The following is a 57671-nucleotide window of genomic DNA, read 5'->3' on the forward strand; positions in this document are numbered from 1 at the left end:
GCAGGGTGAGCGTATGGAATCCGTCGGCTGCCGATTGCTCGCAGGCGGTTTTCCAGTTGGCGTTCAGGCGGAAGCGCTGCGGCGGGCCGAGGACCTCGAGGCCGCCCTTGGTACGCAGGAACAGGGTATCGAAATAGTACTTGGCGTCGCCGAAGAATTCCTCGAGGCTCGGGCCTTCGATGTTCCAGGTAGCGAAGATCAGGCCGCCGTACAGTGCAACGCGCGCCTTTTTCAGGCCCAACTGGTCCTTCGGCGTCATATTGCCGTGCATGCATTCCTTCTCGACCGGGGCGCCGATGAAGTCACCATTCGGCTTGAACGCCCAGCCATGGTAGATGCACATGTGAACGTTTGTATTGCCGGCGTCGTGGGTCTGCACCTTCATGGCCCGATGCGGGCAGACGTTCAGGGAAACGTGGATCTCGTTGTCGCGGTCGCGCGCGACAATGACGGCATCGGAACCCATGTCGCGGGTGATGAAGTCGCCCTTGTTCGGAATTTCGGTCTCGTGGCCCAGGAAGATCCAGGTCTTGGCGAAGATCCGCTCCATCTCCAGTTCGTACAACTCCGGATCGGACAGGGTCCGTACCTTGACCTCGCGTGTCTCATGGTTGATCAGGTCCGAGATCCTTGTCCCGTCCCGCAGTCTCGTTTCGGCATTCTGGTGCATCATTGTCTCCTTTGTTTTGCCCGCTTCTTAATTGTACACAAATAAGAAGTATGTTCAACAAATGGATGCGATCCCAACAAATTTATTTAGCCGGAACCTGACGCACGCGGATCAGTGTTGGGCCGGCTCCACCGGTGCGCCCGCGGATTTGCTGCGGCGCAGTACGACGGGAATGCCGCCGGTGCGCTTCTTCACCAGCCATTGGGCGAGCGAGGCGTCCATGTAGTCGGCGTGGCCGGAAAACCAGCGGCTCAGTTCGCGCGCAAGGGCGCGGCAGGTCGCTTGGTTTCCACCGGCCGCCATGAGTGCGCGAACCTCGTGTACCGACGCAAGCACCGCGCTGTGTTCGTCGATGTGGCACTGGGCGGCGGGGAAGTCGGTCGCGAGCATCGACTTGCGTTCTTCCTCGAAGTGGCGTTCGGCGTGGTCCGCGAAAGTGTCGAGCAGCTGGCTGAGTTCTCTGTCGGGCCCCGACAACATGGCGCCGACGATGTCGACGAACTCGCGGTGGGTAGCGTCCATGGCCTCGTGGCCAATCAGGAACCGGTCGGACCAGGTGAAGTTCTCTTCGTTGTTCGCTGTCATGTAATCGACCTCCCAATTAAAAGATGTGACACTTTTGCTAAAAGTGTCTAGCAAAATGGTAGCATAGCTTTACAGCTTATCCGCAATTGCAATCAGAGAGGAGTGTCCAAAGATGGAAACACAAGTCGTCGACATACCGTTCCGGCTGATGGACGGCAGCGAAGCTACGCTGGCCGACTATGCCGGGAAAGTGGTAATGGTCGTTAACGTGGCATCCCAATGTGGGCTTACGCCGCAGTACGAAGGCCTGGAGAAGCTGTTCGCGGACCGGCGCGCAGAGGGCCTCGTCGTGCTGGGTTTTCCCGCCAACGATTTTGGCGGCCAGGAACCTGGCAACAACGAAACGATCACCCAGTTTTGCGAGACCAAGTTCGGTGTCGACTTCCCGCTCGGGCAAAAGATTGCAGTTACCGGCCCAGCGCAACATCCGCTGTACGGCGCGCTGACACGCCTGCAGCCGCAAGCGATCGATCCGGCAAACGGCGCCATGCGTGCCAAGCTGGCGGGATACGGCTACCAGCAGTCCGACCCTGCAGGTGTACTTTGGAATTTCGAGAAGTTCCTGATCGGGCGTGACGGCCGGGTGGCCGCACGCTTCAGCCCTGACGTTGCACCCGATCACCCGATACTGGTCGAGGCGGTCGAGCGCGAGCTGAGCGCCAGCGCCGATCGCAAGTCCAATCATGTACAAGGGTGAGCAATCATGACTGAGCTGTTCAATATAGGGCGAACGAAGCCCGATTCTTCGATTAACGGACTGCGCCGCGTTTACCTGGCCTCGTTCGAGAACCTCCGCATGACCGACGTCGAGTCGGTCGGCGGCAAGAACGCGTCGCTCGGCGAGATGATCTCGCAGCTGGCGAATGCCGGCGTGCGCGTGCCGGGCGGCTTTGCCACCACGGCCGACGCCTTCCGCGATTTCCTCGACCATAGCGAAGGCGGCCCATCGCTGGGCCAGCGCATCGCCACGCGCCTCGAAGGCCTCGACATCGACGACGTCCGTTCGCTCGCCAGCGCCGGCGCCGAGATCCGCCAGTGGATCGTCGACACCCCGTTCCAGCCGCGCCTGGAACAGGAGATCCGCGAATTCTACGAGCGCCTGGTCGCCGGTTCCGAGACCGAAGTCTCGTTCGCCGTGCGCTCCTCGGCCACCGCCGAAGACTTGCCGGACGCCTCGTTCGCGGGCCAGCAGGAATCCTTCCTGAACGTGGTCGGCATCGACAACGTGCTGGAAGCGATGAAGCACGTGTTCGCCTCGCTCTATAACGACCGCGCCATCTCCTATCGCGTCCATAAAGGCTTCACCCACGCCGAAGTGGCGCTGTCGGCCGGCGTGCAGCGCATGGTGCGCTCGGACACCGGCGCCTCCGGCGTCATGTTCACCATCGATACCGAATCGGGCTTCAAGGACGTGGTGTTCGTCACCTCAAGCTACGGCCTGGGCGAGACCGTGGTGCAGGGCGCCGTCAACCCGGACGAGTTCTACGTGCACAAGCCGATGCTCGCACAAGGCAAGCTGCCGGTCATCCGCCGCAACATCGGCTCCAAACTCATCAAGATGGAGTTCACCAACGAGGCGAAAGCCGGCCGTTCGGTGAAGACCGTCGACGTGCCGATCGAGATGCGCAACCGTTATTCGCTGGACGACGCCGAAGTGGTCGAGCTGGCCAAGTACGCCGTCATCATCGAGAACCACTACGGCCGTCCGATGGACATCGAGTGGGGCAAGGATGGCCGCGACGGCAAGCTGTACATCCTGCAGGCGCGTCCGGAAACCGTCAAGTCGCAGCAGAAGTCCACCGACGCCCAGCAGCGCTTCAGCCTGAAAGGCTCGGGCACCGTGCTGACCCACGGCCGCGCCATCGGCCAGAAGATCGGCGCCGGTCCGGTGCGCGTGATCCACGACCCGAGCGAGATGGAGCGTGTGCAGCCGGGCGACGTGCTGGTGGCCGACATGACCGACCCGAACTGGGAACCGGTGATGAAGCGCGCCTCGGCGATCGTCACCAACCGCGGTGGGCGTACCTGCCACGCGGCGATCATCGCGCGTGAGCTGGGCGTGCCGGCGGTGGTCGGCTGCGGGGATGCCACGGACGTGCTGAAAGACGGCACCTTTGTCACCGTCTCGTGCGCCGAAGGCGATGAAGGAAAGATCTACGACGGCCTGCTGGAAACCGAGATCACCGAAGTCTCGCGCGGCGAACTGCCGCCGATCCCGACCAAGATCATGCTCAACGTCGGCAACCCGCAGCTGGCTTTTGATTTCCAGTCGGTGCCGAACAAGGGCGTTGGCCTGGCGCGCCTCGAATTCATCATCAACAACAACATCGGCGTGCACCCGAAGGCGATCCTCGAGTACCCGAACATCGATGTGGACCTCAAGAAAGCGGTCGAGTCGGTGGCACGCGGCCACGCTTCACCGCGCGCCTTCTACGTCGACAAGCTGGCCGAAGGCGTCGCCACCATCGCGGCGGCCTTCTGGCCCAAGCCCGTCATCGTGCGCCTGTCCGACTTCAAGTCGAACGAGTACAAGAAGCTGATCGGCGGTTCGCGCTACGAGCCGGACGAAGAAAACCCGATGCTGGGCTTCCGCGGCGCTGCGCGCTACCTGGCCGAAGACTTCGCCGAGAGCTTCGAGATGGAGTGCCTGGCCATGAAACGCGTGCGCGAAGACATGGGCCTGACCAACGTCGAGCTGATGATCCCGTTTGTCCGCACCCTGGGCCAGGCCGAGAAGGTCATCGACCTGCTGGCCAAGTACGGCCTGAAGCGTGGTGAAAACGGCCTGCGCGTCATCATGATGTGCGAAGTGCCGTCCAACGCCATCCTGGCCGAGCAGTTCCTGGAGTTCTTCGACGGCTTCTCGATCGGCTCGAACGACCTGACCCAGCTGACCCTGGGCCTGGACCGCGACTCCGGCATGGAGCTGCTGGCCAAGGACTTCGACGAGCGTGACCCGGCGGTCAAGGCGATGCTGTCGCTGGCGATCAAGGCCTGCCGCGCAAAGGGGAAGTACATCGGCATCTGCGGCCAGGGGCCGTCGGACCATCCGGACTTCGCGCAGTGGCTGGTGAGCGAAGGCATCGAATCGATGTCGCTCAACCCGGACTCGGTAATCGATACCTGGAAAAGCTTAGCAATGAGCAAGGCGATCGAGTAAGACCGTTCGCTTATTCCGGCGATGGTCGACTTCGAGGCCGACATACTTGCAGGCTAACGACCCGGCATGCCGGGTCGTTTCGCCACCTGACAAGGACCACTTCGGACGGGGTAACGCAGCAGCTACAGCAGTGATTGATAGCGCTTGGCGCGCGATTCACCAACCGTAACACTTCGGAAGGCAGGTAACGATGTCCAGTCTAGCTCACCTCATCGCGAACAATCGGTCCTGGGCGGAACGAATGCTGGAGGAGGACAGTCAGTTTTTTTCACGCCTGTCGAGGCAGCAGGCACCGCGTTATCTGTGGATTGGTTGCTCCGACAGCCGGGTATCGGCGAACGAAATCCTTGGCTTGCGTCCCGGCGAGGTATTTGTTCATCGAAATATCGCCAACCTGATGGTGCACACGGACCTGAACTGCCTGTCGGTGCTTCAGTATGCGATCGAAGTGCTTAAAGTTGAGCACGTCATGGTGGTAGGCCATTACGGGTGTGGCGGCATCCAGGCCGTAGCAGAGAGGCGGTCGGTAGGGCTGGCCGATAACTGGTTGCGTCATGTGGAGGACATCGCTTTGCACCATGGCTCGCTGCTTGGTGGGCTTTCGGGTGACGAGGAACGTGCGCGTCGCCTGTGTGAATTGAGCGTGGTCGAACAGGTGGCGAATGTTTGTCGCACGACCATTGTGCGCCGGGCCTGGGCCCGTGGGCAGAGATTTGAAGTACATGGACTTGTCTACGATGTATGCGATGGCTTACTGCACCAGATTGGACAAGGTCTGAGCGGTCCGGGAAAATGGGAGGAAGGGCATCGCAATGCATTGGCACTGGTTACCAAGCGTTGCAAACCAGATGTTCCGTAACTATCAGATGAGAGGTGAGCCTATGGCAAATGCAGGTTATGGCACCCTGACGGAAAGCATAAGCTATTCGACATTATAGGAGGTATGTCATTTGAGAGCTGCATGGCGTTGTCAGCTGGCACTGCAAACGCTTACCTTTAGATGATAATCCGTATTATCGTTGAAGGTAGCTACCGTTACCCAATGCGTTGCCGGCCTTGCCTGTTTTAGAGGCAAGGCCAGTAGACCCGCATGGTTGCTGCTTCCTACGGCCTTGTTAGAAATGTTATCCACTGAAAATGTGGATATGTGTGCTCTGCCAAGACCTGTCTAGCCTACTTCCCATCAAGCTAGAGTACTGAGCATTCCGTTGTAAAGTGCCTGGCTCATGCAGAGGTTCTGTTCAATAACTCTGGCGCGTAAGCTTGGCAATCGAGCGGAAGTTCGATGGTGAACGTGGTGCCGAGGCTCGCAGTGCTTTCGACGGCTACGCCGCCACCGTGGCTCTCAACCACGAGCTGAACGAGCGGGAGACCCAAGCCCCAGCCTTTGATGTCGACGTCGGCCAGGCGATGAAAGGTACTGAACAGGCGGGGCATCTCCTGCGCCGGTATGGCAGGACCTTCGTTGTGCACGGAGAGTACCAATTTACCAGAAGTCGTCCCGATATCGACCTTGATGGGTAGAGCCTGGGTTCCGTACTTCTGGGCGTTCGATATAAGATTTTCGAGGACCCGCTTTATCGAAGCACGGCACCAGAAACCCGGCGCAGCCTCTCCGCTGCTGACGATCGGGGAGCCGGCTGACCCCATGTCCGCAGCAACCTCATCGACGAGCAGTTTCATGTCAAACGGAGCGATCTTCAGCCGAAGTTTTTTCCGACCGTTGACCACCATAGCATCGAGCAGGGTCCCGATCATCTCGTCGATATTGATGAGTTTGGCGCACACGCGCCGAGCAAGTCTCAACACCGCGTCGTCCGCCGATTTGGTTTGGATGAGTTGCGCCGAAGCATTTGCAACATTTAGGGGGTTCCTGAGATCGTGTGCCAGGCAGGCGATAAACGTTTCTGCTATTTCTTTCTGAGCCAGCGCAAAGGCGTCTATCGCTTCCAGCGCGGCGGCATCGACAGTGCGCGCAATGGTGGCCCGTTCGCCCGGCAGCAAGCGCAGGCTGCTAGCGTCGATTACCTCGAACAAGGTTTGACGAAACAACTGGAACTCCTGTAGCAACTCCCTCGGACCATACGCCGTCGAATTGGCTCGCTCACGACCATGGAGCGAAATCGTGCTATTAACCCGGCCGTTGGCATCGTTGGACTCAGCCTGCGCCAGTGCAACGAGAATCTCGTCGAAGAACTTTACCAAAGGCTCAGTTGTCACCTCGCCGATGATCTGTGAAGCCGCAGGAATCGTCGCCCGTACACTAATAGCCCATTTTTCGAATACGCCTTCTCGTAAGCCGGCGAGTTGGCTTGGCGCGCTGGTGGTTTCACAGCTCAGGTGCACATCACCCATATTCATAGCGCCTCAAGAAGACTGTTACCTGGCTGTTTCTCTGAAATATTGACGTAAAGTGTATATCAATGCAGAACAATGCAGAAGATATAGTCATGCTATGCAGGAAACCTGCAACTGCTGTGGTCTAATTTGCCCGGAAACCTCCATAGGTGGACAATCCACCATCTGAGAAGTTAAGCGTGTCAAGAAAACCTCGAAACTTCGGGCTAAGCCTGAAGTTAGAAGTGGCCCGGATGTTCATTGAGCGGGGCTGAGCGTACAGCACGTTAGCGAGAGCATGGATATTGGACCGAGCGTGATTCGGGGCTGGTTTGAGCAGTACGGTGCCGAGTGAGATGGGCAGCGAGGTATCGGTAAACCGCTCACCGCAGAGCAGCAGCGCATCCGTCAGATTGAGCCGGAAAACCAGAAACCGCTGCAGGATGTCACGATATTAAAAACCGCCCACACGGTCGCTCGTGGCTCTCATGAATAGGAACTCTAGTCGAGTTCCTTCCACTGCTGCTGGTTATGTGTCTTATACGGCAGCTGGCGAGAGAGGAATTTGGAGCAGTGGAATCACGGTCACATTCACAGAGCTAGCTGCCAAACTCTAGAGCCTGGCAGCCTAGCGTTGCTGCTTGCGGATATTAGCGGCTTGGGGGCTGCGTCGCCGGCGTCGCGAGTAACCGGCAGGATTCGCGCTGGCGACCCAGCAGCTTGATGATAATGGTCGGCCTTGGGCCGGCACCCTTCGATGATAACTTGTACTATCATCCAAACGTTCTTGCTTGTTTTGGCCGTGAAACAGGTTCAGGATTGGTTTCTCAGCAATTCGGAACCGGTTTCTTGATGCCTAACCCGCTAGCCCCACTGCAGGCGCCGACCCTCGACGACCTGCAGCAGTGCGGCGCCGACAAACTCCTTGCCGATTCACCCCCGGCTGTCGCCTATCACGAGATGTCGTCGCGCCTTTCCGCCAGCGCTTGCCTATGAGCTGCAAAGTCGACCTGCAGCCTTATACCGCTAGCCGCAGCTTGCAAACCCGTAGATGATGATAGGGACGAGTCGGGGTCGCGAAAACTTGTGCCTGACCAAGGAGAAGATCCTGCCAACTAGCCGTGTGGGTAAGAGTGTGGGTAAATCCAGAAAATCGCCATTCTTCATAGGAGAGATGGCGGACACCGTCTCCGCCAAGTTGCAAAAGAAGAAGCCACCGCAAGGTGGCTTTTTCTTTTGTAACTTGCGGAGACGAGCAGGGCCCCTGCGGGCCCTGCGGGTGTCGCCAAGGCGGTAGATTCGAAGGGTTTCGCGTACTCGCGAACCGCGGCCCGCGGAACGTGGGTGAATCCCCACTTTGCGCCCGCAAGGCGGGCGCCCCGCGAGCGCAGCTCGCGTCCTCCCACCACTTTGGCTCCGACGAATGTTGCCAAGCCTACCGCCGCTCCGTGCCACCCTTGTCACGCATGTCCAATCCCCGCACTGGAGCCCAGACGGCGCACGGTCGATCAACGATCATTCAACGATCGTTCAATTGGGTTGGGAAGCAAGCAAATCCCGATTGAACAATCGTTCAACAATCGTTGACCGATTGTCGAATGGCTGTATGGAAAGGGGGGAGGAATCTGTCATCAAGACGAGGAGTCGTGCTCGCTGCGCTGGGCCGATGAGTATTTCAGCGACGGCGCATGATGGCAGCTTTCGAGGAATACGCTCCTCCGGCGGCGGCTCGCGGCGGTGGATCGGCGGGCGCGGGCGCATACTGCTCATTAGGCTGGCGCTGACCTGCCGCATCGCCCCTCTCGTGGAGCGTTCAACGCTCCACGCCAGGTCGCCAGGCACACTATGGGCATGGACAGGGCGAGTCCCCTGGTACATACCCCAGCGACGCGGGTGTTGCGATAGAAGTTGCCCTGTGCAGGGCCACCCTCAGGTCGACCAGGGGAAGCATCATGTTCGACCGGACCCGTTGACAGTCGCGGCTGTCGCTTGGGTCGCAGATGCTGACCTGAATCAGGCGCACGCAGTTGGGAGCGTTCAGGTTGTTCATGCATAACTGCCGATGTTGCGCGGCATTGGGTGGCAAGCTGGCCGTGTCGACGGGAGTCAGCGTCAACGCGCCGGAATTGCCGCTACGGGTGAGAGCCAGGTATTCGATGCGGATATGCAGATCGGAGACCGGCGCCGCCAGCATGAGCTCACCTGGCGAGTTGCGGAACATTGCAGCGTACTTCAGCTCGTTGATCCGGGTCGTTTCGAGCGGGTAGACGTGGGCGGCGGCCTGTGCGACGCGGCGCGTCACGACGTGCAGTGTATTGTAGGCGTACATCAGTCGGGCGACTTCGATGATGCCGAAGACAAGCGTGAAGAAGACCACCGCCAGCAGAGCAAACTCGACCGCCGCTGTCCCGCCCTGCGCCTTGCGACGCCGGAACGCTCGTAATGGGTTATTTGCCGACATAACGCATGGTAATGTTAGCCTCGATCGTCAAGCCTCTGGGACCGAGGTAAGTATTGAAGATGCGGTCATAAAAATCGAAGGAGACGACTACGCTGACCGTTTCCGGTACCGTTGCCACGGTTCCACATTCCAAGTCGTCGCATTCCACTGCCGGTTCGGAAAGTTCGTCTACAGGCGCAAGGTCGGAAAGTTCTCTTCTGACGATCTCTTCCGCGACGTTTCTGGCCCGGCTTGCAAGGATTTTCGAATTCATTTCGACCTGGGGTACAGTTGAGATAAATTGCGCGGCGTCCTGCGCTGCCCTTTGCACGACGGTGTAATGCCACAAGTATTGGGCCCACAGGACGAGCGGCCAGAGAACAATGATAAAGATGGGAAGGAGCAGTGCCGCTTCAATTGCCGAGGCGCCGCGTTGGCGCCGGCGGGATTCCGGCATTGTCGGTTTCACGGGAATAGCTCCACTGGACCAGAAAGGGATGACTCGGGCACTGTTCCTGCGAATTCGCCAATGAGGTAGTCCTTGGTGGCAGGGACGGTCATGAAGAATTTTCCAATTCCAGCCAGCGTCGCACTGCTATTGGAGCCTGATGGCACACCAGCGCTGCAGGAGAGCAGGGGAATATGTAGCACCCGTCTTGAAGCGGTAGCAAATTCCTTTCGCGCGGATGCGGGCAGGGCTGCCGTTGTGGGGTTGGCGGTGCCGACAGGATTGTATGGCGTGCTGTAAGAATAGACTTGAGGATAGTTTTTTGCGGAGACGCTTGGCGTGTACAGCTTTCCCCAGTCGTCGAGAGCGAAGGTCGCATAGCCTTCGTCTGGCTCAGGATCTCCTTGCACATAGGCCGCGTACTTGACTGCTTTGGCATAGGACCAGAGAGGGCCATATGAGCCTGCGCTCAAGTTCTGCAGATTCGTCCCCGGTGAAGGGATATCGGCGATGGTTTCGAGCCAGCCACGCTCGGTCGTGCTGAATGCAGCGGGCTTGCCTGTCGCAGGAACCATCCATGGAGCGCCACCCGTCTTGTCATATGGATACGGCTTGACGTTCGCATCCGGAGGCGCACTGCTATGGTGGCAGCTACTCAGGGTGTAGGTATCGAAACGCGAATTGAGCGACGTGTAGATGGCATTGAGCGGAGACGTGTCGGGGAGCGGTGATACACGAAGGAGGCCGCCCGAAAGGCTGGGAAGCCACGTGGTGCCGACGCAGGCGAACGGAGGAATAACCGACGTATTGAAAGGCTGGCCGGTTGTTCCCGGTGCAGCAATGGGGTTGATCAGGAAGCGCGCAGGGTTCTTAGCCTTCGGATTGAGCTGCATCAGGTCGTAACTGACGCCGCGGCGGAAGCCATACTCCACAAGTTCCTTATCCGCCAGGTCGGGATTCTCCCGCTCAGCCGCCGGGCTATCCGACATGGCGCAGATGGCAATCGGAACCACATCGACGCCGGTGCGGCCTGCGACGGCACTGCCATTGATCACGACGGTGCGATCCATGTCTGTAAAGAGGTGGATGAGCATGGTTTCAACTTTGCCCACTTCCGGGGCGAGATCTGCGGTATCCACTTTGACGTATTGAACGGTGGGGGCGTCTGCAACCGAAGCACCACTCATCCAGGTTCCCGAGCGGCTGGATGCCGTGCTGAACTTGAGCGCGCTGTCTTGCCAGATGATCGAAAGGCCATACTTGTACTTGAAGCGGTTGGCCGTTTCTGCGGCTGCTGCCTGGGCCGCTGCGATCCCGGTCGTGGTGCCGTCGAGCTGCTTTGCTGCATCCAGTGCCACAGCTCTTGCCATGCCGCTCAGTTCCACCTGGCGGTTGTATACCCTGCCTGCATCCAGCGCCAGGCCGCACATGGCAACAATCACGACCAGGAGCGGGCCGGACATGACTGCGAATGCCCCCCGCTGCCGCACATGGTGGTCTGTCACGCGACAATCGTTAGCGCGTGCCATTCTATTGGTGCCGGGGGACTGCCAGCCTGATGGGTGTCGCGTCGATACCATGCCTTCCTCGTCGATTCCCAATTTCAGTTGATGGAGCACACCGCTGACGGAGTGATTGTATCGAGCGCAATCCGTCAATCATTGACTTGGGGCAATCCCGAGATGCCGAATGAAATGAACGACCCCGCGAGCGCAGCTCGCGTCCTGCCACCACTTCAACGCCGTGGCTCACGCATACTGCGAAGTTCACGCATGCCCAATCCCCGCGCTGCTATACATCTGCTCGAATTCCCAGATCGGCACCGGCCGCCCCAGCAAATACCCCTGCAAGGTCCCACACCCCCCATTCACCAGAAAAATGCGCTGTGCCTCGTGCTCCACGCCCTCCGCCACGATATCGAGCTTGAGCGTGCGCGCCAGCGCGATGATGGCTTCGACGATCGACGCGGCGTCCGGATCGAGGTGCACGTCATGCACGAAGGAGCGGTCGATCTTGAGGGCCGTCAGCGGGAAGCGTTTCAGGTAGGCCAGCGAGGAATAGCCGGTGCCGAAGTCGTCCAGGGAGAAATGCACGCCGTGGCCGCAGAGGGCATGCATGCGCTCGGTGACCTCGGCGACATTCTGGGCCAGCACGCTTTCGGTCAGCTCCAGGCACAGCTTGCCGGCCGGCGCACCGCTATGCCGCAGGATATCGGCCACCTGGTCCGTAAAGTCGGCGCTGCGCAGCTGGTGCGCGCTGATGTTGACCGCGAGTTCGAGTCGGCCAAGGGTCGGGTCGGTGCGCCAGCGTGACAGTGCACGGCAGCTTTCCTCGAGCACGTACTGGCCCAGCGGCAGGATCAGGCCCGAGGACTCCGCCAGGCCGATAAACTCGTCTGGTCCGATCAGGGCGCCATCGCTGCGGCGCCAGCGCACCAGCACTTCGGCGCCCACCAGGCGGCCCTGGCTGCAAAATTGCGGCTGGCAGTACAGCACGAACTGGCGTGCCGACAGACCTTCGCGCAGTGCGTGCTCGAGCGCCGCCTGGTGCTCGGCCGACGCCTGCATGCCCGGGTCGAAGAAGCGCGCGGTATTGCGCCCCTCCGCCTTGGCGCGGTACATGGCCATGTCGGCCTGCTTGAGCACGGTCTCGATGCCGGTCGTGGCGCCGTCGAACAGCGCGACTCCCATGCTCGGCGTGCTCATGAACAGCCGGCCATCGAGGTAGTAGGGCTGGTCCAGGGTGGCCTGCAGTTTTTCCAGGATATGCCGGGCCTCGGACACTGCCTCCTGCTCCTCGGCGGCGAGATCTTCCAGGACCAGCACGAATTCGTCGCCGCCCAGGCGCGCCAGCTGGTCGCAATGGCGCACCGTGTGGCGCAGGCGCTCCGCCACCTGGCGCAGCAGCATGTCGCCGAAGTCGTGGCCCATCGTATCGTTGAGCAGCTTGAAGTTGTCGAGGTCGAGGAAGATCACGGCGCCGAAGCATCCCGAGCGCTGGCTGCGCGCCAGCGCCTTGTCCAGCTCCTCCACCAGCAGGCGGCGGTTGGGCAGGCCGGTGAGGTGGTCGAAGTTGGCCAGCTCGTAGATGCGCTGCTCCACCTGCTTGCGCTCGGTCAGGTCGGTGTTGGTGCCCGACACGCGCAGGGCCTTGCCGGCGGCGTCGCGGGTAACGAAGCCACGCGACAGGATCGGCACGTAGTGCCCGTCGCGATGGCGCAGTCGCCACTCGACACTGTAGGTTTCGCGCTGGCCGCGGAGCAGGTCGTGCCAGAAGCGCATGAGGCCCGGTTTGTCGTCCGGGTGCATGAAGTCCAGCCAGTGGCCGGTATCGTAGGCCAGCTCGCCAGGCTGGTAGCCCAGCATGGTCCACCAGCGCTCGGAATAATAGATCTCGTCTTTCACGAGGTCATAATCCCAGTGCGCATCGGTCGAGCCGAGCAGTGCCAGGCGCAGCCGCTCTTCCGATTTTTGCAGGCGCTGCTCGGCCTCCTTCAGCGCGGTGCAGTCGGTAAAGCAGACGACGACGCGGTGCAGCACGTGCTTGTCGATGAACTCGGGATAGGCATTGCAGATCACCCAGCGTACCGGCACCGCGGCACTATCCATGACGCCGATCACCTGCTGCGTCACCTCATGGCCGGTGCGCAGCACAATATTTACGGGAAACTGTTTCGATGGCATGGGGTTGCCGTCGGCAGTCAGGAAGCGCCAGGCCCTGTCATCCGATTCGGTGCCGCACAGTTGCGCCAGGCTTCGTCCGATCAGTTCGCAGGCGAGACGGTTGGCGTGCAGGATGCGGCCGTCGACGCCGTGCACGACGACACCCGCCGGCAAGTGCTCGAGCAGGTCGTCGAGCCGGCGCTGCAGGTCCGCGGCAGTACGGGAAGTCATGGCGGCTGAACGGAATGATCGTCTTGACGGACGATGGTAGCACGGCTTTCCTGTTCAACAAGGGAACGGCACGGGTGGAGGTAAACTGCCTCAGCCCGCCAGCATGGCCTCGATCGCGTCGATGTCGGCCGCTTCCAGCGCCGGCATCGCTGCCGCCTGCACCGCCTCGAGCACTTGCGCCGGCTTGCTGGCGCCGATCAGCGCCGAAGTGACCGCAGTCTGGCGCAGCACCCAGCGCAGCGCCAGCTGCGCCAGCGACTGCCCGCGCGCCGCGGCGAAGGCGTTCAGGGCGCGCGCGACCTGCAGCCGCTCGCTTGTGAGGTGCTCCTTGCGCAGGAAGCCGGCGCTGCCGGCGGCGCGCGAATCGCCGGGCAGTTGGTCTCCCAGGTAGCGGTCGGTCAGCAGGCCCTGCGCCAGCGGGGAAAAAGCGACGCCGCCGATGCCTTCCTGCGCGAGTACCGGCAGCAGGTCGGTTTCCACCCCGCGCACGAACATGCTGTAGCGCGACTGGTTGACGATGCAGGGCGTGCCGAGCCTGCGCAGTTCCGCCGCGGCCAGGCGGGTCTGCTCGCCGGAATAATTCGAGAGGCCGACGTAGAGCGCGCGCCCGCTGCGCACGATGTGATCGAGCGCCGCCATCGTCTCTTCGATCGGCGTGCCCGGGTCGGGCCGGTGGTGGTAGAAGATGTCGACGTACTCCAAGCCCATGCGCTCCAGGCTCTGGTCCAGGCTTGCGACCAGGTATTTGCGGCTGCCCCAGTCGCCGTAGGGACCGGGCCACATGGTGTAGCCGGCCTTGGTGCTGACCACGATCTCGTCGCGGTAGGGCTGCAGGTCAAGGCTGAGGATGCGTCCGAAATTGCTTTCGGCCGAACCCGGCGGCGGGCCGTAGTTGTTGGCCAGGTCGAAGTGGGTGATCCCCTGGTCGAAGGCGGTGCGGACGATCTCGCGCTGGCGCCCGGCGTCATCCTGGCCGCCGAAGTTGTGCCACAGGCCGAGCGAGACCGCGGGCAGGCGCAGGCCGCTGCGGCCGCAGCGGCGGTAGGGCAAGGCGCCGTACCTGTCCCCGGCGGCCTGCCAGCTCATGGCTTGATGACGCCGGCGCCGGCGGCGGCGCGGCAGACATAGATCGTCGCAGGCTGGCCGTTGGGGGCGGTGTAGGACTGCTGCACGGCCGCGCGCGCGGCGTCGACCAGTGCGTGCGGCACCAGCGCCACCACGCAGCCGCCGAAACCGCCGCCGGTCATGCGCACGCCGCCCGCGTGCTTGACGACGTCCTTGACGATGCCGACCAGCTGGTCGATGGCGGGTACGGTGATCTCGAAGTCGTCGCGCATCGAGGCGTGCGAGGCTGCCATCAGCTCGCCCATGCGCGCCAGGTCACCTTGGGCCAGCGCCTGCGCGGCTGCCGCCACCCGGTCGTTCTCGGTCACGACGTGGCGCGCGCGGCGCAGCACGACGGGGTCGAGTTCGGCGGCGCGGGATTCGAGCGTGGCCAGGTCGAGGTCGCGCAGGGCGCGCAAGCCGAAGTGGCGGGCCGCGGCTTCGCACTGCTCGCGGCGGGTGTTGTAGGCGCTGTCGACCAGTCCGCGCGAGACGTGCGAGTTGAAGATCATGATGGCGGCATTGCCCGGGATCGGCACCGGCTCGACCTCGAGCGAACGGCAGTCGATCATGAGGGCGTGGTCCTGCACGCCGCAGGCGGAACTGATCTGGTCCATGTTGCCGCACTTGCAGCCGACGAAATCGTTCTCGGCGCGCTGGGCGACCAGCGCCATGTCGACCGGGCTCAAGGCTTCGAAGCCGGGCAGGGTGGCGAACAGGCGGCACACCGCCACCGACAGCGAGGCGGAGGACGACAGGCCCGCGCCTTGCGGCACGTCGCCGGCGATGGCCAGGTCCATGCCCTGCATCGGCAGGCCGCGCTGCACCAGCTCGCGCACCACGCCGCGCACGTAGTTGGCCCACATCGGCGCCTCCAGGCGCTCGATCGGCGCATCCAGCGCGTATTCGTCGGCCGCGCCGTCGTAGTCTGCGGCCAGCACGCGCACGATACGGTCGTCGCGCAGGCGCGCAACAATGGCGGTGCGGTAGTCGATCGCGCAGGGCAGCACCAGGCCGTCGTTGTAGTCGGTGTGCTCGCCGATCAGGTTGACTCGGCCCGGGGCCTGGACCTGGATCGATGGCGCCTGGCCGAAGGCGGCCTGGAAAACTGCGCTTGCGCGGGAAAGGGGAGTGTCGTTCATCGTGCTGTCAGGTGGTGGTCTGGTTGTGGAGGTAATGCACATCCGGGAGCGCGCGCAGCTGGGCGGCGGCCTGTTCCGGCGTGAGGTCGCGCTGCGTTTCGGCCAGCATCTCGAAGCCGACCATGAATTTGCGCACCGTCGCCGAGCGCAGCAGGGGCGGGTAGAAGTGGGCGTGCAGCTGCCAGGGCGCGGAATCGTCGTCGGAATGGGGCGCGCCGTGCCAGCCCATCGAATACGGGAAGGAGGTCTGGAACAGGTTGTCGTAACGGATCGTCAGGCGTTGCAGGGCCAGGGCCAGGTCGGCGCGCTGGGCCTGGTCCAGGTCTTCCAGTCGCTTCACCGGGAAGCGCGGCAGCAGCAGGGTCTCGAACGGCCAGCTGGCCCAGTAGGGCACCACCGCCAGCCAGTATTCGGTCTCGACGACGACCCGTTCGCCGCTTGCGGCCTCGCGTTCGGCGTAGTCGAGCAGCAGCGGCTTGCCGTGCTCTGCGAAATAGCCGCGCTGCTGGCGGTCTTCCGTGGCCGGCAGGTCGGGCAGGAAGCTGGTGGCCCAGATCTGGCCGTGCGGGTGCGGGTTGGAGCAGCCCATTACCGCACCCTTGTTCTCGAAGACCTGGACCCAGCGGTGCGTCCGGCCGAGTTCCGCCGATTGCTCGCACCAGGTGTCGACCACGCCTTCGATGGCCTGCACGCTCAGCAGCGGCAGCGATTTGCTGTGGTCCGGCGAGAAGCAGATCACGCGGCTGGTGCCGCGCGCGCTCATGGTCTGGAACAGCGGGTCCGGCCCGGGCGCGGCTTCCGGCGTGTCCGACGTCAAGGCGGCGAAATCGTTGGTGAAGACGTAGGTGCCGCTGTAGTCGGGATTTTTTTCACCGTTGACGCGGGTGTTGCCGGCGCACAGGTAGCAGCTGGGGTCGTGTGCGGGCTTGGCGTCGCGGTCGACGGCTTCCTGCTGCCCCTGCCAGGGGCGCTTGGCGCGGTGTGGCGACACCAGTACCCAGTCGCCCATGAGCGGGTTGTAGCGGCGGTGAGGATGGTCGGTGGGATCAAACATCGAGGGCCTCGCTGGAGTCAAGAATCAATAGGATGCGTTGCCGGCACGCGGCCGGCCAGAGGGCGAAGTGTAAAGGGTTTCCCTTATCCCGAACGCATGCTTGGTAAATTGCTCATATTCATGAGTGCTTGGGAAAAGCTCATGTGCGTGAGTGTTTCGCGCAACGCGCCGATATCGCTTGCGGCGTGCGCCGGGCATTACATAGACTGGCAGCCCGCTCTTGTTGCTTATTTCACACCACCATGATCTCTTTCGATGTCACCGGCGCAAGATTGGTGCGCAAGGCTGCGGCCGCCTTCCTGCTGGCCTGGGGCGCACTGCTTGGCGGCGCGCAGGCCAGAACGATCGACCTGAACGCGGGATGGATGTTCTACCGCGACGACGCCCGCCAGGCCGCCGGCGTCGAGCAGGTGCCTGCGGGTGCGTGGACACAGGTCGATCTGCCGCATGCCGCGCGCATCGAGCCGCGGGTTCCCACCGCGCCCTGGCAGGGCACCGTCTTCTACAAGAAGCAGCTCCAGGTGAGCCTGCGCCAGGGCGAGCGCGCCATCCTGCGCTTCGAAGGCGTGATGAACGTGGCGGACGTCTGGCTCAACGGCCGGCACCTGGGGCAGCACCTGGGCGGCTACCTGCCGTTCGCCTTCGACATCACCGACGTGCTCAAGGAGGAGGGCGGCAACGAGCTGGTGGTGCGCGCCAACAATGAAGACAACCCGATCACCGGCCCCAAGCCGCTCAAGCAGCTGGACTATATCCAGCATGGCGGCATCTACCGCGGCGTGCGCTTGACGGTGAAGCCGGCGGTGCACATCACCGATGAAATGCTGTCGAACACCCCGGGCGGCGGCGGCATCTTCGTGACAACGCCCCGCGCCGACAAGACGGCGGCCGTGGTCCAGGTCAAGACCGAAGTCAGGAATACCTCGACGCGCGAGCAGGCAGTGAGTGTGCGCCATGTGCTCACGTGGAAAGGCCGGCAGGTGGCCCAGGCGGCGCAGCAGCTGCGCCTGGCGGCGGGCGAGCGCCGCCACGTCACTCTCCCGATCCAGCTGCCCCAGCCGAAGCTGTGGTCGCCCAGGGAACCCAATCTCTACCAGATGGAAACGAAGGTAGCGGCCGCCGGCGTCGAGGACGTGGTGGCGACCCGCATCGGTGTGCGCCGCCTGGCTTTTGAAGACGGCAAGCTGCTGCTCAATGGCGAGCCGCTCACGCTGCGCGGCGTCAACCGGCACCAGGAGTACCCTTACGTCGGCTATGCCTTGTCGCCACAGGCGGATGCGCGCGATGCGCTCCTGATCAAGAAATACGGCTTCGACTATGTGCGCCTGTCGCACTATCCGCATTCGCCGGACTTCATGGCCGCGGCCGACGAACTGGGCCTGCTGGTGGTCCCCGGCATCCCGGGCTGGCAGTTCTTCAATCCCGACCCCGCGTTTGCCAGCCAGGCGGTCCGGACCTGCGCCGACATGGTTCGGCGCGACCGCAACCATCCGAGCGTGCTGGCCTGGGAGTGCTCGCTGAACGAAACCCAGATGCCGAAGGCGCTGGTGCAGGCCCTGCACGACACCGTGCACGCCGAATACCCGGGCGACCAGGCCTTCTCGGCCGGCTGGGTGCCGCAGACCTATGACATCTACCTGCAGGCGCGCCAGCATAGGATCGGCAGCAAGCATGCGCTGCCGAACAAGCCGCTGATCGTGTCGGAATACGGCGACTGGGAGTATTACGCGATGAACGCCGGCTTCAACCAGAATGCCTGGGCCGATCTCAAGCCGGCCGACCGCTCCAGCCGCCAGCCGCTGGGTGGAGGCGAAGCACGCCTGCTGCAGCAGGCGCGCAACGTGGCCGAAGCCCATGACGATAACTTCAGCACGCCGGCCTTTGCGGACGGCTACTGGGTCATGTTCGATTACGCGCGCGGCTACGCGCCGGACCTGGAAGAGTCGGGGGCGATGAGCATCGAGCGCCTGCCCAAGTTCGCGGCCGAGTTCTTCCGTTCCCAGCGCAGCATGGAAGAAGCGTCGGCGCGCTGGGGCGGCGGGCCGATGGTCTTCATCGCCAGCCACTGGCAGGCCGGCTCTTCGCCGCGGGTGCGGGTATTCACCAATGCCGAGGAAGTCGAGCTGCGCCTGAACGGCAAGCCGGTCGCGCGCAAGAAGGCTCTGCCGTCCAGCACGCATGCGCGCCTGAAGCATCCGCCGCTGGAATTCGACACCGGCGGCTTCGCGCCCGGCGAACTGGTGGCGCTGGCCTACACCAAGGGACGCCAAGTGGCCGAGCACCGGGTGCGCACCGCAGGCGAGCCGGTGAAGCTGGCGCTGGCGCTCGACGACATGGGCGTGGCGGTGGCGAAGAATGATCTGGTGTTCGTGCGCGCCCGCCTGCTGGACGCCAAGGGCACGACCGTGCCCGCGAACGGACGGGAAGTGCGCTTCACGGCCGGCCCGGACGCCGAGATCGTCGGCAGCCCGGTCGTCAATACCGAAGCCGGGATTGCCAGCGTGCTGGTGCGGGTGCGGGGATCGCGCGCCAGCCTGGCGGCGGAATCGGGCGCGCTGGCGGGCAAGCTGGCGCAGTCATTCCCATGACAGGAACCATGATGAATCAACGCTTCCCGTCGGCCATCCTGGCCGCTCTCTTGTGGGCGCTTGCGGCCTGCGCCCATGCCGCCGACGTGCTCGATCTCTCCGGCACCTGGCAGTTCGCGCTCGACCGCGAGGACCAGGGCGTGGCGCAGGGCTGGCAGCGGGGCGCGCTGCCGGACCGGATCAAGCTGCCCGGCATCCTGAACGCGCAGGGCTACGGCGACGAGATCTCGACCCGGACCCCGTGGGTACTGTCGCTGTATGACAAGAACTGGCACCTGCGCGACCAGTACAGCGCGCATGCCCAGCCGGGCAAGGTGAAAGTGCCTTTCCTGGCGCAGCCGCAGCGCCACTACCTCGGCGCCGCCTGGTACGGGCGCGAGGTCGTGGTGCCCGCGGATTGGCGCGGCAAGCGCGTGGTGCTGTTCCTGGAGCGCCCACGCTGGGGTTCGACGGTATGGGTCGACGGGCGCGAGGTGGGCGGCAGCCGCAGCCTGGTGGCCGAGCACACGGTCGACCTGGGCCTGCTGGCCCCAGGCCGGCATCGCATCAGTGTCCGTGTCGACAACCGCATGCTGATGGACTATCGTCCCGATTCGCACAGCATCTCCGATTCGCAGGGCATGAGCTGGAATGGCATCGTCGGCAAGCTCGAACTGCGCGCGACCACGCCGGTGTACATCGACGACGCCCAGGTGTTCCCGCGCGTGAGCGACCGCAGCGTCCTGGTGCGCCTGCGCATCGGGAATGCCGGCGGCAAGGCCGGCGCCGGCACGGTGACGGCCAACGGCCGGCGCTTCCCGGTGCGCTGGGTTGAAGCCGGCGGCGAGCTCGCGTTCCGCGTGCAGTACCCGAAGAATGCGCAGACCTGGGACGAATGGAGCCCGGCGCTGCACAAGCTCGACCTGCGCCTGCAGGGTGCGGGAGCCGACGATGCCCGCCGGCTGCGCTTCGGCTTCGTCGAGATCAAGGCGGTAGGCAAGGAGATCCTGGTCAACGGCAGGCCGACCTTCTTCCGCGGCACGCATGACGGCGGCGGCTTCCCCCTGACCGGCTACCCGCCGACCGACGTCGCATCGTGGAAGAAGATATTCAGGATCAACAAGGCCTGGGGCATCAACCATGTGCGCTTCCATTCGTACAACCCGCCGGAAGCTGCCTTCGCCGCGGCCGACGAAGTCGGCATCTACCTGCAGGCCGAGCCGGGCATGTGGAACGCCGTCTCGCCCGGCACGCCGATGGAGGCCATGCTGTACGAAGAGAGCGACCGCATGCTGCGCGCGTTCGGCAATCATCCATCCTTCCTGTTGTTCAGTCCCAGCAACGAGCCGAAAGGCAACTGGAAAGCGTCGTTCGACAAGTGGATTGCCCACTACCGCGCGCAGGACCCGCGGCGCCTGTACACCAACGGCACCGGGCATACCGAGCCAGTGGTGCCGGACCTCGACAAGGGGACCGACTTCGTGGCCGTCCAGCGCATCGGCCCCAAGCCGCTGCGCAACAAGGGCGGCTGGTTCGGCCGCGATTACGCAGCCTCTCTCGAGGGAATCAACGTACCCGTGATCACCCACGAAATCGGCCAGTGGATCGCTTACCCCGATTTCAAGGTCATCGACAAGTTTACCGGTTACCTGCGTCCCGGGAACTACGAGATCTTCCGCGACTCGGCCCGCGCGCACGGCGTGTTGGACAGGAACGGGGAGTTTGCCCTGGCCTCGGGCGCCTTCCAGCTGGCCTGCTACAAGGAGGAGATCGAAGCGGCCCTGCGCACGCGCGGCATCACCGGCTACCAGCTGCTCGACCTGCACGATTATCTGGGGCAGGGCACGGCCCTGGTCGGCCTGCTGGATGCCTTCTGGGAGCCGAAAGGCTATGCAACGCCCGAGGGCTTCAGGCGCTTCAATGGCGAGACGGTGACGCTGGCCCGCCTCGGGCGCCGGACCTTGAGTACCTTGGAGCGCCTGGTGGCGCCGGTCGAAATCGCGCATTACGGCAAGGACGATTTGCGCGCGGCGCGGCCGTGGTGGAAGATCGTCGACGCCGCCGGCAAGACGGTGCGCGAGGGGCGCTTTGCGGCGCTCGACATCGCGACCGGGAAGAACACCGTGCTCGGCAAGATCGACGTCGCCTTGTCCGGCCTCGCCGCGCCACGCGCCTACCGGCTGGTGGTAGGCCTGGACGGCACCAGCATCGCGAACGACTGGAACTTCTGGCTCTATCCCGGACAGGTCGATACCGCCGTCCCCGCAGGGGTCTTCATCACCCATGCATGGGACGAGGCCGAACGCCTGCTGGCCGAAGGCGCCAGGGTGCTGTACATGCCCCCCAAGGCCGACCTGGACTGGACCTCGCCGCCGCTGGCCGACGTGCCGGTGTTCTGGAACCGTCTCATGAGCCCGGGCTGGGGGCGCATGCTCGGCACCTGGGTCGACCAGGCGCATCCGGCACTGGCGGGCTTTCCCACGGCCGGCCACCACGACTGGCAGTGGACCGAACTGGTGGCAGGTGCGCGCGCGATGAACCTCGACCGCCTGCCGCGCGGCCTGCAGCCCATCGTGCAGCCGATCGACGACTGGAATCGCAACTACAAGCTGGGCCTGCTGTTCGAAGCCCGGGTCGACAAGGGCCGCCTGATGGTGTCGACCGCCGACCTGGCCAACCGCCTCGATGAGCGCCTGGTCGCGCGCCAGCTGCGCCGCTCGGTGCTGGACTACATGGCGAGTCCGGCCTTCGCACCGACGACCCGCATCGCGCCAGATGAATTCAGGAGCGTGCTGTTCGACACCCGCGTGATGAAGAAACTCGGGGCCACGGCCAGCGGCTGGCCGGATGCCGCCAGGGCGATCGACGGCGATCCGAATACCTTCGCGCTGTTGAAGAGCGCCAGCCCGCGTGCCCAAACGGCCTTGACCATCGCGTTTCCACAGCCGGTGCCCTTCGACGGCCTGGTCTTGATGCCGCGCCAGAACCACCGCGACCACGAGGGCGACGTGCGCGAGCTGTCGGTCCAGGTCAGCGACGATGGACAGGCCTGGCGCGAGGTCTGGCGCGCCGAGCTGAAGTCGGGCTTCGATCCGCAGGCGATACGCCTCAAGCAGTCCGTGAGCGCACGCCAGCTGCGGCTGGTTCCGCTGTCCGGCTTCGGCGCGGACAGCGCCAGCGCGTTCGCCGACGTCGCCGTGTCCTACACGGGGCCCAAGCTGCCCGCGCTGGCAGGCGACATGGAGTACAGCCGTTCGCGCTCGGCCAGCGTCGATGTCGACGAGGCGGGCATGGATGACAGGCGTCCGAGGCCGAACAGTACACCGTAAAAGCAGGCTGCCGGCGGCTGGCTGCGAGGACGATTCGGCCACGGATCGTCCTCTTTTTTTGCGGTCGATTTACCACAGCATCCGGGTCAACCGATCATCTGCATGAGTGCTTTCCAGCGCCCCGTTTTCCTGCCAAATAGCTGGCTTATGATGCCTCATCAATAACAAAGGGCCGGCCTGACCCGCACCATCCCAGGCAAACGAAGGCATCACAACAACACGCATAACAAACGGAGACAGCATGACCTACAAGAAAGCGAGCGCCTCGATCTTCCTGCTTGCACTGCTGGCCGCGGCCGGCGGCGCGAGCGCCGTCATCACCATCCCTGGCATGCAGGTCGAGAACCTGAACCGCGGCGCGGTGGCGATCAGCGCCACGGCCGGGCAAGGGGTCTTCATCAGCTGGCGCCAGCTGGCCGGCGACCCTGCCGGCATCGGCTTCAACGTGTACCGCGGCGCGACCAGGCTCAATTCGGCGCCGCTGAATGCGCTGAACTTCACCGACCCCTCCGGGACGGTGTCGGACACCTATACCGTGCGCGAGGTGGTGGGCGGGATCGAGCAGCCCGGCCAGAGCGCCGGCGCCACCTGGGCCAAGGCCTACAAGTCGATCCCGGTGCAGGCGCCGCCGGCGGGCGTGACCAAGACCGGCGAGGCCTATACCTATGAGCTCAACGACGGCGCGCCGGCAGACCTGGATGGCGACGGCAGCTACGAGATCGTCGTCAAGTGGCAGCCGTCCAACGCCAAGGACAATGCGCAGTCGGGCTACACCGGCAACACCTACCTCGACGCCTACAAGCTCGACGGCACCCGCATGTGGCGCATCGACCTGGGCAAGAACATCCGCGCCGGCGCCCACTACACCACCCTGGTCGCCTACGACCTCGACGGCGACGGCCAGGCCGAGGTGATGGCGAAGACTGCCGACGGCACCGTGGACGGCAAGGGTGTCGTGATCGGCTCGCCCACCGCCGACCATCGCAACAGCGCCGGCTACATCCTCACCGGCCCGGAATTCCTGACCGTGTTCAACGGCCTCACCGGTGCGGCCATGAAGACCGTCGACTACCTGCCGGCGCGCGGCACCGTGTCGTCCTGGGGCGACAACTACGGCAACCGCGTCGACCGCTTCCTCGGCGGCGTGGCCAACCTGGACGGCAACCGTCCGAGCGCCATCTTCGCGCGCGGCTACTACACCCGCGCCGTGATCGCGGCCTGGGACTGGCGCGACGGCGCGCTCACCAGCCGCTGGGTGTTCGATACCAACGTGTCGGGCGCCGCGGCCAGGGGGCAGGGTGCGCACTGGTTCGCCACCGGCGACGCCAACGGCGACGGCCGCGACGACATCGTCTACGGCGCGGCCACCATCGACAGCTACGGCCAGCTGCTGTATACCACCGGCCTCGGCCACGGCGACGCGCTCCACTTCGGCAAGTTCGACCCGAACCGCAGCGGCCAGCAGGTCTACATGATCCACGAGACCCCGAGCATCTATGGCGCCAGCGGCTCCGGCCTGCACGATGCCGCCACCGGCGCCCTGATCTGGGGCGCGAGCGGCTCGAACGCCGACGTCGGCCGCGGCGTCTGCTTCGATATCGACCCGGCCTATGCGGGCGCCGAATGCTGGGCCTCGCGCGGCGGCCAGCGCAGCGTCACCGGCGCCCAGATCCATACCAGCGCACCTGGCTCGATGAATTTCGGCGTCTGGTGGGACGGGGACCTGCTGCGCGAACCGATGGGCAGCGTCGCAGTGCAGAAATGGAACCCGGCGACCCGGACCTTCTCGACCCTGCTCGACACCAGCGCTTTCGGTGCCACGACCAACAACGGCACCAAGGCCACGCCCGTGCTCAGCGCCGACCTGCTGGGCGACTGGCGCGAAGAGATCGTCATGCGCAACAGCGGCAACACCGAGCTGATGGTGTTCAGCACCACGATCCCGACCGCCACCCGCATCAACACCCTGATGCACGACCCGCAGTACCGCAGCCAGGTGGCGGGCCAGAACGCCGGCTACAACCAGCCGCCGCACCCGAGCTTCTACCTGGGGCATGGCGCCAGCTCCTTCCCGCAGGCGCCGGTGCACGTGCCGTATGACGGCACCGGGACAGTGCAGGCCGAGACCGCGATCGTGGGCGGCAACGCCGCGGTAAAGGCCGACCGTGCGGGATACCGCCACCTCGGTTTCCTGAACTTCCCCCTGACGGGCGGCACGGCGGAATTCCAGCGCATCAATGGCGGCGCGGGTGGGGCCAGGACCATCACGATTCGCTACGCCAACGGCAATCCGACGCCGCGTACGGGCGTGCTGCGGGTGAACGGCGTGCCCCAGGCGATCAGCTTCAGGATCACCGGCAGCTGGACCACCTGGACCACCATGAGCGCCACCGTGAACCTGGCCGCCGGCCAGAACAACACGCTGCGCTTCGAATCCACGGGCCAGGGTCTGGGCAATATCGACGAGCTGCTGGTCCCTTGATGGGCGCCGCATTCTCATCCATCATGAACGACAAGCGATAAGGTAAATCACATGAAAAAACTGCAGATGCTGTTTGCGCTGGTCCTCGGGCTGCTCACCCATTCGGCCTGGGCCGCACCGATCGGCTGGTACCAGTTCGACGCGACCTGGCGCGACGGCTCGTTCCAGGGCCAGTTCTACTACGACAACACGGCGCCCCAGCGCATCACGGCGGTCCAGGGTCTGCTGTCGAGCCTGGCCCAGACCACGGCCATCGACCAGAACTTCTACCTCGACCAGGACGAGCTGGCGCCCTGGAACTTCCTGGCCAATACCAACCCGGCGGTCCTCGGCAACCACGACGCAGGCTTTTATCTGACGCTGCTGGATGCAGGCAGCACGCTGACGCTGGACCTGGCGGGCCTGAATGTGCTGTATGACTGGAGCAACGAGGCCTTGTACAACCCGGACCAGCTGGACGCGTCGCCGCTGCTGTCCTTCAGCGTGCGGGAGGCGAATGCCGTGCCTGAACCGGCCACCGGCATGCTGCTGCTGGCCGGGATGGCGGGGCTGTTCGGGCTGCGCCGCGGCCGGCCAAGACGGGCATGAAGTTGCCGAACGCCTTCAGGCCGATGGCGCTGGCCGCCGGCCTCCTGCTGTCGGCCCAGTTGCTGTGGGCCGGGCAGGCGGGCGCCGCGGCGCCGTCCGAAGTACGGGTGGCGCAGGCGACCTACCCGGACCAGCCCCTGAAGGTCAGCCTCACGCGTGCGGACTGGACCTACCGCGTCGGCGAGCCCGCGGCCTTCCGCGTGCAGATCGACAAGAAGCCTTATCCACGCGACGGGATCCGGATCAGTTATCGGTTGGGGCCGGACATGCTGGAGGGGCCGGCGCGCAGCGCCGTCGTGCCCGAGGACGGCCTGTTGCTGGCCGCCCCCGGCGGAGACCAACCCGGCTTCGTGCGGCTCATCGTCAGCGCCGGCATCGATGGCAAGACGGTCGAAGCGACGGCCACTGCGGCCTTCAGCCCGTTCGAGCTGCGCCCGGTCCAGGCCGAGCCGCCCGATTTCGACGCCTTCTGGGCCGCGCAGAAGCGTGCGCTGGCGGCGGTCGACCCGGACTTCCGGCTGGTGGCGGCGCCGGCGCTGTCCACGCCGCAAGTGGAGGTGTCATACCTGAGCTTCCAGAACGTGGGACCGGGGAAGCGCACGACCCGCATGTACGGCGTGCTGTCGGTGCCGCGCGGCGCCGGCCCATTCCCGGCGGTGCTGCACGTGCCGGGCGCCGGCGTGCGTGGCTACAAGGGCACGCCCGAGCTGGCCGCGAAAGGCTTCATCACGCTGCAGATCGGCATCCACGGCATTCCGGTCGACCTGCCGGCCGAACTGTACGAACAGCTCAACTTCGGCGCGCTCGACGCCTACAACCGCTTCAACCTGGACGATCCGGTGGCGTATTACTACCGCCGGGTCTACCTGGGCACGCTGCGCGCGCTCGACTACCTGGTCCAGCACCCGAAGTGGAACGGCACTCACCTCGCCACCCAGGGCGGCAGCCAGGGCGGGCAGCTTTCGATCATGGCCAGCGCCCTGCATCCGCGGGTGTCGCTGACGATCGCCTCGTATCCGGCCTACAGCGACGTCACCGGCTACCTGCACGAGCGCGCGGGCGGCTGGCCGGGGCTGTTCCGCAAGGATGAAGGGGGCCGCCGGCGCGACCAGCCGGTGGAGCCGAAAGCCGCCACCTCGGCCTATTACGACACGGTGAACTTCGCCAAACGCCTGCGCACCCCGGTGCTGTACTACGCGGGCTACAACGACACGGTCACGCCACCCACCTCGACCTTCGCGGTCTACAACGTGATCCCGACCGCGCGCACCTTCGTCGTCGAACCGCAGCAGGTGCACCTGACCTCCCAGGCCCACCGTGAAACGATGGACCGCTGGCTGCTCGAGCATGCGGGAACGGGGCCTTGAAGTCGCCAGGCAATCAAGAAAATGATTACTTTGCGCCGAACGGAGGAATACCGGCCCCTGCTTCGTCTTTATGGATGACGGCCTGCCGCGCGCAATGCTGCAGCTTGCGTGCGGCGCCGTCGACTCCATGGGTCTCTTTCGCTTGGAAGAGTCTCTTCTGCACGGTCCTCGCGGCCGTGCTTTTTTTTGTCGATCAGGAACACCCATGAGACAGTCCTCCGCACCCAAGCCATCCACCCTTGCCGCCCTGGCCGGCGCACTCGTGGCGGCGCTCTCCGGCGCAGCGGTCGCCCAGGCGCCCGTGGTCTTCGACCGGATCGCCGACGTCGCCGCGCGCGCCGCCAACCCGCCGCCGGACGCACGGCCGCTGGTGCGCTGGTGGTGGTTCGGGCCGGCCGTGGTCCAGCCGCAGCTGGCGCGCGAGATCGCGGCCATGAAGGCGGGGGGCTTCGGCGGTTTCGAGATCCAGCCGGTGTATCCGATGGAACTCGACGATGCCGCGCGCGGCATCCGCAACGTGCCCTACCTGTCGCGCGACTTCCTGGACGCCGTGTCCTTCGCCAACCGCAGCGGGCGCGCCCAGGGCCTGCGGGTCGACATCACACTGGGCTCGGGCTGGCCCTTCGGCGGCCCGCACGTCAAGATCCAGCACGCGGCGGCGCGCTTGCGCATGGCCAGCATCGAGGTGCAGGCGGGCAGCGCCAGCTTCGCGCTGCCGGCGGTGATGAACGGCGAGCGGCTGCTGGCGACCTTCGTCGCCCCCGGCAGCGCGAAGCAATACGAGGCCGGCCAGCTGCAACGCCTCGAGGCAAGCGCGGACGCCGGGGGACGCGCCGCGATTGCTCCTGGCAAGCGCGATCGCGTGGTACTGGCTTACATCGCCACCCGTACCGGCCAGCAGGTCAAGCGTCCCGCACTCGGCGCCGAGGGCTTCGTGCTCGACCACCTGAACCGCGAGGCGGTCGAGCACCATCTCGAGACCGTCGCGAAGCCCTTGCTGCAGGCCTTCGGCGACCAGCCGCCGTACGCCGTGTTCTCGGACAGCCTGGAGGTGTACGGCACCGACTGGACCGCGGACTTCGTCGAGCAGTTCGGGAAGCGCCGCGGCTACGACGTCCTGCCGCACCTGCCGGCGATCTTCAGCGGCGATGGCGAGCACGCCGGCGCCGTGCGGCGCGACTGGGCGCTGACCCAGACCGAACTGGTGAACGAGCGCTACCTGACCCCGATGAACGACTGGGCCAGGGCGCACCAGACCCGCTTCCGCTCCCAGACCTATGGCGAACCGGCGGTGACGATGTCGAGCAACCGCCTGGTCACGCTGCCGGAAGGCGAGGGACCGCAGCACCGGGCGTTCTCGTTTACCCGCCTGGCGACGTCCGCCGGCCACCTGTACGGCCGCCCGGTGATCTCGGCCGAGACCTGGACCTGGCTGAATTCGCCGGCCTTCTCGGCCACGCCGCTGGACATGAAGGCCGAGGCCGACCGCATGCTGCTGCAGGGCGTGAACCTGTTCGTCGGCCACGGCTGGCCGTACACGCCGCCCGGCACCCGCGAGCCGGGTTACTCCTTCTACGCCGCGGGCGTGTTCAACGACCACAACCCGTGGTGGAATGTGATGCCGGACGTGAACGGCTACCTCACCCGCATGAGCTGGCTGATGCGCCAGGGCGCCCCCGCCAATCAGGTCGCGGTGTTCCTGCCGAACGACGACGTGTACGCACGGCTGGCGCCGGGCAAGGTCTCGCTGTCGGCCGAGATGCACCATGTCGTGACGCCGCAGCTCACCACGCAGATCCTGGACGCCGGCCACAACCTCGACTACGTCGATGCCGAATCCATCCTGGCGCTCGGCCTCAAGCATCCGGTGCTGGTGATGCCGCGCGTGAGCCGCCTGGCGCCCGAGGTGCTGGAGCGGCTGGCGGCCTATGTGCGGGGCGGCGGCAAGATCATCGCGGTCGGCAGCACGCCGTCGCTGGCGCCGGGCTTCAAGGACGCCGGCCGGATCTCGGCGCAGGTCCTCGCCGCTTCCAGGGCCTTGTTCGCGCCGGGTCCGAACGTGCAGGTGGTAGCCGGCGACAGCGCCGTCGGGGCGGCGCTGGACAAGGCCTTGAAGCCGGATTTCAAGCTGGCCTCGAGCGCTTCGGAGGTCGGTTTCGTGCGCCGCAAGCTGCAGGATGCCGACCTCTACTTCATCGCCAACACCGGCAACGGGGCGGTGGACACGGTCGCCACGCCGGGCGTGCGGCGCGCCCATGCCGCCTGGCTTGACCCGGACAGCGGCAGGCTGACGCGCGCCCCGGCCGGCACGAGCCTGCCGCTGACGCTGGCGCCCTACGAATCGCGGGTGCTGGTGCTGTCCGATGCGCCGCTCGCCGCCGCCGAGGCGCCGCGCCGCGGCGAACCGGCCGTGCTGGCCGAACTGGGGCGCGACTGGCAGGTCGCCTTCGCCGGCAAGCCGGGGGTGCGCACGATGCAGCAGCTGCGCTCCTGGACCGAGGAGGAGGACACGCGCCACTTCTCCGGCGTGGCGACCTACAGCAAGACGGTGCACCTGGGCGCCGCCCAGCTGGCCGGCCAAAACGTGGTACTGGACTTCGGCCCGGGCAGCGCGCTGGCGAGCGCGCCCAAGGTACCGGCCGGCATGCGCGCCATGTTCGAGAGCCCGGTGCGCGAGGCCGCCGAGGTGGTCGTCAACGGCAAGCGCGCCGGCGCGGTCTGGCATCCGCCCTACCGCGTCGACGTGACGCACCTGCTGGTCGCGGGCGGCAACCGCATCGAGGTGAGGGTGGCCAACCTGGCCCTGAACGCGCTGGCCGGCCAGGCGCTGCCGGACTACCGGCTCTTGTCGGCGCGCTACGGCCAGCGTTTCGTGCCGCAGGATACCGCGCTGATCGCGCCGCGGCCGGCGGGGCTGCTCGGGCCGGTCAGGCTGGTCGGCGAGCCGGCGCGCTGAGGGCAGAGCCGCGCCGTCATGGCGCCAGCACGTATTGTCCCGGCGCCGCTTCCAGTCCTTCGCCGGCCGGAGGCGGATCGGTCCAGGGGCCGGCCCGCTGCGCCAGCCAGGCTTCCCAGGCCGGCCACCAGCTGCCCTCGAACACCGGCGCCTCGCGCTGCCAGCGGTCGGGGTCGACATACGGCGCATCGACCTCCTGGGTCGCCATCTGGTAGCAGCGCCGGGCGTCGCCGGGCGGCGCCACCACGCCGGCATTGTGGCCGCCGCTGGTGAGCAGGAAAGTCACTTCGGTGTCCGTCAGCAGCCCGATCTTGTACACCGAGCGCCACGGGGCGACGTGGTCGGTGCGGGTGCCCACCGCGAAGACCGGTGCGGTGATGTCGGTCAGCGCGACCGGCCTGCCGTCGACCAGGTAGCGCGCGCTGGCCAGGTCGTTCTTGAGGAACAGGCGGCGCAGGTATTCGGCATGCATCCGGTAGGGCATGCGGGTGGCGTCGGCGTTCCACGACATCAGGTCGGTCTGGCGATCGGGCAGGTCGAGCAGGTAGTGGCGCAGCTGGCGCGACCACACCAGGTCGTTCGAGCGCAGCAGCTGGAAGGCGCCCGCCATCTGGCGGGTATCGAGGTAGCCCTGGCTCCACATGGCCGCCTCGAGGAAGCTGATTTCGCTCTCGTCGACGAACAGCGACAGCTCGCCCGGCTCGGTGAAGTCGACCTGGGCCGCGAGCAGGCTCAGGCTGGCCAGGCGGCGGTCGTGGTCGCGCGCCATCGCGCTGGCCGCGATCGCCAGCAGCGTGCCGCCCAGGCAGTAGCCGCAGGCGTTCACCCTTGGCGCGCCGGTTTCAAGCACGATGGCGTCCAGCGCGTCCATGATGCCGAGCCGGCGGTAGTCGTCCAGGCCCAGGTCGCGGTCGTCAGGGCCGGGGTTTTTCCAGGAGATGACGTACACGCTGTGGCCATGGTCGACCAGGTAGCGCACCAGCGAATTGTGGGGCGACAGGTCGAGGATGTAGTACTTCATGATCCAGGCCGGCACCACCAGCAGCGGCACCGCATGCACCTGCGGCGTGACGGGATCGTAGCGCAGCAGCTCGACCAGGCGGTTGCGCAGCACCACCTTGCCGGGCGTGCACGCGACCTCGCGTCCGGGGTGCAGTCCGGGCCGCGCCGTGACGCCGGCCGCGGCGCGCAAGGCGTCACCCAGCGCGCGCTGGCCCCCGGCCACCAGGTTCATTCCGCCGCGCTCGAGCGTGGCGCGCTGCACCACCGGATTGGTCAGGAGGAAGTTGGACGGCGCCATGCAGTCGAGCAGCTGGCGCGCCACGAAGGTGGCGACGTCGGCGTGGTGGCGCGACATGCCGCGCACGCTGCGGGTGGCGCGGTGCCACCACTGCTGCTGCAGCAGGAAACCCTGGCTCAGCACGTTCCATGGCCAGCGCTGCCATTCGGGGTCGGAGAAGCGCTTGTCCTGCGCCAGCGGCTCGACCGGGCCGGCCACGTTCTCGAAGGCGGCGCCGGCGGCGTAGCGCAGCCAGCGCATGCCGGTGGACATGCCCTGGAAGGCCAGTTCGGCCTGCTTGTTCGGCGAAAACGCGAGGTGGATGCTCCAGTCGCACCATGCCATCGCCAGCGCGGCCGGGGACACCTGCCCGGTCAGGCGGCCGAGCCAGGCCTGCAGCGGCAGGTCGATCCCGGCATGGTCGATTTCGGCTTCCGGATAGCGGTGGCGCGTGCCTTGCCAGTCGCTGGCATCGCGCTCTTGTACGTCCGCCGGAAGGAATCCTGGCCCTTTCATGGGTCGGCCTCAGTGCGCCACCAGCACCGGCAGCGGTGCGCGCTCGAGCAGCACGCGGGTGACGCCGCCCAGCACCAGCTCGCGGTAGCGGCTGTGGCCGAAGGCGCCTGCAACCAGCAGGCCGGCGCCGGTGGCGCGGGCGATGCCGAGCAGGGCGTCGCCGGCGGCGCCCTGGGTGCGCTCGCTGACCACCTCCACCCGCACCCCGTGGCGCGCCAGGTACAGCGCCATATCGGCGCCCGGCTCCTCGCCGTGCAAGCCGGATTCGCGGTCGGGGTTGACCACGGCCAGGCGCACCGAGCGCGCGCGCACCAGGAGCGGCATGGCGCCGGCGATCGCGCGGATCGCCTGCGCGCTGCCGTCCCAGCCGATCACGACATCGTCGGCGATGGCCGCGCCGTCGTAGGAAGGCGGCACCACCAGCACCGGACGCACCCCGTGCATGGCCACGAAGCGCGGCAAGCCGCGCACCGTGGCGTCGTCGCCCGCGTCCTGGCCGGTGACCACCAGGTCGGCGTAGCGCGCCTGCAGCAGCAGGGCGTCGCCGTTCTCGTCCTCGACCAGGCGTTCCTCGATGGATGCGACGCCGAGCTGGCGCGCGCGCTCGGCGAAACGCTGCAGGGTGGTGCGCGCGGCGCCGCGTATCGTGTTGAATTCGCCGAGCGGCGTCACCGCCATCGAGCCGGTCAGCAGGGAATACGCGGGCCAGGAGATGCCGGTGGCCGCACAGCCCAGCAGGTGCGCTTCATGGGTGCCGGCGAGCCAGGCGGCGGCCCGCAGGCGGACGTCGGCGAGCGGGCTCTCGTCGACGTGGACGATGATGGTCTTGTACATGACGGTCCTCCTCTATGAGGACGACTCTACGCCCGGCGGCGGATTGCGTCAGGCGCGCGGATGATGCAGATCAAATATTCGTCGAATTCTTGATCAAGGACGCCGGTAGCGGAGCGCATCGATGACCAGGCCCAGCGCGCGCGAGGCGTGGCGGCGGCTGGGATAGAAGGCGTGCAGGCCGGGGAAGGTCGGGCACCAGTCTTCCATCACGCTGACCAGGCGCCCGGCGGCCAGGTGTTCGGCGACCAGTTCGTCGGGCAGGAAGGCCAGGCCGGCGCCGTCCAGGGCCGCCGGCAGGTGGTGGCCGGCATCGTTGAACACGGCCTGGCCGCGCACCCGCGCTTCGATGTCCTGTCCCGCATGGCGCAGTTCCCAGGCATAGATGCCGCCGCTGCTGGACAGGCGCAGGGTAATGCAGTTGTGCTTCATGAGGTCGGCCAGCGAGGCCGGCTTCGGGCGCCAGTCGAAATAGGCGGGCGCGCCGACGATGCGCATCGGGACGTCGGCCGTGAGGCGCACCGCGATCATGTCCTTCTCGACCTGGTCGCCATGGCGCACGCCGATGTCGAAGCGCTCGGCCGCGATGTCGACGATGCGGTAGTCGGCGCTGAACTCGACATGCAGGTCGGGGTACTGCGGCAGCAGCGGGGCGATGCGCGGCCACAGGATCCGTTCGATCACGTGGTCGATGGCGGTGATGCGCACGGTGCCGACCGGTTTGTCGCCGAGGTCGCTGATGTCGGCGATCTCGGCCTCGATTTCTTCGAGCTTCGGCGCCACATTCTGGATCAGGCGTTCGCCCGCTTCGGTGGGCGAGACGCTGCGCGTGGTGCGCTGGAGCAGGCGCACGCCGAGGCGCCCCTCGAGCGAGCGGACGATGTGGCTGAGCGCCGACTGGGTCATGCCGAGCTTTGCCGCGGCGCGGGTGAAGCTGCGTTCGCGCGCGACGGCGAGGAACACCAGGATGTCGTTGATATTGTCGCGGGCCATGCGGCGCTTTCGTGATTGGATTAATCAAATTTTCGCACGAATCAAAACGGAAATTCATGATCCTGGCTCATAAGCCCAAGCACCAAGCGCATGGGATTTCACAATATTTCGCAGAATCGACACATTGTTGGTGCTTGGGATAGGGAAATTATGCGCCGGAAATGTAGTATCTGTTACAGTTTCGCCTGGACGGCGCCCATGCCGTCATCTCACCCGACGGACCCGTATGCCAGCTGCCCCTATGCCCCCAGACGAACTCGACCGGCTTTCGATGCTCGAGGCCCTCGACCTGCTCGACACGCCCCCCGAACCCGTATTCGACCGCGTCACCCGCCTGGCCAGCCGCCTGCTGGGCGTGCCGATGGCGCTGTTCTCGCTGGTCGATGCCGACCGCCAGTGGTTCAAGTCGCGGGTCGGGCTCGAGGTCGGCGAGACGCCGCGCGAATACGCGTTCTGCGCGCACGCAATCGGCATGAGCGCGCCGCTGGTGGTGAGCGATGCGCAGGAAGACCGGCGCTTCAGCGACAACCCGCTGGTCAACGGGCCGCCGGGGATCCGTTTCTATGCCGGGGTGCCGATCCGCACCACGGCCGGTCTCGCGGTCGGCACCCTGTGTGCGCTCGACACGCGGCCGCGTACCCTCGGCGAGGACGAGGCGCAGGTGCTGAACGACCTGGCGGCGATCCTGACCAAGGAAGTGCAGTACCGCGAACGCATGGCGGTGGCGCGCGACCACCTGGCGCGCACCGATGCGGTGCTGGGCGCCAGCGAGGCGCGCTTTCGCAGCATCTTCGACATCGCCAGCGTCGGCATCGCGCTGGTGGCGCCGGACGGCGGCTGGATCAGTGTCAACAAGGCCTTGTGTGATATCGTCGGCTACAGCGAGGAAGAACTGTGGAGCCGCACTTTCCAGCAGATCACCCATCCGGACGACGTCGCAGCCGATCTCGACCTGATGCGCGCGCTCGAACGGGGCGAGGCCGCGCAGTACCAGTTCGAAAAGCGCTACCTGCGCAAGGACGGCGCCACCGCCTGGATCAACCTGAACGTCTCGCCCAAGCGCAGCGCCGACGGCAGGATCGAATACTATGTGTCGGTGATCAAGGACATCGGTCTGCAGAAGAAGGCACAGGCGGACATCGCCGCCCTGAATGCCGGGCTGGAGCACCGGGTCGCGACCCGCACCTCCGAGCTGGAGGAAGCCAACCGGCTCCTGAACGCGGCCATGGAGCGCCAGCGCGCCACCGAGGCCGAACTGCGCGCACGCGAGGCGGAGATCCGCAGTGTGGTGGAGAACGCCTACGACGCCTACATCAGCCTGGACGAAGAGGGCGTGGTCACGGCCTGGAACCGCCAGGCCGAGGACACCTTCGGCTGGCCGCGCGCCGAGGCGCTCGGGCGCCGGCTCGAGGACCTGATCATTCCGGAAGACCACCGCGCGCGCCATCGCGACGGCATGCAGCGCTTCCTGGCGACCCGGCTGGGCAGCGCGGTCGACCAGCGCCTGGAGTTGCCGGCGCTGCGGCGCGACGGCAGCGCGCTGACGGTCGAGGTGCGCATCCGTGCCCTCGAGTTCGATGGCCGCACCATGTTCAGCGCCTTCCTGCACGACATCACCGCGCGCAAGCACGAGCAGGCCCAGCGCGAATACGAGAACCGGCACGACCTGCTCACCGGCCTGCTGAACCGGCGCGCGCTGCTCGAGGCGGTCCCGGTGGCCCAGTCGCGCGCCGGCCGCAGCGGAAAGGCGGTCGGCATGCTGTTCATCGACCTGGACGGCTTCAAGGCGGTGAACGACTCGCAGGGCCACGAGGCCGGCGACGCCTTGCTGCGCGAGATCGCCGCACGCCTGCGCGCGGGGGTGCGCAAGACCGACAGTGTCTATCGCCTGGCCGGCGACGAGTTCACGGTGTTGCTCGAAGACATGGCCGATACCTTCGACGATGCCCACACCGTGGCGGAAAAGCTGATCAACAGCATTGCCGAACCGGTGCTGCTGCCGGGACGGGCAGTCCGCGTGCGCGCCAGCATCGGCATCGCCCTCGATACCGGCAAGCCCTCGCGCGCGCCGGACGAGTTGCTGAAGGAAGCCGATCACTTCATGTACCAGGCCAAGAAAGCCGGGCGCGGGCGTGTCTGTTCGGCGCGCTATCCGTATTAGCGCAGCCTGAGGTCGCTCCAGGCCAGCGGCTGGGCAATGAACACGGTGTCACAAATGGCGGCCGGGTAGCCGAAGTCGAAGGCCACCCGGCCCTCGGTGTCCACGCCGAGCAGGCGCGCGCTGCTGCGTCTGTCGGCGGCCGAATAGGCGATCAGGTAGTTGCCCGGCGTGCCTTCATGAACACTGGAACAGATGTCCGAGAAGAGCTCGCGATTGCGTTCGTAGGTCCAGGTTTCGCGCGCCGTGCCCGCCTTGTCGTCGATTGCGTAGCGCGACGGGGCGCTGAACCTGCGGGTTTCGCCGGACGGGGCGACCGGCAGCTGGTTCGCGCTGCCCAGACCGTTGTTGAACAGCAGCAGCTGGCCATCTGGCGTGACCGACAGCGCATGCTGGCCGATCGGCGCCTTGCCGGCCACCAGCTCGAGGGCGAGGGCGCGCAGCGAGGGATAGTTGACGTACCAGTGCTTGCCGGTGTCGCCGAACAGCCAGCGGATGGCGCCGCTGTCGTAGTCGAGCTTGACGACGAAATGCTCGCGGCTGGAGATCAGGAGCGAATTGTCGGCCGCATGGTAGATGGCCGAGTTCATGTGGAACCAGTCGACGCCGTCGCGAACGAAGCCTGCCGGGTTGTCGCCCTTGGCGCGCATGTGCTCGCTGAAGATCCGTCCCAGGTCCCATTCCTTGAGCACCTTGCCGTTGGCGTCGATCTCGGCCAGGTTGGCCCCGATCAGGGACACGCGGCCGTCCAGCGCGTCGAGCTCGGCCAGCATGCCGGTCTTGCCGGGTGACAGGTCGTGGTGGAACCGGGTGTAGCGGGTGCCGTCGACCGGCACGCTCATATAGGCGCCGCCCAGGTCCATGCGGTACAGCACCCGGTCGTTCTGGCTGCCGATGTAGAACGTGTCGCCGGCGAACATCGACGAGAACGAATCGGCGAGCACCGCACCGGTCCAGCGCATGTGGCCGTCGGTGTCGAGCACCACCGGCCCGGTGTGGCCGTTCTTGATCAGCATGTAGTCGACGCCGGGCGCCCGTTCGGGACTGCGCGCGACATGGATGGCCGGTGTCGTGTACACCTGTGCCGGACCGCTGTAGGCCGGCGTGTCGATGCTGGCACGGAAGGCGTGCTGCGAGCCGTCGCGGAAGCTGGCGGTCAGCGACACGCCGTTGACATGCGCGGCGTACAGCCCGAACACGGGCAGTTCAAGTCGTTCGCTGCCGGATTGCCAGGCGCCGCGCCGGTCGAGCCAGGACTTGTCGAAGCCCACCGCCAGCGGCTTCGCATACGTGCCCGGACGCGGCGCGATGCTGTAGGACACACTGGCCAGTTCGCCGTAGTTGCGCAGGTCGAAGCTGAGCGTCGAGATGAATACCGTTGTTCCCGGCACGTGGCGCAGGTTGGCGATCTTGGCCAGCGCGGCCTGGGTCTGTACGCCGGCACCGCCGCCGTCTTCGTCGCCGCTGCTGCAAGCGGCTGACAGCGCGCAGAACAGTACGGCGAGCAGCAGGTTCCTGGAAAAAGCGGGCATGGAGCCTCCATCCTTGTCGTGTCGGCTATTTCGATAGCCGGCTCTGCGATTAGTTCAGCCGTGGCGACGGTGCTACCGACGAGCTCAATCTTGAAACGCGCTCGAACCTGAATCCAGAAAACAAATGCTGATTTCGCACAAAACAGTTCAAATGAGATATATTTTTATGTAAAGTGAATGAAAGCAGGACTCACGGACGCAACGTGATTTTTGGTCGGCATTCCACCCGGATGACTCATGCGCTACGGTGTTCTAGCAGAACCGGCAGACCTCGCGAAACACCCGCCATCCGCTGCGCAGTTGCGCTACGTTCTTGTGGTGCTGGCGCTGCTGGCCGTGTCCTTCGCGCTGCTGGCGCCGTTCGCGCGCACCCCGCTGCCGGTGGCGCCGGAATTCGTTCCGATGTACCAGTCGGTGCTTATCGGCAGCAACCTGCTTACCGGCATCCTCCTGCTGGGCCATGTGCATACCAGCCGCTCCTGGTCGCTTGGCATCCTCACGCTGGGCTATTTCTTCACGGCGCTGATCGCGCTGGCCCACATGCTGACCTTCCCGGGTCTGTTCTCGCCCCATGGCGTATTGGGCGGCAACGATCAGACCACCCCGTGGCTGTTCATGATCTGGCATGCGCTGTTCCCGCTGTTCGTGATCGGCTATGCGTGCAGCTACCGGCGCCCGCTGCCCAGTCATTTCCTGCGCGTCGGCACGCTCCTGATCGCGCTGTTCGTGGCGGTGCTGGTGCTGATCTGCACCTCCGGCGCGCCCTACCTGCCGGTGCTGATGGATGGCCACCGCTTCCGTCCGGCCTACCGCTGGCTGGGCGCCGGCGTGCTGGCCCTGGCGCTGTGGGCCTTGTGGACGGCTTCGCGCAAGCGCCCGCGCGCGGTGCTCGACGTGTGGCTGACCATCGCGATGTCGGCCTTGGCCTTCGAGGTGCTGCTGTCCTGCCTGTTCAATGGTGGACGCTTCGACCTCGGTTTCTACGCCGGCCGGATGTACGGCCTGTCGGCCTCGTTGTTCGTGCTGGGCGCCATCGCGATCGATAACATCGCCCTGCACACGCGCGTGCGCGACACCTTCGAGGAAATGATCGAGACCCGTTCGCGCGCACAGTGGCAAAGCCTGCTCGGTTCGGTGCTGCGCCAGCTGCCCGACGGCGTGCTGATCGTCGACCGCGAGGGCCGCTGCGTGATGGCCAATGACCAGGCCGAGCAGATGGGGAGCCGCTTCGAGCACGCGGGCAAGGGCGGCCTGCCGGGTCCGGCGGCAATGCTGTCGCTGATCGGCGAGCCGGTGCGGCGCGCGATCGAGGGCCAGGCCTTCCGCGATGCCGTACTCGAGAGCACCACAGGCGAAGGGCGGCGCGTGTACACCGTCAGCGGCGCCCCGCTGCGCGAAGGCGCGGCCGAGCTGGCGGCGGCCGTGATCGTGCTGGACGACATTACCGAGCGCACCGAGGCCAGCGCCGCGCTGGCGCGGGCGCTGGGCCAGACCCGCTACCTGATCGAGAACACCCCGCTGGCGGTGATCGAGTGGGACCGCGACTTCGTGATCCGGTTGTGGAACCGGCGCGCCGAGGAACTGTTCGGCTGGAGCGCGCAGGAGGCGGTTGGCCAGCGCATCGACGCGCTGCCGGTGATCCACGAGGGCGATGCCGGCCGGGTGGCGGGCGCGATGGGGCGCCTGCTCGATTCGGCCACACGCTACGTCGAGTCGAGCAACCGCAACCGCACGCGCGACGGCCGCACCCTCAGCTGCGAGTGGTACAACTCGGTGCTGCACGACGAAGAGGGCAACATCGACCGGGTGTTCTCGCTGGTGCTCGACGTGAGCGAGCGCGAGGAAGCGATGGAAGGCCTGAAGGATGCCGACCGCCGCAAGGACGTCTACATCGCCACCCTGGCGCACGAGCTGCGCAATCCGCTGGCGCCGATCGCCAACGCGGCCTCGCTCCTGCGCGGAAAGGGCCTGCCGCAGGAACGGATCGAATGGATCGCGGCCATGGTCGGACGCCAGACCGCCCAGATGGCGCGGCTGCTGGACGACCTGCTGGATGTGACCCGCATCAGCCGCGGCAAGATCGAACTGCACCGTGCGCCGGTGGAGCTGGGGCGGCTGCTGCGCGACACCCTGCAGACCAGCATGCCGCTGATCGAGGCCGGGCGTCACGCGGTGGCGCTCGACCTGTGCGACGAGCCGGTCTGGGTCGACGCCGACGCGCTGCGCCTGACCCAGGTGCTGGCGAACCTGATCAACAACGCCGCCAAGTACACGCCGCCGCGCGGGCGCATCGCGATCCTGCTGAAGGAGAGCGGCGGGGAAGCGCTGGTGCGGGTGAGCGACAACGGCATCGGCATCGAGCCGGACATGCTGGGGCGCGTGTTCGACGCCTTCGTGCAGGTGTCCAGCGCCAGCCACCTGGCGCAGGGCGGACTGGGCATCGGGCTGTCGCTGGCCCGGGGCCTGGTGGAGTTGCACGGCGGCCGGATCGAGGCCCATAGCGCCGGGCCGGGGCACGGGTCCAGCTTCACGGTATGGCTGCCGGCAATCCGGCCGGCGGCCGCCCCGGAGGCGGCCGAGCCGCAGGCCGGCAGCGGCGCGCGGCTGCGCAAGCATGTGCTGGTCGCCGACGACAATGTCGACGCCGCCGAGTCGCTGGCCTGGCTGTTGCGTTCCGAGGGGGCGACGGTCGACGTGGCGCACGACGGCGCGGCCGCGCTGCGGCTGTATAACGCGCACCCGGCCGACATCGCGGTGCTCGACCTGGGCATGCCCGAGATGGACGGACTGGAGGTGGCGGCCATCCTGGCGCGCAAGTACCCGCGGCCGTTTCTCGTCGCCGTGACGGGGCGGGGGCGGCAGGAAGACCGCTGCGCTTCGCTGGCGGCGGGCTTTGATGAACATCTGACCAAGCCGGTGGCGCCGCAGCAGCTCATTGACTTGCTCGCCCAGGTGTAGGGTGGACGGCATAGCCGCCTTTCGTGGCCCGTTCTAGCCTACGCATGTGTTTTTACAACGGCCTCCCTGTCGAGACACCGAGGTTTATTGCACCTCATGTAACCCACTGTTAGTATGGATCAGTTGCTAACTCGGAGGGTGCCATGCAGATGCTGTTCCGCCTGTTCGGTCCTCGCCGCAGGAAAAACCAGGAGGAGATCGCCAGCCGCGCGGCCGAGGTGATCGTCCACGTGCTCTTCGATGTCGGTCTCGACCGCTTCCTCGCGGGCACCATCTTGCTCGACCGCCAGTTCCGCCTCCAATTCTACGCGGTGGCGCCGCCGCCTTCGCCAGCCGTCATTGCCAGCGTCCCGGTGCGGGCGATCGACGAGGCGCATGTCTTCCGTACCCATGTGCTCGCCGCCGGCGTCGACGCGCCCACGCTCGCCACCCATACCCGCATCATGGCCGACGGCATGATGCGCGCCCTCCGGGCCCGGTCGCCGGCGCTGCGCGCGCTGCCGGCCACGCGGCGCGAGCGGCGCCGCGTCCTGCGCCACGTGCTGGGCCGTTCTTAAGCCCCTTCCGCGCGCCCGGCGGTATCCGGTGCGCGCCGCCTGGCGCAGGGGCGCTATCCTTTCGACGCGGGGCCAGCGGCGCCGCCCTCACGAAAGGTCACCGGCATGAGCGTTCGCAACCTCGAGCACCTGTTCGCACCGAAGTCGGTGGCGCTGATCGGCGCCTCCGAGCGGCCGGGCAGCCTGGGCGCGACGCTGCTGCACAACCTGCTGGCCGGGGGCTTCAAGGGCGAGGTCTGGCCGGTCAATCCCAAACATGGCGAGCTGGCCGGGCGGCGCTGCTACCCCGGCGTGGCCGGCCTGCCCGCGGCGCCGGCGCTGGCCGTGATCTGCACGCCGCCATCGACCATCCCCGCGATCGTGCGCCAGCTGGGCGAGCGCGGCACGCGCGCAGCCGTGGTCCTGAGTAGCGGCCTGCAGGATGCGCGGACCGCCGGCGGGCCGGGCGGCGGCCGCAGCCTGCGCCAGGCGATGCTCGATGCGGCCAACCCTTATCTGCTGCGCCTTCTGGGGCCGAACAGCGCCGGCCTGCTGGCGCCCGGCCTTGGCCTGAATGCCAGCGTCGCCACCAGCGGCGCGCTGCCGGGACGGATCGCCTTCGTGTCGCAATCCGGCGCGCTGATGGTCGGGGTGCTGGACTGGGCGCGCACGCGCGGCATCGGCTTCTCGCACTTCATCGCGCTGGGGGACGCGGCCGACGTCGACCTGGGCGACGTGCTCGATTACCTGGCCAGCGACGGTGCCACCTCCGCCATCCTGCTGTACGTGCAAGACCTGCGCTATGCGCGCAAGTTCATGTCGGCGGCGCGCGCTGCGGCGCGCAGCAAGCCGGTGCTGGTGCTCAAGGCCGGGCGTGAAGACGATGCGGCGCCCGCCGCCGCCAGCGAAAGCGGTGCGCTGGCCAGCCCGGACGACGTGTTCGACGCCGCCATCCGCCGTGCCGGCATGCTGCGCGTGAGCACCACCGACCAGCTGTTCTCGGCGGCCGAGACCCTGGCCTACGCGCGTCCGCTGCACGGCGAGCGGCTGGCCATCGTCAGCAACGGCGCGGGGCCCGGCGTGCTGGCGCGCGACGCGCTGGCGCAGGGCGGTGGAATGGAAGCGCAATTCTCCGACGATTCGGCGGCGAAGCTCGGCGCGCTGCTGGCGCCCGGCTGGCGGCGCGGCAACGTGGTCAACCTGGAGGGCAGGGCGGCGCCAGCGCTGTACCGCGAGACCCTGGAGATCCTGCTGCAGGATCCGGGCGTCGATGCGGTGCTGGCGATCCAGTCGCCGACCGCGACGGTGCCAAGTGGCGACGTGGCGAACGCGATCGCGCCGCTGGTGCGCAGCGCCTCCAAGACCCTGCTGTCGTGCTGGCTGGGCGGGGCCGCGGTTTCCGAGGCGCGCGCGATCGCCTCCGGAGCGCGCCTGCCGGCCTTCCGCACGCCGGAAGACGCGGTGGCCGGATTCCTGCAGCTGGTGCACTACCGGCGCAACCAGAACCTCCTGATGGAAGTGCCGCCCTCGATGGCCGGCACGGTGGCGCCCGACCGCGCCGCGGCGCGCGCGCTGGTGCGCGAAGCCCTGGCTGCCGGGCGCTACCTGTTGTCCGACCCCGAGACCAAGGCCGTCCTGCGCACCTACGGCATGGCCGTGGTCGAGACGCGCCAGGCCGCCGGCGTCGAGGAAGCGGTGAATGCCGCGCAGCGCATCGGCTTTCCGGTGGCGGTCAAGATCCTGACCCCGGACGTCATGCACAAGTCGGACTTCGGCGGCGTGACCCTCGATCTCGACAGTGTGGAAGCGGTGCGCGCCGCCGCCAGCCGTATGCGCCGGCGCCTGGCCGAACTGTTCCCGCTGGCGCGCTTCGAGGGCTTCTCGGTGCAGGCCATGGTCCGGCGCAGCAATGCGCACGAGCTGATCGTCGGTGCCGCCCTCGATGCCGTGTTCGGGCCGGTGATCGTGTTCGGGCAGGGCGGGGTGACGGTGGAAGTGGCCGACGACCACGCTGTGGGCCTGCCGCCCCTGAACCTGGTGCTGGCGCGCGACCTGGTCGACCGCACCCGCGTGGCCCGGCTGCTGGCGGGCTACCGCAACCGCCCGGCGGTGAACATGGACGCGGTGCTGGCGTCGCTGGTGCAGGTCTCGCGCATGGTGGCGGACATTCCCGAGATCGCCGAGCTGGACCTGAACCCGCTGCTGGCCGACAGCAAGGGTGTCACCGTGCTGGACGCGCGCATGCGGCTGGCGCTGGCCGACCGTTCCGGCAGCACGCTGGACCGGCTGGCGATCCGGCCCTATCCGCGCGAGCTCGAGGAAACCATCGTGTGGCGGGACGCCCCCCTGCTGCTGCGCCCGATCCGTCCCGAGGACGGGCCGGCCCACCTGGCCTTTTTCGATGCGCTCACGCCGGACGACGTGCGCTACCGCATGTTCGTACGCATCCGCGAGCTGCAGCCTTCGCAGCTGGCCCGCTTCACCCAGATCGACTACGACCGCGAGATGGCGTTTATTGCGACTCGTCTCAATGCGCAGGGCGTGGCGGAGACGCTGGCGGTGGGGCGGGTGGTGGCCGACCCCGACAACATCAGCGCCGAGTTCGCGGTGACGGTGCGCTCGGACCTGAAGGGCATGGGGCTCGGAAAAATCATGATGCAGAAGCTGATCGACTACTGCCGCGCGCGCGGCACGCGCGAGATCGTGGGCGAGGCGCTGCCGCAGAATTCGCGGATTACGGGGCTGGCCAAGGCGATGGGCTTCACGGTGACATCGACCGGTCTCGAAGGCATGCGCGAAATGCGGCTCGTCCTGTAATATTATTTCAAGTCAATGCTTCCGATGAAATAATATTTCACCGCCTGAACCGCACATCCTCCTGCACCACCTTCACATCCCCCTTCGGTTTCTTGGGCTTCTTCGGTTTCTTGACGATCTGCCCGCCCGCCGTGGTCTCGGGCACACGGTGATCCGGCGCGAAGCCGCTTTCCTCCACCCGCTCCAGGGTCTGGCGGGTGAGCGCCTCGATCGCCGCGAGGTATTCCACCTCGTCCGCGCACACCAGCGACACCGCCTCGCCCGAGGCGCCCGCGCGTCCGGTGCGCCCGGTACGGTGCACGTAATCTTCCGCCACGATCGGCAGGTCGACGTTCACCACCACCGGCAGGTGGTCGATATCCAGTCCGCGCGCGGCGACGTCGGTTGCGACCAGCACGCGCACCTCGCCGGCCTTGAAACGCTCGAGCGCGCGCAGGCGGGCCGGCTGCGGCTTGTCGCCGTGGATCGCGTCGGCCGGGATGCGCTTGGCGTCCAGCAGGCCGACCAGCTCGTCGACACCCTTGCGCGTCTTGGTAAACGCCAGCACCTGGGTCCAGCCGTGCTGTTTCAGCAGGTGCAGAAACAGCTCCGGTTTGCGCTTCTTGTCGACCGGCACCAGCCACTGGCGGATCGCCGACACCGTGGTGTTGGCCGGCGTCGCCTCGATCCGCACCGGTTCGCGCAGCAGGCGGTTGGCCATGGCGCGGATCTGGTCGGAGAAGGTGGCCGAGAACAGCAGGGTCTGGCGCTTTTTCGGCAGCGCGGCGAACACCTGGTCGAGCTCTTTCGAGAAGCCGAGATCGAGCATGCGGTCGGCTTCGTCCAGCACCAGGGTCGCGACTTCGTTCAGCTTCAGGGCGTTCTGGCGCTGCAGGTCGAGCAGGCGGCCAGGCGTGGCCACCAGCACATCCACCCCCTTGCGCAGGTTCATCATCTGCGGATTGATGCTGACGCCGCCGTAGGCCACCATGGTGCGCAGGTTCAGCCCGGCGCCGTAGGTGCGGAAACTCTCGTGCACCTGTTCGGCCAGCTCGCGCGTCGGCACCAGCACCAGCGCCCGCGCGGCATTGCTGCCGACCGGCGTGCTCTTCTTGGCCAGGCGCTGCAGGATCGGCAGGGCGAAGCCGGCGGTCTTGCCGGTGCCGGTCTGGGCCGCGGCCATGACGTCCTTGCCGGACAGGACGGCAGGAATCGCCTGCTGCTGCACGGCGGTCGGGGTGGTGTAGTCGAGCGAAGCGAGGGTCTGGATGATCGGATCGATCAAGCCAAGGGAGGCAAAGGACATGGAAACCTTACGGCAAATAAATGTATAAGCCGTAGTTTACCGTGCCGGAGGCCGGCATGGGGAAAGCGTCGTTCAGCCCAGGACGACGATGGCCGACAGGTCAACGATCGGCTTGGCCGGCTCGCGCTGGTCCTTGCAGCCGGTCAGTAACAGGCAGGCGATCGCGAGCGCGGCGGGAATCGCACTGAATTGCGGGCGCGGTGGCATGATGGCTCCTTGATAAGAGCCTCCATCATACGCCGGTCCGCGCCGGGAGTGCATACGTGGATGCTAAATTTAGAAGCTGTATGACACGGACGCGCGCAGCACCGGATAGACCTTGTAGTCCGACACTTCTTCCTGCAGGCGCAGCTCTTCGAGGTTGACGTCGCTCGCCAGCTGCCTGCACACCGTGTTCGAGGTGGTGCAGCCGAAGGCGATCAGGTTGACCTGGGCCTTGCCCTGATAGAAGGCGCCGATGTCGGCGCCGAAGTTCCAGCGCTTGTTAGGGGTGAGGGCATTGCCCCAGCCGATGCCGATGTAGGGAGCGGCGCGGCGGAACCTCACCTCGCCTTCCAGGCTGCCGATGTCGGTAGTCGCGTAGGTGTTGCCGTTGAAGGTGAACGTGCCGCCCGCTGCCGGGACACCCACCGCCTTGAAGCGGGTGCCGTTGTACAGGACGCCGCCGGTCAGGCGGAAGCTGCTGTTCGGCACGACATACCAGTCGAACAGCACGTCGAAGGTCGCCAGCTTGCCGTCGAGCTTGTAGTCGACCAGGCCGGAGCGCTTGTCGAAGTCGTGCTTGAAGTAGTTGGCGCCGAAGCGGCCGTTCAAGTTGCTCTCCATCGGGACCACCAGATGCAGGCCGGCGCCCGTGGTGCCGAGGTCGGCGGTAACGGCGGCGCCGACCTGGGCCTGGGCGCTTGCGCCGGCAACCAGGGCAACCAGGGCGGTGAGGGTGAAGAGGATGTGTTTGCGTGCCATGCTTGAAAAACCTTTCAGTATCGAATAGCGCAGCATTGTAGCGGCACAGGTCGCTTCCAGCGAGCAAGTATCCGCAACGAGCGGTCGCACTGACGCGAATGCGCAACGCATTTTCTGTGCCCGCGGGGTCCGGTTTCGTCGCCACTATCCCGGCTCCGTCGCATAATGTCACCAGGCAACCGAGACCGGAATTAATCTGGCGCTGCCCTGACCACTGAAAGAACATCATGATTTCAAGCACTTTTCACCTCGGACGACTGCTGGCGGCCTGGCTCGGCTGCTACCTGATCGTCTGCATCATCATCGCCGAGGCGACCGAAGACTATCTCGAGCGCGACATCGGCGGCTACTTCGCGCTGCTGGCGCTCTTCCTCGGCCTGTGGGTGCTGTCCGGCGTCTTCTCGCACATGCGCCGGGTACGCCTGATTGCAGGCAGCCTCAACAGCGGCACCCTGTCGAATCGCCAGCGCCGCCAGATCGAGATTCCGTTCGAAGCCGGCGAGGCCTTCGACCTGATCGATGCCGCGATTCGTGAACTGCCCGGGGCGATCCTGGTGGAGAGCGCCCGCGACAGCCTGCAGGTCCGCGCCAAGGTCAAGCGCATCAACCCGTATGCGATGCAGCATGACGGCCAGCCCCCGGCCGCCAGCTGGGCCTTCATCCCCTTCGGCGAACGGCGCAACCAGATCCTGGCCACGGTCACGCCCAATGGCGACGCGGCCGGCAGCGTGACCTTGATCTGCGAACCGGAAGACCCGGCCTGGACCGATACCTTCCTGGTCGACCACGGCACCAACCTGGAGAACGCGGAGGCGATCGTGCGCGCCATCACCCGCCGCGTGGCCGAGCGCCGCCGCGGCGAGCAAGCGCAGGTACGCCAGACCGCCACCGAGAAGGAACTCACGGTGGCCAAGCTGAACCTGCTGCACGCCCAGGTCGAGCCGCACTTCCTGTACAACACCCTGGCCAGCGCCCAGGTCCTGACCCGCAGCGACCCGGCGCGCGCCGACGAGATGCTCGGCAACCTGATCCAGTACCTGCGCCACTCGCTGCCGCGCACCGAGGACGCGCCGTCGACCATCGGCGAAGAACTGGAACGCGCGCGCGCCTACCTCGACATCCTGAAGATCCGCATGGGTCCGCGCCTGCAGCTGCAGGTGGACATACCGGATGCCCTGCGCGGTGTGCTGTTCCCGACCATGATGCTGCAGACCCTGGTCGAGAACGCGATCAAGCACGGACTGGAGCCGAAGCCGGGCGGCGGCACCGTGTGGATCCTGGCGCGCCAGGTGGAGAGTGCCGTCGCGGTGACGGTAGCCGACGACGGCCGCGGCTTCACGGCCGAAGGGGGCGGCACCGGCGTCGGCCTGCGCAACGTGCGCGAACGCCTGCGCCTGGCCTACGGCAGCGCGGCCGCGTTCTCGATCGTCGCCAACTTCCCGAGCGGCGTGGCGGCGACCATCACCGTGCCCCATACGGTCAACGGCGCGACCAGCGCGACTACCGGCGCGGTCCCGGCGGGAGCCCATCATGCATGATCAACGAAAAAATGGCCGCATCACCTGCGTGGTGGCGGAAGACGAGGCCCTGCTGCGCGAATCGCTGGTGCAGCTGCTGGGGCAGGTATGGCCGGAACTCGAGATCGTCGCCGCCTGCGAGGATGGCGGCAGCGCACTGGAAGCGATCGCCGAACAGCGCCCCGACGTGGCCTTCCTGGACATCCGCATGCCCGGCCTGAGCGGGCTCGAAGTCGCGTCCAGCCTGCTCAATGCCGGCATCGAGACCGAAGTGGTGTTCGTCACCGCCTACGACCAGTACGCGATCGACGCCTTCGAGCGTGGCGCGGTGGACTACCTGCTCAAGCCGGTGGCGCGCGAACGCCTGGCCGGCACCGTCGGCCGGGTGCAGGCGCGCCTGCAGCGCGGCGGCCAGGACGTGCAGCAGTTGCAGGCCCTGTTGCAGCAGCTGTCGGCGGTCGCGCCGCCGCAGCCGAAGGCGCCGCCGCTCGTATGGCTGACGGCCAGCCGCGGCCAGGAAACGCGCCTGATCCTGGTCGACGACGTCGCCTACTTCCAGTCCGACAGCAAGTACACGGTGGTGATGACGCCTGAGGGCGAAGCCTTGCTGCGCAAGCCGATCCGCGATCTGCTGGAAGTGCTGGACCCGACCCATTTCAAGCAGGTGCACCGCTCGACCATCGTCAACCTGCGCGCGGTCGCCGGCGTCACCCGCGACGACAGCGGGCGCGGCATCCTGCGCCTGAAGAACCGGCCCGAGACGCTGGCAGTGAGCCAGCCATTCATGGGACTGTTCCGTAATATGTGAGCTATGGCTGGGTGTAGGGTGGGCGGCTATACCCGGCAAGCTGAGCTGCTTCTAGCATGGACGCCGCCCACGCGTTCAAACCACGTCTGAACAGCCGCTGCCTCTACAACACCGAGGGTTGAACGCGTGGGCGGCATCGCGGTTGCGGACCAATCAACCGGTCGGGTGGAGCCGCCCACCCTACGAGCTGTTACGTAACATCGAGATGTAACGGGATGTTAAACCTTGCACAGAGTGTAAGAGTGTGGGGTGGCGTACAGTGAACCTGGAGTTTCCAGTGGTAAAGTTCGCCCATCAAACCATTCGATGAGGCATACCATGAAAGCCCTGATCCTCTGCGCCGCCCTGGCAAGCGCTTCCTTCCCGGCCCTGGCCCAGACCAACGTCAGCATCAATATCGGGCAGCCCGGTTTCTACGGCCGCATCGACATCGGTGACTTCCGCAACTACGGCCCGCCGCCGGTGTACGTCGCGCAGCCGGTGATCATCGAGCGCCACTACCGTGCGCGCGCCGAGCCGGTCTACCTGCGTGTGCCGCCGGGCCACCGCAAGAACTGGCGCAAGCACTGCCGCAAGTACGGCGCCTGCGGCCAGCCGGTGCTGTTCGTGCAGGACCGCTGGTATTCCGACGTCTACGCGCCGCGCTACCGCGAAGTGCACTACCGTGAGCGCTACGATGACCGCGGGGGCCGTCACGACGACCGGCGCGACCGCCATGACGACCGTGGCCATGGCCGGGACCATGATCGCGGCCATGGCAAAGGCCACGACAAAGGTCATGGCAAGGGCCATGGCAAGGGCCGCGGCCACGACTAAGCAGTTCGGGCGCCGCTGTCCTCACCGGGCAGCGGCGCCTCCGCCGGCAGCAGACCCTCGGCCACCAGTTCCTGCCAGAAGGCGGCGGGAATCTTCAGTTCCATCAGGTCCGCATTGCGGCGCAAATGGCGGGTGCTGCTGGCGCCAGGAATGGTCGCCGCCACCACCGGGTGGGCCGCGCCGAACTGCAGCGCCGCCGCCGGCAGGTCGACTCCGTGGCGCGCCGCCACATGGCGCAGCCGCTCGCGCCGGTGGTGGTGTTCGGGCTTGGCCGGCACGTAGTCGTAATGGTCGCCGCCGGCCAGGAAACCCGAATTGAACGGGCCGCCCAGCACGATCGCCGCACCGCGCTCCTTGCACAGAGGAAACAGGGCCTCGAGCGGCGTGGTCTCCATCAGCGTGTAGCGTCCCGCCAGCAGGAAGATATCGGGGTCCGAGTCGCGCAGCGCGCGCAGGCAGGGCTCGACCGTGTTCACGCCCAGGCCCCAACCCTTGATCATTCCCTCTTCGCGCATCCGCACCAGCTCCTCGAAAGCGCCCCCCGGCCCGGCGGCGATCCGGTAGTAGTGCTCGAAACTCTCCCCCAGATGGTCGGGCGAAAGGTCGTGCACGTAGACGATGTCGATGGCCCCAAGGGCCAGGCGCTGCAGGCTGTCCTCGACCGAGCGGCGCGCGCCGGCCGCCGTGTAGTCGGTCAGGCGCCGGAACGGCAGCGAGGACACGAAGGGCGGGACGATCTCGCCGTTCGGGTCCGGCACCAGCACCCGGCCGACCTTGGTCGACATCGTGTAGTCGCGGCGCGGCCGGCCGCGCAAGGCCTGGCCGAAGCGGTGCTCGGACAGGCCGGTGCCGTAGTGCGGCGCCGTGTCGAAGTAGCGGATACCGCTTTCCCAGGCCGCGTCGACCGTGGTGCGGGCCGCTTCGTCGCCGGTGGTGTGATACATGTCGCCCAGCCCGGTGCCGCCCAGGCCCAGGCGCGTGATCGGTCGATAGCGCTGCGTCACGTGAACTCCCTTGTTGGTCGGAATGTCGGGCCATGCTACACCGGCGCGCGGGGCGCATGATTGAACCGGTTCAGAAACCCGCACTGCATCAGGGGGATGCAATATGATGCTTATTTCCTTGCAACCAGTCCGGGCATGAAAGAAGCGCCTCCAGATCCCCAGATGTCGATCCTGCTCGGCTGGTCCCTGATCCTGCTGCTTGCGTTACCCATCGGCGTCTTCACGGTCTGGCATGTCGCCGGCAAGTTCGCCGCAAGCTCGTGGCCAACGACGCGTGCCGAGATCGTGCGCAGCGCGCCGTATCAGACTTCGAAGCCGACGCTGTGGTGCCTCAAGCTCGGCTACCGTTACCAGGTCGGCGGCAGGATCCTCGAATCGAAACGGGTCTCGTCCTCGTTCTTCGCCGGCACCGGTTGCGACCGCGACCGGCAGGTGATCGCTGCGCGGCTGGAACGCATGCAGCCGGGCGCGCGCATCACGGTGCGTGTCGATCCGCGCGACCCTGGCAGCGCGGTCGTCTACCTTGCACCTGCGCTGGAAGTCATCGATGGCTTCGGGAGCCTTTTCGCGCTGACCTGGCTCCTTGGCGGCATTTCCGCTGTCCGGGCCGGCAGGAAAGAGCGGCGCGAGCAGGACGCCGCACGCGCCGCCACTCATCAGCCGGCATTCCGCTAACGTAGTAAGATTGCCACATGCCCATGTGCTGGCATTGCCGGACGGGCGCACATGAAGGAGCTTGCTTTGCGTAGCGAAATCGTGATCGTGGGTGGCGGGGCGGGCGGCCTGGAACTGGCCTGCAAACTGGGCCGCAAGCTGGGCCCCTCGAAGGTGACGCTGGTGGACAGCCGGCTGTATCACATCTGGAAGCCGTCGCTGCACGAGGTGGCGGCCGGCACCCTGGACATCCACCAGGAAGGCCTGTCGTACCAGATGCTGGCGCACGACAATGGCTTCAACTTCGTGTTCGGACCGATGACGGCGCTCGACGCCGCCGCGAAAACCATTACGGTGGGCGCGATCGTCGCCGCCACCGACAACGACGAGGTACTGCCCCAGCGCAGCCTCGAATATGGCTCGCTGGTGCTGGCGGTCGGCAGCACCTCGAATTACTTCGGCGTGCCCGGCGCGCAGGAACACACCATTTCCCTGAACGCCACCGAGGACGCCGAGCGTTTCCGCCTGCGCATGCTGCGCCTGATGCTGGCGGCCGAACAGGATATCGAAGACCAGGGTGGGCAAGGGCGGGGCACGGGCCTGGATGTGGTCATCATCGGCGGCGGCGCCACCGGCGTCGAGCTGGCGGCCGAACTGCGCGAGGCCTCCGGCGCCTACGTCACCTATGGTTTCGACCAGCTCGACGTGAAGCGCGACGTGCGCATCACCATCCTGGAGGGCGCGCCGCGGGTGCTGGCGCCGCTGCCGGAAAAGGTCTCGAACGCGGCCAGCGACCTGCTCGCCAAGCGCGGCATCCGCGTGGTGACGGATTGCCGGGTCACGCAGATCGACCGCGACCGGGTCGTCGACAAGAACGGCAACGTCTATCCCGCCAAGCTGTGCGTGTGGGCCGCCGGGATCAAGGCGCCCGACCTCCTGGGGACGCTCGGCCTGCCGACCGCGAAAGGCGGGCAGGTGGAGGTGGATGCCCACTTGCGTGTAAAAGGCGCCGCCGACATCTATGCGCTGGGCGACTGCGCCGCCTGCGTGGACGGCAACGGCAATGCGGTGCCGCCGCGCGCCCAGGCGGCGCACCAGCAGGCCGACTACCTGGCCACGACCTTCCTGCGCAAGAGCAAGGGCCATGCACCCCCGGCGCGCCCCTACGAATACCGCGACTACGGTTCGCTGGTGTCGGTGGGCCGTTCCACCAGCGTGGGCAGCCTGATGGGTTCCCTGCGCGGGGCCAGCTGGTTCGTGCAGGGCACGATGGCGCGCCTGATGTACACCAGCCTGCACCTGATGCACCACCGCGCGGTGCTGGGCACCATGCGTACCGGGGTGCTGGCGCTGGCGCGCTTCCTGGTGCGGCGGGCGACGCCGCTGGTGAAGCTGCACTAATGTAGGGTGGGCGGGTCTCCCGCCCACGCGGCGATAGTTGCAGCTTTATTGGCCGCACGGGCAGATTTACCGTAGTTTGAACGCGTGGGCGTTTGTAATTCCGGGCATTGCCCGAAATTACCCCGCCCACCCGACGTCCCCCCTCTTCAGCCGCCCGGCGCCTGCTTCGGCAGCGTCATGCGCAGCACCGCGCCTCCATTCTCGCCGGCGCCGAGTTCGAGCGTCCCGCCCAGGAAGCGGGCCCGTTCGCGCAGCAGGCGCAGGCCATGGCAGGAGGGCGATTCCACCAGCTTGCCGCCATGTGCATCCTGCGCCAGGCCGCTGCCGTTGTCGCGCACGGTCAGCATCACCTGCTCGCCGTCGTCGTCCAGGATCACCTCGACTTCGGTGGCGCGCGCATGCGCGGCCACGTTGCGCAGGCCTTCCTCGACGCAGCGCAGCAGCACCACGCCCTGGGTGCGGGTGTAGGTGGCGTCTTCCTCGGGCAGGCTGGCGCGCGCCCGGATGCCATGTGCGGCGGAAAAGTCAGGGACCAGTTCGGCCAGTGCGGCCCGCAGGCCGAGGAACTCGAGCTTGTCGTTCCACAGCTCGAGCTGCATCTTGCGGTTGGTTTCGATGATGTTGGCAAGCAGCGTCTTCATCTGCGCGCTGCGGTCGCGCATCGCCTGGTTGTCGGCGGGGATGTGCTGGCTCAGCAGGGCGAGGTGCATGGTCAGGGCCGTCATCGACGAGCCCAGGCTGTCGTGCAGCTGGCGCGCCAGCAGGCGGCGTTCCTCGTCCCAGCAGGCAGCGAGGTAGCCCAGCATCTCGCTGAGTTCAGCAGTGCGGTCCGCGCCGGGCGCTGTGGGTGCGACAGCGCCTGGCGTAGGCTGCGGAGGTGCCGTTTCGGTCATCGTAGGCTCGGTTAAATGTTTCCCAAATCATACAACAGTCGGCGTCATGGCGGCGCGCAATGCCGGCGCCGTGTCGCTGTGCGTGGCGGGGGGGCAGGGTGCGTTCCCGTACAGTCGCGTCGGTGGTTTCAGGCGAAGCTTGGGATGTGGCGATGCCACCCTACTAACAAATGCTATCAATGAACGGGGGTAATACAATGACGACCGCAAACAAGCCGCAGGATGCCATCACGCTGCTCACCGCGCAGCATCGCGAAGTCCATGCCATGTTCGAGAAATTCGAGAACATGACCGACCGCGCCAAGGTCAGCAAGAAGAAGCTCGCGGACGAGATCTGCCAGGCGCTGATCATGCACACCACGATCGAGGAGGAAATCCTGTATCCGGCGGTGCGCGAAGCAACCGAGGAAACCGAGGACATGGTCGACGAAGCCGTGGTCGAGCACGCGTCGGCCAAGGACCTGATCGCCCAGATCCAGGAGATGGACCCGGGTGACGACCTGTACGACGCCAAGGTGAAGGTGCTGGGCGAACTGGTCGACCACCACGTCGAGGAAGAAGAGAAGGAAATGTTCCCGAAGATGAAGGAACTGAAGCTGGACCTGAAGGCGCTGGGCCAGGAGATGGCGGCGCGGGCGGCCGAGCTGCAGTAAAGCTGCGGCCCGACACAGGCCGGGTCCGCTTCTTCCCTACGCCGCGTCGGCCTGTACCGCCGCCGGCGCCAGCGCTTCGATCAGCTGCTCCATGCTGACCGGCTTCACCAGGTGCTGGTCGAAGCCTGCTTCCATCACACGGCGGTGGTCTTCCGCCAGTCCGTAGCCGGTCAGCGCGATCAGCCGGATGCCGCGCGTGGCCGGGTCGCAGCGCAGGCGGCGCGCCACTTCGTAGCCGTCGATGCCGGGCAGGCCGATGTCCACCAGCGCCGCGGCCGGACAGGCGGCCTGCGCCGCCGCCACGCCCAGCAGGCCATCGGCGGCGGTCGCCACCGGGAAGCCGTGGGCGGCCAGCATGGTCGCCATCATCTCGCGCCCGTCATCATTGTCTTCGATTAGCAGCACCGACGGCTTGCCGGTATTGTCGCCGTCCGACTGTTGCGTGGGCGCGGCCGCAACGACCGGTTCGGCGTGCGGCAGGCGGATCATGAACGTGCTGCCGTTGCCGCTGCCTTGGCTTTGTGCGCTGACGCTGCCGCCATGCAGCTCCACCAGGCGCCGCACCAGCGACAGGCCGATGCCCAGGCCGCCCTGCGCGCGGTCGATCGAAATCGCCCCTTGCACGAACACGTCGAACACGTGCGGCAGCAGTTCTTCCGGGATGCCGACGCCGCTGTCGCGCACGGTCAGCACGATCTCTTCGCCGGCCTGGGCCACGTTGATGTCGATACTGCCGCCCGCCGGCGTGTACTTGAGCGCGTTGTCCAGCAGGTTGGTGATGATCTGTTCGAGGCGGGTCGGATCGCCGTCGACCCAGCCCGGGGCCAGGTCGACGCTGAAGCGGTAGCTGGCGGTGCGGCCGGTGGCGCGCAGGGTTTCCAGGCAGCCGGAGACCAGGTTCGACAAATCGGTTGGTTTGCGCGCCAGCAGGATCTTGCCGGACATCGCGCGCGACAGGTCGAGCAGATCGTCGACGATGCGCGACAGGTGCTGGCTCTGGCGCTGGATGATCTGCTTGGCACGGGTCACGGTTTCGGCATTCGCGCCGACCATGCCGATCAGCGAGGAGGCGCTGCTGATGGCCGACAGCGGATTGCGTAGCTCGTGCCCCAGCATGGCGAGGAATTCGTCCTTGGCGTGGCTCTTGCGCTCGGCGTCGCGGCGTTCTTCCATCTCGCGCACCAGGCGGCGGTTGGTCGCGGTCAGCTCGGTGGTGCGCTGCGACAGCTTCTCGGCCTGGCGCTTGAGCTGCTCGTTCTTCATCGCCAGCGCCACGAACACCGACACCTTGGCGTGCAGGATCTGCGGAATCACCGGGGTGAACAGGAAATCGGCGGCGCCGCGCTGGTAGGCTTTCAGGCGGTCGATCTCGTCGGCCAGGAAGGCGGTGACGAAGATGATCGGGATGTCGGCCGAACGCGCACGCTGGTGGATCGCCTCGGCGGTCTCGAAGCCGTCCATGCCAGGCATGTTCACATCGAGCAGGATCACCGCGAAATCGTGGAGCAGCACCTGGCGCAGCGCTTCCTGCCCCGAACGGGCTGAATGCACCGAGTAATTGCTTTCATCCGCCCACTGGTCGAGCAGGCTCGTCAGTGCTAGGAGACTGGCGGCGTCGTCATTGACGACCAGGATCTTGGGTTTGTCAGTTTGTGCCACGATGGATCGTCAGGCCTTTCGTTAAAAGGTTTGCCTTTACGAAAGAGCGCACCAAAACAAATTGTTGCGTTAAAGAATCACTGTAATAACAAAGAATGATATCACGGGCAATTTCAGTGCAGTGAGGCAAAACTCAATCGTGCGCACGGAGACGATGTACGGTGCCGCACATACGCAACGGCGCCCATGTGCGATAGTAAAAGCGTCCAGTTCAACCGTATTCAGGAAGACAGGGCTGCCACCATGAAAGGACAGACAATGAATATCGACGCAATCGTAAATCAGGATTATCGCGGCAAATCGCTCGCTGAGCTCGTCAATTCCCCGCTGACCGCGCTGTGCGGGGTCAACGAGCAACAGGCCAGCGCCTTCGCCGCTGCCGGCGTACGCACCATTGGCGAGCTGGCCAACCTGCAGGTCGTCGTCCACGCAGTGGCGATCAAGGCCCTGGCCGGCTGCGAAGGCGCCTCCAGCAAGGAGCAGGCCGAGGAAGGCCTGCTCGACGACGCCGTCGAAATGACCTTCCCGGCCAGCGACCCGGTGTCGGTCCAGTCCAGCATCACCCGCATCGAGGTGGCGCCGGACAAGGTCGACGCCAGCCGCGACCACCAGGGTGCGCAGGCGATGGAAGCGCACACCGAGGAGATGCTGCGCTCGGCCGAGGTCGGCTCCAGGTATCTGCAGAAGGATCAAGGCGGGAATCGCTGACACGGGCGTTTCTGACTGAATCGACGGGTCATGGGCGGCGGGAGCTGCTTGTGGCCTGTTTGCTTTTGAGGTGAACGCTATTCGTAGGGTGGTCGGCAGTGAGCCGACCACCATACGGTCTGACGCAGCGATCGGTTACCGATGCGCCGCGGTCTCCACCGCAGGCGCGGCCGCCGGCGCCTTGGCCCCGGACTGGCGGTTGGCCGCCGGCGAGCAGAAGCGGTTCTTGCCGGCGCGCTTGGCTTCGTACAGCGCGTAGTCGGCAATGCTGATCAGGGCGTCCACCGATTCGGCGTCGTCCGGATAGATGCTGATGCCGATCGAGGTCGACAGGCGCAGGGTGAGGTCGTTGATGAAGTAGGGCTCGGAAATCGACTCCACCAGCTTGGCGGCGGGGCCCTGGGCGTCGGCCAGGCAATGGATGTCGCCCAGCACCACCATGAATTCGTCGCCGCCGAGGCGCGCCACGGTGTCTTCCTTGCGCGAGCCGGCCAGCAGGCGCTGCGACACCATCTTCAGGATGTCATCGCCGTAGGCGTGGCCATAGGTGTCGTTGATCGCCTTGAAGCCGTCCAGGTCGAGATACATGATCGCGGCCTTGGTATGGCTGCGATTGGCGTGCTGGAGCGCGGTCTCGATGCGGTCTTCCAGCAGGCGGCGGTTTGGCAGGCCGGTGAGGGCGTCGTGCAGCGCCAGTTCCTGCTGGGCGCGCGAATATTGCGCCAGTTCCTTGTAGAGCAGGCGCACTTCCAGCATGTTGTGGATGCGCTTGTGCACCTCGAGCAGGTCAAACGGCTTGCTGATGAAGTCGCGGGCGCCAGCTTCCAGCGCGGCGATCTTGAAGCTCGGCTGGGCGGTCAGGGCCAGGACCGGCAGATAGCCGCCCTGTTCGATTTCCTTCAGGCCCTTCATGACCTGGAAGCCGTTCAGGCCCGGCATCTGCAGGTCGAGCAGGATCAGGTCGTAGTTGTGCTCGCGGTGCAACGGGCATACCTGCTCCGGCAGCATCGTCGAACTCACGCAGCTGTAGCCTTCCTCGCGCAATATCTCTTCCATCAGTTCGATATTGTCGGGCGAATCGTCCACCACCAGGATCTTCGCGTTCAAAATGTCTTGTCTGCTCGGCATGCTCGTTCTCTTCTATGCGGTCGGTACCATGTTCCATTTCTTTTAGGAATGGAAATCTCCCATATCTTCATAGTCTAGCAAAGCTCTCAAAATTTCTTGTAGGACAGCACCGCGTGTCGCGGTAGGAACTACAAGGACTATACAGCCTTGTCCTGGGCCTGTCGTTTCTTGCTGCTACCGACGGGCCGGACCGGCTACGGAAGCGAGCGCCGCGATCAGTTCCGCCGGCTCCACCGGTTTCGAAATATGGGTCGAAAAACCGGCTTCCAGTGCCTTCAGCCGGTCTTCCGGACGGGCAAAGGCGGTCAGGGCAATCGCCGGCAACTGCCCGCCCTGGTCGCGCGGCAACGCCCGTACCCAGCCGATCAGCTCGAACCCGTCGACCTCGGGCATGCCCAGGTCGCTCACCAGCACGTCCGGCCGCTCCGCGCGCAGGGCGT

The 57671-nt window shown here is 66.1% G+C and carries 42 protein-coding genes (2 of these 42 only partly in view); 20 read left to right on the forward strand and 22 right to left on the reverse strand.

The annotated features are described in order from the left end of the window. Both AC56LU_RS11310 and AC56LU_RS11315 read right to left on the reverse strand, forming a co-directional pair. Window positions 1–670, reverse strand: partial view of an aromatic ring-hydroxylating dioxygenase subunit alpha gene (locus AC56LU_RS11310; RefSeq protein ID WP_497175694.1) — the start only. The gene continues 728 nt to the left of window position 1, outside the view; only the first 670 of its 1398 coding nucleotides appear in the window; it begins with the start codon at window positions 668–670; its stop codon lies beyond the left edge, outside the window. Between the two features lie 111 nt (window positions 671–781). Beyond that, the gene (locus tag AC56LU_RS11315) at window positions 782–1255 is read right to left on the reverse strand and encodes a bacteriohemerythrin (RefSeq protein ID WP_497175695.1); all 474 of its coding nucleotides are present in this window, start codon (window positions 1253–1255) and stop codon (window positions 782–784) included. A 112-nt stretch (window positions 1256–1367) separates the two neighbouring features. On the opposite strand from AC56LU_RS11315, the gene AC56LU_RS11320 reads away from it, so the two are divergent. From AC56LU_RS11320 to can, 3 genes are all read left to right on the forward strand, one after another. Then, a complete protein-coding gene (locus tag AC56LU_RS11320) occupies window positions 1368–1952 on the forward strand; it encodes a glutathione peroxidase (RefSeq protein ID WP_497175696.1) in 585 nt (194 codons plus the stop codon). A gap of 6 nt (window positions 1953–1958) precedes the next feature. Continuing rightward, on the forward strand, window positions 1959–4415 hold the full coding sequence (gene ppsA / locus AC56LU_RS11325) for a phosphoenolpyruvate synthase (protein WP_497175697.1): 2457 nt from the start codon (window positions 1959–1961) through the stop codon (window positions 4413–4415). Window positions 4416–4605: 190 nt separating this feature from the next. Further along, a complete protein-coding gene (can, locus tag AC56LU_RS11330) occupies window positions 4606–5274 on the forward strand; it encodes a carbonate dehydratase (RefSeq protein WP_497175698.1) in 669 nt (222 codons plus the stop codon). Window positions 5275–5639: 365 nt separating this feature from the next. Here can and AC56LU_RS11335 read toward each other — a convergent pair whose 3' ends face one another. The 8 genes from AC56LU_RS11335 to AC56LU_RS11370 all read right to left on the reverse strand — a co-directional run bounded on the left by AC56LU_RS11335 (window position 5640) and on the right by AC56LU_RS11370 (window position 16833). Continuing rightward, window positions 5640–6776, reverse strand: a complete 1137-nt coding sequence (locus AC56LU_RS11335) for a sensor histidine kinase (protein ID WP_497175699.1) — start codon at window positions 6774–6776, stop codon at window positions 5640–5642. A 1819-nt stretch (window positions 6777–8595) separates the two neighbouring features. Then, window positions 8596–9213, reverse strand: a complete 618-nt coding sequence (locus AC56LU_RS11340) for a TadE/TadG family type IV pilus assembly protein (protein WP_497175700.1) — start codon at window positions 9211–9213, stop codon at window positions 8596–8598. After that, on the reverse strand, window positions 9200–9661 hold the full coding sequence (locus AC56LU_RS11345) for a TadE family protein (RefSeq protein ID WP_497175701.1): 462 nt from the start codon (window positions 9659–9661) through the stop codon (window positions 9200–9202). Before AC56LU_RS11345 ends, AC56LU_RS11340 begins: the two co-directional genes overlap by 14 nt. Further along, window positions 9658–11103: a pilus assembly protein TadG-related protein gene (locus AC56LU_RS11350; RefSeq protein WP_497175702.1), complete on the reverse strand. Its 1446-nt coding sequence runs from the start codon at window positions 11101–11103 to the stop codon at window positions 9658–9660. The genes AC56LU_RS11345 and AC56LU_RS11350 overlap by 4 nt, the downstream gene beginning before the upstream one ends. 303 nt (window positions 11104–11406) lie before the next feature. Next, a complete protein-coding gene (locus tag AC56LU_RS11355; protein ID WP_497175703.1) occupies window positions 11407–13533 on the reverse strand; it encodes a putative bifunctional diguanylate cyclase/phosphodiesterase in 2127 nt (708 codons plus the stop codon). A 90-nt stretch (window positions 13534–13623) separates the two neighbouring features. Continuing rightward, window positions 13624–14619 (reverse strand): aldo/keto reductase, encoded by a 996-nt coding sequence (locus AC56LU_RS11360; protein ID WP_497175704.1) that lies wholly within the window; start codon window positions 14617–14619, stop codon window positions 13624–13626. Beyond that, window positions 14616–15779 carry a galactokinase gene (gene galK, locus AC56LU_RS11365; RefSeq protein ID WP_497175705.1) on the reverse strand — a complete coding sequence of 388 codons (1164 nt, stop codon included), beginning with the start codon at window positions 15777–15779 and terminating at the stop codon, window positions 14616–14618. The genes AC56LU_RS11360 and galK overlap by 4 nt, the downstream gene beginning before the upstream one ends. A 7-nt stretch (window positions 15780–15786) precedes the next feature. Beyond that, entirely contained in the window at window positions 15787–16833 is a 1047-nt protein-coding gene (locus tag AC56LU_RS11370) for a UDP-glucose--hexose-1-phosphate uridylyltransferase (RefSeq protein ID WP_497175706.1), read from the reverse strand. 242 nt (window positions 16834–17075) lie between these two features. On the opposite strand from AC56LU_RS11370, the gene AC56LU_RS11375 reads away from it, so the two are divergent. The 6 genes from AC56LU_RS11375 to AC56LU_RS11400 all read left to right on the forward strand — a co-directional run bounded on the left by AC56LU_RS11375 (window position 17076) and on the right by AC56LU_RS11400 (window position 30122). Then, window positions 17076–19421: a glycoside hydrolase family 2 protein gene (locus AC56LU_RS11375; RefSeq protein WP_497175707.1), complete on the forward strand. Its 2346-nt coding sequence runs from the start codon at window positions 17076–17078 to the stop codon at window positions 19419–19421. Between the two features lie 8 nt (window positions 19422–19429). Continuing rightward, window positions 19430–22729: a DUF8487 domain-containing protein gene (locus tag AC56LU_RS11380; RefSeq protein ID WP_497175708.1), complete on the forward strand. Its 3300-nt coding sequence runs from the start codon at window positions 19430–19432 to the stop codon at window positions 22727–22729. A 241-nt stretch (window positions 22730–22970) separates the two neighbouring features. Beyond that, window positions 22971–25211: a rhamnogalacturonan lyase family protein gene (locus AC56LU_RS11385; protein WP_497175709.1), complete on the forward strand. Its 2241-nt coding sequence runs from the start codon at window positions 22971–22973 to the stop codon at window positions 25209–25211. A 51-nt stretch (window positions 25212–25262) separates the two neighbouring features. Continuing rightward, window positions 25263–25799, forward strand: a complete 537-nt coding sequence (locus tag AC56LU_RS11390) for a PEP-CTERM sorting domain-containing protein (protein WP_497175710.1) — start codon at window positions 25263–25265, stop codon at window positions 25797–25799. Then, the gene (locus tag AC56LU_RS11395; protein WP_497175711.1) at window positions 25796–27166 is read left to right on the forward strand and encodes an acetylxylan esterase; all 1371 of its coding nucleotides are present in this window, start codon (window positions 25796–25798) and stop codon (window positions 27164–27166) included. The genes AC56LU_RS11390 and AC56LU_RS11395 overlap by 4 nt, the downstream gene beginning before the upstream one ends. Window positions 27167–27371: 205 nt before the next feature. After that, window positions 27372–30122, forward strand: a complete 2751-nt coding sequence (locus tag AC56LU_RS11400; protein WP_497175712.1) for a glycosyl hydrolase — start codon at window positions 27372–27374, stop codon at window positions 30120–30122. A 16-nt stretch (window positions 30123–30138) separates the two neighbouring features. Here AC56LU_RS11400 and AC56LU_RS11405 read toward each other — a convergent pair whose 3' ends face one another. The 3 genes from AC56LU_RS11405 to AC56LU_RS11415 form a co-directional block, all read right to left on the reverse strand. Continuing rightward, a complete protein-coding gene (locus AC56LU_RS11405; protein ID WP_497175713.1) occupies window positions 30139–31917 on the reverse strand; it encodes a PHA/PHB synthase family protein in 1779 nt (592 codons plus the stop codon). Between the two features lie 9 nt (window positions 31918–31926). Further along, window positions 31927–32751: a universal stress protein gene (locus AC56LU_RS11410; protein ID WP_497175714.1), complete on the reverse strand. Its 825-nt coding sequence runs from the start codon at window positions 32749–32751 to the stop codon at window positions 31927–31929. A gap of 93 nt (window positions 32752–32844) precedes the next feature. Continuing rightward, window positions 32845–33741, reverse strand: a complete 897-nt coding sequence (locus AC56LU_RS11415; RefSeq protein ID WP_497175715.1) for a LysR family transcriptional regulator — start codon at window positions 33739–33741, stop codon at window positions 32845–32847. A gap of 241 nt (window positions 33742–33982) precedes the next feature. Here AC56LU_RS11415 and AC56LU_RS11420 point away from each other — a divergent pair, with 241 nt between their 5' ends. Further along, window positions 33983–35902: a PAS domain S-box protein gene (locus AC56LU_RS11420; RefSeq protein WP_497175716.1), complete on the forward strand. Its 1920-nt coding sequence runs from the start codon at window positions 33983–33985 to the stop codon at window positions 35900–35902. Here the strand turns inward: AC56LU_RS11420 and AC56LU_RS11425 are convergent. After that, window positions 35899–37431 carry an aryl-sulfate sulfotransferase gene (locus AC56LU_RS11425; protein ID WP_497175717.1) on the reverse strand — a complete coding sequence of 511 codons (1533 nt, stop codon included), beginning with the start codon at window positions 37429–37431 and terminating at the stop codon, window positions 35899–35901. The two genes, AC56LU_RS11420 and AC56LU_RS11425, sit on opposite strands and share 4 nt — an antisense overlap. A gap of 300 nt (window positions 37432–37731) precedes the next feature. Here AC56LU_RS11425 and AC56LU_RS11430 point away from each other — a divergent pair, with 300 nt between their 5' ends. The 3 genes from AC56LU_RS11430 to AC56LU_RS11440 all read left to right on the forward strand — a co-directional run bounded on the left by AC56LU_RS11430 (window position 37732) and on the right by AC56LU_RS11440 (window position 43742). Continuing rightward, window positions 37732–40389, forward strand: coding sequence for an ATP-binding protein (locus AC56LU_RS11430; RefSeq protein WP_497175718.1), 2658 nt, complete (start codon window positions 37732–37734; stop codon window positions 40387–40389). A gap of 143 nt (window positions 40390–40532) precedes the next feature. Then, window positions 40533–40946, forward strand: coding sequence for a hypothetical protein (locus tag AC56LU_RS11435; RefSeq protein ID WP_497175719.1), 414 nt, complete (start codon window positions 40533–40535; stop codon window positions 40944–40946). Window positions 40947–41051: 105 nt separating this feature from the next. Then, window positions 41052–43742, forward strand: coding sequence for a bifunctional acetate--CoA ligase family protein/GNAT family N-acetyltransferase (locus AC56LU_RS11440; RefSeq protein ID WP_497175720.1), 2691 nt, complete (start codon window positions 41052–41054; stop codon window positions 43740–43742). Window positions 43743–43779: 37 nt separating this feature from the next. Here the strand turns inward: AC56LU_RS11440 and AC56LU_RS11445 are convergent, their stop codons facing one another. The 3 genes from AC56LU_RS11445 to AC56LU_RS11455 all read right to left on the reverse strand — a co-directional run bounded on the left by AC56LU_RS11445 (window position 43780) and on the right by AC56LU_RS11455 (window position 45990). Next, entirely contained in the window at window positions 43780–45027 is a 1248-nt protein-coding gene (locus AC56LU_RS11445) for a DEAD/DEAH box helicase (protein WP_497175721.1), read from the reverse strand. Between the two features lie 72 nt (window positions 45028–45099). Continuing rightward, entirely contained in the window at window positions 45100–45234 is a 135-nt protein-coding gene (locus AC56LU_RS11450; RefSeq protein ID WP_497175722.1) for a hypothetical protein, read from the reverse strand. A gap of 69 nt (window positions 45235–45303) precedes the next feature. After that, window positions 45304–45990, reverse strand: coding sequence for a hypothetical protein (locus AC56LU_RS11455; RefSeq protein ID WP_497175723.1), 687 nt, complete (start codon window positions 45988–45990; stop codon window positions 45304–45306). A gap of 227 nt (window positions 45991–46217) precedes the next feature. Between AC56LU_RS11455 and AC56LU_RS11460 the strand changes: the two genes are divergently transcribed. The 3 genes from AC56LU_RS11460 to AC56LU_RS11470 all read left to right on the forward strand — a co-directional run bounded on the left by AC56LU_RS11460 (window position 46218) and on the right by AC56LU_RS11470 (window position 49131). Then, the gene (locus tag AC56LU_RS11460; RefSeq protein ID WP_497175724.1) at window positions 46218–47528 is read left to right on the forward strand and encodes a sensor histidine kinase; all 1311 of its coding nucleotides are present in this window, start codon (window positions 46218–46220) and stop codon (window positions 47526–47528) included. Beyond that, the gene (locus AC56LU_RS11465) at window positions 47521–48315 is read left to right on the forward strand and encodes a LytR/AlgR family response regulator transcription factor (protein ID WP_497175725.1); all 795 of its coding nucleotides are present in this window, start codon (window positions 47521–47523) and stop codon (window positions 48313–48315) included. The genes AC56LU_RS11460 and AC56LU_RS11465 overlap by 8 nt, the downstream gene beginning before the upstream one ends. Before the next feature lie 318 nt (window positions 48316–48633). Then, the gene (locus AC56LU_RS11470) at window positions 48634–49131 is read left to right on the forward strand and encodes a hypothetical protein (protein WP_497175726.1); all 498 of its coding nucleotides are present in this window, start codon (window positions 48634–48636) and stop codon (window positions 49129–49131) included. Here AC56LU_RS11470 and AC56LU_RS11475 read toward each other — a convergent pair. After that, a complete protein-coding gene (locus AC56LU_RS11475; protein ID WP_497175727.1) occupies window positions 49128–50135 on the reverse strand; it encodes an aldo/keto reductase in 1008 nt (335 codons plus the stop codon). The genes AC56LU_RS11470 and AC56LU_RS11475 overlap by 4 nt on opposite strands. A gap of 135 nt (window positions 50136–50270) precedes the next feature. On the opposite strand from AC56LU_RS11475, the gene AC56LU_RS11480 reads away from it, so the two are divergent. Beyond that, window positions 50271–50810 carry a DUF3592 domain-containing protein gene (locus AC56LU_RS11480; RefSeq protein WP_497175728.1) on the forward strand — a complete coding sequence of 180 codons (540 nt, stop codon included), beginning with the start codon at window positions 50271–50273 and terminating at the stop codon, window positions 50808–50810. A 66-nt stretch (window positions 50811–50876) separates the two neighbouring features. Next, window positions 50877–52190, forward strand: a complete 1314-nt coding sequence (locus AC56LU_RS11485) for an NAD(P)/FAD-dependent oxidoreductase (RefSeq protein WP_497175729.1) — start codon at window positions 50877–50879, stop codon at window positions 52188–52190. 146 nt (window positions 52191–52336) lie between these two features. Here AC56LU_RS11485 and AC56LU_RS11490 read toward each other — a convergent pair whose 3' ends face one another. Next, on the reverse strand, window positions 52337–53083 hold the full coding sequence (locus AC56LU_RS11490; protein WP_497175730.1) for a sensor histidine kinase: 747 nt from the start codon (window positions 53081–53083) through the stop codon (window positions 52337–52339). Window positions 53084–53280: 197 nt separating this feature from the next. Here AC56LU_RS11490 and AC56LU_RS11495 point away from each other — a divergent pair, with 197 nt between their 5' ends. After that, window positions 53281–53736: a hemerythrin domain-containing protein gene (locus AC56LU_RS11495; RefSeq protein WP_497175731.1), complete on the forward strand. Its 456-nt coding sequence runs from the start codon at window positions 53281–53283 to the stop codon at window positions 53734–53736. 36 nt (window positions 53737–53772) lie between these two features. Here the strand turns inward: AC56LU_RS11495 and AC56LU_RS11500 are convergent, their stop codons facing one another. Continuing rightward, the gene (locus AC56LU_RS11500) at window positions 53773–55395 is read right to left on the reverse strand and encodes an ATP-binding response regulator (protein WP_497175732.1); all 1623 of its coding nucleotides are present in this window, start codon (window positions 55393–55395) and stop codon (window positions 53773–53775) included. A gap of 258 nt (window positions 55396–55653) precedes the next feature. Here AC56LU_RS11500 and AC56LU_RS11505 point away from each other — a divergent pair, with 258 nt between their 5' ends. Continuing rightward, on the forward strand, window positions 55654–56103 hold the full coding sequence (locus tag AC56LU_RS11505; protein ID WP_497175733.1) for a hypothetical protein: 450 nt from the start codon (window positions 55654–55656) through the stop codon (window positions 56101–56103). A 135-nt stretch (window positions 56104–56238) separates the two neighbouring features. Here the strand turns inward: AC56LU_RS11505 and AC56LU_RS11510 are convergent, their stop codons facing one another. Both AC56LU_RS11510 and AC56LU_RS11515 read right to left on the reverse strand, forming a co-directional pair. Further along, entirely contained in the window at window positions 56239–57231 is a 993-nt protein-coding gene (locus AC56LU_RS11510; RefSeq protein ID WP_497175734.1) for a response regulator, read from the reverse strand. Between the two features lie 174 nt (window positions 57232–57405). Then, window positions 57406–57671, reverse strand: partial view of a hybrid sensor histidine kinase/response regulator gene (locus tag AC56LU_RS11515; protein WP_497175735.1) — the final stretch only. The gene runs 2782 nt beyond the window's last position; 266 of the gene's 3048 nt are visible here — the last part of the coding sequence; its start codon lies beyond the right edge, outside the window; its stop codon occupies window positions 57406–57408.

The organism is Telluria sp. PB2R4 (assembly GCF_059685695.1).

Excerpts from the sequence above, each read along its gene's own strand:
- AC56LU_RS11315 (WP_497175695.1), bottom strand. The coding sequence starts at position 1,255 with ATGACAGCGAACAACGAAGAGAACTTCACCTGGTCCGACCGGTTCCTG.
- AC56LU_RS11320 (WP_497175696.1), top strand. The coding sequence starts at position 1,368 with ATGGAAACACAAGTCGTCGACATACCGTTCCGGCTGATGGACGGCAGC.
- ppsA (WP_497175697.1), top strand. The coding sequence starts at position 1,959 with ATGACTGAGCTGTTCAATATAGGGCGAACGAAGCCCGATTCTTCGATT.
- can (WP_497175698.1), top strand. The coding sequence starts at position 4,606 with ATGTCCAGTCTAGCTCACCTCATCGCGAACAATCGGTCCTGGGCGGAA.
- AC56LU_RS11335 (WP_497175699.1), bottom strand. The coding sequence starts at position 6,776 with ATGAATATGGGTGATGTGCACCTGAGCTGTGAAACCACCAGCGCGCCA.
- AC56LU_RS11340 (WP_497175700.1), bottom strand. The coding sequence starts at position 9,213 with ATGTCGGCAAATAACCCATTACGAGCGTTCCGGCGTCGCAAGGCGCAG.
- AC56LU_RS11350 (WP_497175702.1), bottom strand. The coding sequence starts at position 11,103 with ATGTCCGGCCCGCTCCTGGTCGTGATTGTTGCCATGTGCGGCCTGGCG.
- AC56LU_RS11355 (WP_497175703.1), bottom strand. The coding sequence starts at position 13,533 with ATGACTTCCCGTACTGCCGCGGACCTGCAGCGCCGGCTCGACGACCTG.
- AC56LU_RS11360 (WP_497175704.1), bottom strand. The coding sequence starts at position 14,619 with ATGAGCTGGCAGGCCGCCGGGGACAGGTACGGCGCCTTGCCCTACCGC.
- galK (WP_497175705.1), bottom strand. The coding sequence starts at position 15,779 with ATGAACGACACTCCCCTTTCCCGCGCAAGCGCAGTTTTCCAGGCCGCC.
- AC56LU_RS11370 (WP_497175706.1), bottom strand. The coding sequence starts at position 16,833 with ATGTTTGATCCCACCGACCATCCTCACCGCCGCTACAACCCGCTCATG.
- AC56LU_RS11375 (WP_497175707.1), top strand. The coding sequence starts at position 17,076 with ATGATCTCTTTCGATGTCACCGGCGCAAGATTGGTGCGCAAGGCTGCG.
- AC56LU_RS11380 (WP_497175708.1), top strand. The coding sequence starts at position 19,430 with ATGATGAATCAACGCTTCCCGTCGGCCATCCTGGCCGCTCTCTTGTGG.
- AC56LU_RS11385 (WP_497175709.1), top strand. The coding sequence starts at position 22,971 with ATGACCTACAAGAAAGCGAGCGCCTCGATCTTCCTGCTTGCACTGCTG.
- AC56LU_RS11390 (WP_497175710.1), top strand. The coding sequence starts at position 25,263 with ATGAAAAAACTGCAGATGCTGTTTGCGCTGGTCCTCGGGCTGCTCACC.
- AC56LU_RS11395 (WP_497175711.1), top strand. The coding sequence starts at position 25,796 with ATGAAGTTGCCGAACGCCTTCAGGCCGATGGCGCTGGCCGCCGGCCTC.
- AC56LU_RS11400 (WP_497175712.1), top strand. The coding sequence starts at position 27,372 with ATGAGACAGTCCTCCGCACCCAAGCCATCCACCCTTGCCGCCCTGGCC.
- AC56LU_RS11405 (WP_497175713.1), bottom strand. The coding sequence starts at position 31,917 with ATGAAAGGGCCAGGATTCCTTCCGGCGGACGTACAAGAGCGCGATGCC.
- AC56LU_RS11410 (WP_497175714.1), bottom strand. The coding sequence starts at position 32,751 with ATGTACAAGACCATCATCGTCCACGTCGACGAGAGCCCGCTCGCCGAC.
- AC56LU_RS11415 (WP_497175715.1), bottom strand. The coding sequence starts at position 33,741 with ATGGCCCGCGACAATATCAACGACATCCTGGTGTTCCTCGCCGTCGCG.
- AC56LU_RS11420 (WP_497175716.1), top strand. The coding sequence starts at position 33,983 with ATGCCCCCAGACGAACTCGACCGGCTTTCGATGCTCGAGGCCCTCGAC.
- AC56LU_RS11425 (WP_497175717.1), bottom strand. The coding sequence starts at position 37,431 with ATGCCCGCTTTTTCCAGGAACCTGCTGCTCGCCGTACTGTTCTGCGCG.
- AC56LU_RS11435 (WP_497175719.1), top strand. The coding sequence starts at position 40,533 with ATGCAGATGCTGTTCCGCCTGTTCGGTCCTCGCCGCAGGAAAAACCAG.
- AC56LU_RS11440 (WP_497175720.1), top strand. The coding sequence starts at position 41,052 with ATGAGCGTTCGCAACCTCGAGCACCTGTTCGCACCGAAGTCGGTGGCG.
- AC56LU_RS11445 (WP_497175721.1), bottom strand. The coding sequence starts at position 45,027 with ATGTCCTTTGCCTCCCTTGGCTTGATCGATCCGATCATCCAGACCCTC.
- AC56LU_RS11450 (WP_497175722.1), bottom strand. The coding sequence starts at position 45,234 with ATGCCACCGCGCCCGCAATTCAGTGCGATTCCCGCCGCGCTCGCGATC.
- AC56LU_RS11455 (WP_497175723.1), bottom strand. The coding sequence starts at position 45,990 with ATGGCACGCAAACACATCCTCTTCACCCTCACCGCCCTGGTTGCCCTG.
- AC56LU_RS11460 (WP_497175724.1), top strand. The coding sequence starts at position 46,218 with ATGATTTCAAGCACTTTTCACCTCGGACGACTGCTGGCGGCCTGGCTC.
- AC56LU_RS11465 (WP_497175725.1), top strand. The coding sequence starts at position 47,521 with ATGCATGATCAACGAAAAAATGGCCGCATCACCTGCGTGGTGGCGGAA.
- AC56LU_RS11470 (WP_497175726.1), top strand. The coding sequence starts at position 48,634 with ATGAAAGCCCTGATCCTCTGCGCCGCCCTGGCAAGCGCTTCCTTCCCG.
- AC56LU_RS11480 (WP_497175728.1), top strand. The coding sequence starts at position 50,271 with ATGAAAGAAGCGCCTCCAGATCCCCAGATGTCGATCCTGCTCGGCTGG.
- AC56LU_RS11490 (WP_497175730.1), bottom strand. The coding sequence starts at position 53,083 with ATGACCGAAACGGCACCTCCGCAGCCTACGCCAGGCGCTGTCGCACCC.
- AC56LU_RS11495 (WP_497175731.1), top strand. The coding sequence starts at position 53,281 with ATGACGACCGCAAACAAGCCGCAGGATGCCATCACGCTGCTCACCGCG.
- AC56LU_RS11505 (WP_497175733.1), top strand. The coding sequence starts at position 55,654 with ATGAATATCGACGCAATCGTAAATCAGGATTATCGCGGCAAATCGCTC.
- AC56LU_RS11510 (WP_497175734.1), bottom strand. The coding sequence starts at position 57,231 with ATGCCGAGCAGACAAGACATTTTGAACGCGAAGATCCTGGTGGTGGAC.